Source organism: Rhodococcus sp. NCIMB 12038, from assembly GCF_002165735.1.
In the GTDB taxonomy this organism is placed as follows: Bacteria; Actinomycetota; Actinomycetes; order Mycobacteriales; family Mycobacteriaceae; genus Rhodococcus_F.
This window is the reverse complement of record NZ_NHML01000016.1, coordinates 172,029-228,790: the sequence shown is the minus strand read 5'-3', so window position 1 is coordinate 228,790 and position 56,762 is coordinate 172,029. Positions and strand designations below refer to the sequence as shown.

At 67.5% G+C, this 56,762-nt stretch carries 52 protein-coding genes and 4 pseudogenes (2 of these 56 cut by a window edge); 28 read left to right on the top strand and 28 right to left on the bottom strand.

The window, feature by feature from the left end; all coding sequences use genetic code 11:
- Positions 1–770, top strand: the 3' portion of a protein-coding gene (locus CA951_RS24990) for a sulfite exporter TauE/SafE family protein (protein WP_087559408.1). 28 nt of this gene lie to the left of the window's left edge; only the last 770 of its 798 coding nucleotides appear in the window; its start codon lies beyond the left edge, outside the window; the stop codon is at positions 768–770.
- A gap of 21 nt (positions 771–791) precedes the next feature.
- Here CA951_RS24990 and CA951_RS24985 read toward each other — a convergent pair whose 3' ends face one another.
- Complete coding sequence (locus CA951_RS24985; protein WP_087559380.1) at positions 792–4,058, bottom strand: protein kinase; 3,267 nt, start codon at positions 4,056–4,058, stop codon at positions 792–794.
- 208 nt (positions 4,059–4,266) lie between these two features.
- On the opposite strand from CA951_RS24985, the gene CA951_RS24980 reads away from it, so the two are divergent.
- Positions 4,267–4,722 carry a MarR family winged helix-turn-helix transcriptional regulator gene (locus CA951_RS24980; protein ID WP_087559379.1) on the top strand — a complete coding sequence of 152 codons (456 nt, stop codon included), beginning with the start codon at positions 4,267–4,269 and terminating at the stop codon, positions 4,720–4,722.
- Positions 4,706–6,142: an MFS transporter gene (locus tag CA951_RS24975; protein WP_087559378.1), complete on the top strand. Its 1,437-nt coding sequence runs from the start codon at positions 4,706–4,708 to the stop codon at positions 6,140–6,142. The genes CA951_RS24980 and CA951_RS24975 overlap by 17 nt, the downstream gene beginning before the upstream one ends.
- Here CA951_RS24975 and CA951_RS24970 read toward each other — a convergent pair.
- Genes CA951_RS24970 through CA951_RS24955 form a run of 4 tightly spaced genes read right to left on the bottom strand, consistent with a single transcriptional unit; the run spans position 6,139 to position 10,241 of the window.
- Complete coding sequence (locus CA951_RS24970; RefSeq protein ID WP_087559377.1) at positions 6,139–7,335, bottom strand: acetyl-CoA C-acetyltransferase; 1,197 nt, start codon at positions 7,333–7,335, stop codon at positions 6,139–6,141. The two genes, CA951_RS24975 and CA951_RS24970, sit on opposite strands and share 4 nt — an antisense overlap.
- 13 nt (positions 7,336–7,348) lie before the next feature.
- On the bottom strand, positions 7,349–7,801 hold the full coding sequence (locus CA951_RS24965; protein WP_087559376.1) for a MaoC family dehydratase: 453 nt from the start codon (positions 7,799–7,801) through the stop codon (positions 7,349–7,351).
- 43 nt (positions 7,802–7,844) lie between these two features.
- A complete protein-coding gene (locus CA951_RS24960; RefSeq protein ID WP_087559375.1) occupies positions 7,845–9,068 on the bottom strand; it encodes an acetyl-CoA C-acetyltransferase in 1,224 nt (407 codons plus the stop codon).
- A 3-nt stretch (positions 9,069–9,071) separates the two neighbouring features.
- A complete protein-coding gene (locus CA951_RS24955) occupies positions 9,072–10,241 on the bottom strand; it encodes an acyl-CoA dehydrogenase family protein (RefSeq protein ID WP_087559374.1) in 1,170 nt (389 codons plus the stop codon).
- A gap of 229 nt (positions 10,242–10,470) precedes the next feature.
- On the opposite strand from CA951_RS24955, the gene CA951_RS24950 reads away from it, so the two are divergent.
- Genes CA951_RS24950 through CA951_RS24940 form a run of 3 tightly spaced genes read left to right on the top strand, consistent with a single transcriptional unit; the run spans position 10,471 to position 12,480 of the window.
- Positions 10,471–10,836 carry a 4-coumarate--CoA ligase gene (locus CA951_RS24950; RefSeq protein WP_087559373.1) on the top strand — a complete coding sequence of 122 codons (366 nt, stop codon included), beginning with the start codon at positions 10,471–10,473 and terminating at the stop codon, positions 10,834–10,836.
- Positions 10,833–11,576 carry a 3-oxoacyl-ACP reductase FabG gene (fabG, locus tag CA951_RS24945; protein WP_087559372.1) on the top strand — a complete coding sequence of 248 codons (744 nt, stop codon included), beginning with the start codon at positions 10,833–10,835 and terminating at the stop codon, positions 11,574–11,576. Before CA951_RS24950 ends, fabG begins: the two co-directional genes overlap by 4 nt.
- 34 nt (positions 11,577–11,610) lie before the next feature.
- Positions 11,611–12,480 carry a LysR family transcriptional regulator gene (locus tag CA951_RS24940; protein WP_087559371.1) on the top strand — a complete coding sequence of 290 codons (870 nt, stop codon included), beginning with the start codon at positions 11,611–11,613 and terminating at the stop codon, positions 12,478–12,480.
- Here the strand turns inward: CA951_RS24940 and CA951_RS24935 are convergent.
- From CA951_RS24935 to CA951_RS44470, 3 genes are read right to left on the bottom strand one after another with little or no spacing between them, the layout of a single operon-like run.
- Positions 12,420–13,313 carry a LysR family transcriptional regulator gene (locus CA951_RS24935; protein WP_087559407.1) on the bottom strand — a complete coding sequence of 298 codons (894 nt, stop codon included), beginning with the start codon at positions 13,311–13,313 and terminating at the stop codon, positions 12,420–12,422. The genes CA951_RS24940 and CA951_RS24935 overlap by 61 nt on opposite strands.
- Positions 13,314–13,345: 32 nt before the next feature.
- Positions 13,346–13,609, bottom strand: a complete 264-nt coding sequence (locus tag CA951_RS44475) for a hypothetical protein (protein WP_256974063.1) — start codon at positions 13,607–13,609, stop codon at positions 13,346–13,348.
- Entirely contained in the window at positions 13,576–13,968 is a 393-nt protein-coding gene (locus tag CA951_RS44470) for a hypothetical protein (protein ID WP_256974062.1), read from the bottom strand. Before CA951_RS44470 ends, CA951_RS44475 begins: the two co-directional genes overlap by 34 nt.
- A gap of 140 nt (positions 13,969–14,108) precedes the next feature.
- Between CA951_RS44470 and CA951_RS24925 the strand changes: the two genes are divergently transcribed.
- Positions 14,109–15,593, top strand: a complete 1,485-nt coding sequence (locus tag CA951_RS24925) for an aldehyde dehydrogenase (RefSeq protein WP_087559370.1) — start codon at positions 14,109–14,111, stop codon at positions 15,591–15,593.
- 37 nt (positions 15,594–15,630) lie between these two features.
- Positions 15,631–16,749 (top strand): NDMA-dependent alcohol dehydrogenase, encoded by a 1,119-nt coding sequence (locus CA951_RS24920; protein WP_087559369.1) that lies wholly within the window; start codon positions 15,631–15,633, stop codon positions 16,747–16,749.
- A 61-nt stretch (positions 16,750–16,810) separates the two neighbouring features.
- On the opposite strand, the gene CA951_RS24915 is transcribed toward CA951_RS24920, so the two are convergent.
- Positions 16,811–18,097 (bottom strand): MFS transporter, encoded by a 1,287-nt coding sequence (locus CA951_RS24915; protein ID WP_087559368.1) that lies wholly within the window; start codon positions 18,095–18,097, stop codon positions 16,811–16,813.
- A 253-nt stretch (positions 18,098–18,350) separates the two neighbouring features.
- On the opposite strand from CA951_RS24915, the gene CA951_RS24910 reads away from it, so the two are divergent.
- The 4 genes and pseudogenes from CA951_RS24910 to CA951_RS24895 all read left to right on the top strand — a co-directional run bounded on the left by CA951_RS24910 (position 18,351) and on the right by CA951_RS24895 (position 22,242).
- Positions 18,351–19,043: a GntR family transcriptional regulator gene (locus CA951_RS24910; RefSeq protein WP_179220302.1), complete on the top strand. Its 693-nt coding sequence runs from the start codon at positions 18,351–18,353 to the stop codon at positions 19,041–19,043.
- Positions 19,044–19,235: 192 nt separating this feature from the next.
- A complete protein-coding gene (locus CA951_RS24905; protein ID WP_256974061.1) occupies positions 19,236–20,045 on the top strand; it encodes an IclR family transcriptional regulator in 810 nt (269 codons plus the stop codon).
- Positions 20,046–20,174: 129 nt separating this feature from the next.
- The gene (locus CA951_RS24900) at positions 20,175–21,575 is read left to right on the top strand and encodes an MmgE/PrpD family protein (protein WP_087559366.1); all 1,401 of its coding nucleotides are present in this window, start codon (positions 20,175–20,177) and stop codon (positions 21,573–21,575) included.
- 39 nt (positions 21,576–21,614) lie between these two features.
- A pseudogene (locus CA951_RS24895) lies at positions 21,615–22,242 on the top strand (helix-turn-helix domain-containing protein).
- A gap of 4 nt (positions 22,243–22,246) precedes the next feature.
- On the opposite strand, the gene CA951_RS24890 reads toward CA951_RS24895, so the two are convergent.
- Positions 22,247–22,966, bottom strand: a complete 720-nt coding sequence (locus tag CA951_RS24890; protein ID WP_087559365.1) for a nitroreductase — start codon at positions 22,964–22,966, stop codon at positions 22,247–22,249.
- Between the two features lie 78 nt (positions 22,967–23,044).
- Positions 23,045–24,217 carry a CaiB/BaiF CoA-transferase family protein gene (locus tag CA951_RS24885; protein WP_087559405.1) on the bottom strand — a complete coding sequence of 391 codons (1,173 nt, stop codon included), beginning with the start codon at positions 24,215–24,217 and terminating at the stop codon, positions 23,045–23,047.
- A gap of 145 nt (positions 24,218–24,362) precedes the next feature.
- Here CA951_RS24885 and CA951_RS24880 point away from each other — a divergent pair, with 145 nt between their 5' ends.
- The gene (locus CA951_RS24880; RefSeq protein ID WP_087559364.1) at positions 24,363–25,502 is read left to right on the top strand and encodes a low temperature requirement protein A; all 1,140 of its coding nucleotides are present in this window, start codon (positions 24,363–24,365) and stop codon (positions 25,500–25,502) included.
- Between the two features lie 31 nt (positions 25,503–25,533).
- Here the strand turns inward: CA951_RS24880 and CA951_RS24875 are convergent, their stop codons facing one another.
- Positions 25,534–26,400: a helix-turn-helix domain-containing protein gene (locus CA951_RS24875; protein ID WP_087559363.1), complete on the bottom strand. Its 867-nt coding sequence runs from the start codon at positions 26,398–26,400 to the stop codon at positions 25,534–25,536.
- A gap of 180 nt (positions 26,401–26,580) precedes the next feature.
- Here CA951_RS24875 and CA951_RS24870 point away from each other — a divergent pair, with 180 nt between their 5' ends.
- Positions 26,581–27,507, top strand: a complete 927-nt coding sequence (locus tag CA951_RS24870; protein WP_218780513.1) for an alpha/beta hydrolase — start codon at positions 26,581–26,583, stop codon at positions 27,505–27,507.
- A 35-nt stretch (positions 27,508–27,542) separates the two neighbouring features.
- Complete coding sequence (locus CA951_RS24865; protein ID WP_087559362.1) at positions 27,543–28,469, top strand: alpha/beta hydrolase; 927 nt, start codon at positions 27,543–27,545, stop codon at positions 28,467–28,469.
- Between the two features lie 93 nt (positions 28,470–28,562).
- Here CA951_RS24865 and CA951_RS24860 read toward each other — a convergent pair whose 3' ends face one another.
- Positions 28,563–29,885, bottom strand: a complete 1,323-nt coding sequence (locus CA951_RS24860; protein WP_087559361.1) for an MFS transporter — start codon at positions 29,883–29,885, stop codon at positions 28,563–28,565.
- Positions 29,886–30,228: 343 nt separating this feature from the next.
- On the opposite strand from CA951_RS24860, the pseudogene CA951_RS45175 reads away from it, so the two are divergent.
- From CA951_RS45175 to CA951_RS24850, 3 genes and pseudogenes are all read left to right on the top strand, one after another.
- Positions 30,229–30,522, top strand: a pseudogene (locus CA951_RS45175) (aldehyde dehydrogenase family protein); the annotation flags it as partial.
- Positions 30,470–30,805: pseudogene (locus tag CA951_RS45170) on the top strand (aldehyde dehydrogenase family protein); the annotation flags it as partial. The pseudogenes CA951_RS45175 and CA951_RS45170, both read left to right, overlap by 53 nt.
- 13 nt (positions 30,806–30,818) lie before the next feature.
- Positions 30,819–31,163 carry an SDR family oxidoreductase gene (locus tag CA951_RS24850; RefSeq protein ID WP_087559360.1) on the top strand — a complete coding sequence of 115 codons (345 nt, stop codon included), beginning with the start codon at positions 30,819–30,821 and terminating at the stop codon, positions 31,161–31,163.
- A 71-nt stretch (positions 31,164–31,234) separates the two neighbouring features.
- On the opposite strand, the gene CA951_RS24845 is transcribed toward CA951_RS24850, so the two are convergent.
- Together CA951_RS24845 and CA951_RS24840 are read right to left on the bottom strand one after the other, a co-directional pair.
- Positions 31,235–32,128, bottom strand: coding sequence for a CoA ester lyase (locus CA951_RS24845; RefSeq protein ID WP_087559359.1), 894 nt, complete (start codon positions 32,126–32,128; stop codon positions 31,235–31,237).
- 68 nt (positions 32,129–32,196) lie between these two features.
- Entirely contained in the window at positions 32,197–33,372 is a 1,176-nt protein-coding gene (locus tag CA951_RS24840) for a CaiB/BaiF CoA-transferase family protein (protein WP_087559358.1), read from the bottom strand.
- A gap of 263 nt (positions 33,373–33,635) precedes the next feature.
- Here CA951_RS24840 and CA951_RS24835 point away from each other — a divergent pair, with 263 nt between their 5' ends.
- The 3 genes from CA951_RS24835 to CA951_RS43515 are packed head-to-tail and all read left to right on the top strand — an operon-like array spanning position 33,636 to position 36,849.
- A complete protein-coding gene (locus CA951_RS24835) occupies positions 33,636–35,117 on the top strand; it encodes an aldehyde dehydrogenase (RefSeq protein ID WP_087559357.1) in 1,482 nt (493 codons plus the stop codon).
- Between the two features lie 26 nt (positions 35,118–35,143).
- Entirely contained in the window at positions 35,144–36,538 is a 1,395-nt protein-coding gene (locus tag CA951_RS24830; protein WP_087559356.1) for an MmgE/PrpD family protein, read from the top strand.
- A 44-nt stretch (positions 36,539–36,582) separates the two neighbouring features.
- Entirely contained in the window at positions 36,583–36,849 is a 267-nt protein-coding gene (locus CA951_RS43515) for a hypothetical protein (RefSeq protein ID WP_087559355.1), read from the top strand.
- A gap of 98 nt (positions 36,850–36,947) precedes the next feature.
- Here the strand turns inward: CA951_RS43515 and CA951_RS24820 are convergent, their stop codons facing one another.
- On the bottom strand, positions 36,948–38,297 hold the full coding sequence (locus tag CA951_RS24820) for an HNH endonuclease signature motif containing protein (protein WP_087559354.1): 1,350 nt from the start codon (positions 38,295–38,297) through the stop codon (positions 36,948–36,950).
- 310 nt (positions 38,298–38,607) lie between these two features.
- Here CA951_RS24820 and CA951_RS24815 point away from each other — a divergent pair, with 310 nt between their 5' ends.
- The 3 genes from CA951_RS24815 (at position 38,608) to CA951_RS24805 (ending at position 42,459) form a co-directional block, all read left to right on the top strand.
- On the top strand, positions 38,608–39,699 hold the full coding sequence (locus CA951_RS24815; protein ID WP_179220299.1) for a beta-propeller fold lactonase family protein: 1,092 nt from the start codon (positions 38,608–38,610) through the stop codon (positions 39,697–39,699).
- 84 nt (positions 39,700–39,783) lie between these two features.
- Positions 39,784–40,698, top strand: a complete 915-nt coding sequence (locus CA951_RS24810; protein WP_087559403.1) for a mycofactocin-coupled SDR family oxidoreductase — start codon at positions 39,784–39,786, stop codon at positions 40,696–40,698.
- A 165-nt stretch (positions 40,699–40,863) separates the two neighbouring features.
- Positions 40,864–42,459 carry a sigma-54-dependent Fis family transcriptional regulator gene (locus CA951_RS24805; RefSeq protein ID WP_087559352.1) on the top strand — a complete coding sequence of 532 codons (1,596 nt, stop codon included), beginning with the start codon at positions 40,864–40,866 and terminating at the stop codon, positions 42,457–42,459.
- Positions 42,460–42,570: 111 nt separating this feature from the next.
- Here CA951_RS24805 and CA951_RS24800 read toward each other — a convergent pair whose 3' ends face one another.
- The 10 genes from CA951_RS24800 to CA951_RS44460 form a co-directional block, all read right to left on the bottom strand.
- Positions 42,571–42,942, bottom strand: a complete 372-nt coding sequence (locus CA951_RS24800; protein ID WP_256974060.1) for a nuclear transport factor 2 family protein — start codon at positions 42,940–42,942, stop codon at positions 42,571–42,573.
- Between the two features lie 129 nt (positions 42,943–43,071).
- Positions 43,072–44,418 (bottom strand): phenylacetate--CoA ligase family protein, encoded by a 1,347-nt coding sequence (locus CA951_RS24795; RefSeq protein ID WP_087559350.1) that lies wholly within the window; start codon positions 44,416–44,418, stop codon positions 43,072–43,074.
- A 16-nt stretch (positions 44,419–44,434) separates the two neighbouring features.
- Positions 44,435–45,589 carry a CaiB/BaiF CoA-transferase family protein gene (locus CA951_RS24790; RefSeq protein WP_087559349.1) on the bottom strand — a complete coding sequence of 385 codons (1,155 nt, stop codon included), beginning with the start codon at positions 45,587–45,589 and terminating at the stop codon, positions 44,435–44,437.
- Entirely contained in the window at positions 45,586–46,380 is a 795-nt protein-coding gene (locus CA951_RS24785; RefSeq protein WP_256974059.1) for an enoyl-CoA hydratase/isomerase family protein, read from the bottom strand. Before CA951_RS24785 ends, CA951_RS24790 begins: the two co-directional genes overlap by 4 nt.
- Before the next feature lie 49 nt (positions 46,381–46,429).
- Entirely contained in the window at positions 46,430–47,551 is a 1,122-nt protein-coding gene (locus CA951_RS24780; RefSeq protein ID WP_087559348.1) for a CaiB/BaiF CoA-transferase family protein, read from the bottom strand.
- A gap of 24 nt (positions 47,552–47,575) precedes the next feature.
- The gene (locus tag CA951_RS24775; protein ID WP_087559347.1) at positions 47,576–48,742 is read right to left on the bottom strand and encodes an acyl-CoA dehydrogenase family protein; all 1,167 of its coding nucleotides are present in this window, start codon (positions 48,740–48,742) and stop codon (positions 47,576–47,578) included.
- Positions 48,743–48,752: 10 nt separating this feature from the next.
- Complete coding sequence (locus tag CA951_RS24770) at positions 48,753–50,702, bottom strand: AMP-binding protein (protein ID WP_087559346.1); 1,950 nt, start codon at positions 50,700–50,702, stop codon at positions 48,753–48,755.
- A gap of 51 nt (positions 50,703–50,753) precedes the next feature.
- Entirely contained in the window at positions 50,754–51,218 is a 465-nt protein-coding gene (locus tag CA951_RS24765) for a MaoC family dehydratase (RefSeq protein ID WP_087559345.1), read from the bottom strand.
- Between the two features lie 160 nt (positions 51,219–51,378).
- The gene (locus CA951_RS44465) at positions 51,379–51,696 is read right to left on the bottom strand and encodes a hypothetical protein (protein ID WP_256974058.1); all 318 of its coding nucleotides are present in this window, start codon (positions 51,694–51,696) and stop codon (positions 51,379–51,381) included.
- 8 nt (positions 51,697–51,704) lie between these two features.
- Complete coding sequence (locus CA951_RS44460; protein ID WP_256974057.1) at positions 51,705–51,908, bottom strand: hypothetical protein; 204 nt, start codon at positions 51,906–51,908, stop codon at positions 51,705–51,707.
- Positions 51,909–51,918: 10 nt separating this feature from the next.
- Here CA951_RS44460 and CA951_RS44455 point away from each other — a divergent pair, with 10 nt between their 5' ends.
- Both CA951_RS44455 and CA951_RS44940 read left to right on the top strand, forming a co-directional pair.
- Complete coding sequence (locus CA951_RS44455; RefSeq protein WP_256974056.1) at positions 51,919–52,164, top strand: hypothetical protein; 246 nt, start codon at positions 51,919–51,921, stop codon at positions 52,162–52,164.
- A gap of 101 nt (positions 52,165–52,265) precedes the next feature.
- On the top strand, positions 52,266–52,613 hold the full coding sequence (locus CA951_RS44940) for a WhiB family transcriptional regulator (RefSeq protein ID WP_306300859.1): 348 nt from the start codon (positions 52,266–52,268) through the stop codon (positions 52,611–52,613).
- Between the two features lie 91 nt (positions 52,614–52,704).
- Here CA951_RS44940 and CA951_RS44450 read toward each other — a convergent pair.
- Positions 52,705–52,928 (bottom strand): annotated as a pseudogene (locus CA951_RS44450) (transposase); the annotation flags it as partial.
- Positions 52,929–53,179: 251 nt separating this feature from the next.
- Between CA951_RS44450 and CA951_RS24750 the strand changes: the two are divergent.
- Positions 53,180–54,544: an aromatic acid/H+ symport family MFS transporter gene (locus CA951_RS24750; RefSeq protein ID WP_179220298.1), complete on the top strand. Its 1,365-nt coding sequence runs from the start codon at positions 53,180–53,182 to the stop codon at positions 54,542–54,544.
- A gap of 715 nt (positions 54,545–55,259) precedes the next feature.
- A complete protein-coding gene (locus tag CA951_RS24745) occupies positions 55,260–55,493 on the top strand; it encodes a hypothetical protein (RefSeq protein ID WP_256974054.1) in 234 nt (77 codons plus the stop codon).
- A gap of 660 nt (positions 55,494–56,153) precedes the next feature.
- On the opposite strand, the gene CA951_RS24735 is transcribed toward CA951_RS24745, so the two are convergent.
- Positions 56,154–56,762, bottom strand: partial view of a zinc-binding dehydrogenase gene (locus tag CA951_RS24735; protein WP_256974053.1) — the 3' portion only. Its footprint extends 87 nt past the window's final position; the window shows 609 of its 696 coding nt (coding positions 88–696); its start codon lies beyond the right edge, outside the window; the stop codon is at positions 56,154–56,156.

Genomic DNA, 56,762 nt, shown 5'->3' with positions numbered 1-56,762 from the left:
TCACCGGAGTGACCACCGTCCTCTTCGGTTTCGGTGGCGGATTCGTGACCGTCCCCGTCATCCTCTGGGCCGAGTCCGGGATCGGTGACACCGCGGCGCAGGTCGCCGTCGCCACGTCCGCTGCGGTCATGCTGATCAATGCCGCCGTCGCCACCGCCGCGACGCCCGGCACGGTGCTGCGGCGATTACGACGGGCGCGCGGGCTCCTCGTTCTTCTCGGGCTCGGCGGCATCGTGGGCGCCCTCCTCGCGCGGCACGTGCCGGGTGCCGTCATCCAGTGGGGATTCGGGCTCTACCTCGTCGTGACGATCGTCGACGTTCTGCTGCGACCGGGATTCGTCCGTCCGAATACGCCGAACACGATCCACCCGCAACAGCAGTTCCCGATCCCGACCCCGCTCGGACTTCCGATCGGCGCGACCGCGGCGTTCCTCGGCGTCGGCGGCAGCGTCATGACAGTGCCACTCCTGCGCCGCGCCGGCCAGGGAATGGACGTGGTCACGACCCTCGCGAACCCGCTGACCCTCGCGATCAGCCTGCCTGCGGCCCTCACCTTCCTCGCCGCCGGTGCTCCCGGAACGACGTCGGGGACCGCACTCGTCGGCTCGGTCGACGTGGCCGCGGCGTTTGCTCTGCTCCTCGGCGCACTCCCGGTGATCGTCCTCCTGCGGCGGCGGCCACCCCGCCTGCCCGACCGCGTCCACGCGGTCAGCTACATACTCCTCCTCGTCGCGGTCACCATCACCACCGCGGCAGCGGCATTTCGGTGACCGAGCGAGGCGGCCCGGGCTTTAGTCGTGCGCCCGTTCGACGACCCAGGCGGCGACCTGGGTGCGGGAGGTGAAGCCCAGTTTCGCGAGGATGTGCTCCACGTGGCCCTGTGCGGTGCGGGGGGAGATCACCAGACGGTCGGCGATCGCCTGGTTGGTCAGGCCTTCGGCGATGAGGTCGGCGACTTGGCGTTCCCTCTTCGTCAGTTGCGCCGGCGTGTCGGTGTCGGGCGCGGAGGCGCCGGACGGTTGCTCGTGCAGGGCGTAGGCGATGGCCGCGTCGAAGCCGAGTTGTTCGCCTTTGCGCTTGGCCGCTGCGAATGCTTTGTCGCCGAGTTTCTTCCGGGCCTTCTCGGCGCATTCCTCGTGGTAGACAATCAGGTTGGAATGGATGACGGCAGAACTGCCGATCGCCCGCGCCAGCTCGTCGCCGGCGCCCAGCAGCACGGCGGCCCGGAGTGCGTCATGTTGTTCGACGCCGATCCAGGCGAGGGCCGCGAGGCAGGAGGCGACGACGCGGGGACTGCGCACCTGCTTGGTCAGCTCCAGCGCCTCGTCGAGGAGCCGGACCGCGCGATCCGCATCACCCTTCTGCCATTCGGCGATTCCCAAGGCCCACAGCGAATGAGACCGGTACATCTTCTCGCCGTACTTTTTCGTGATCGCAAGGATCCGCTCGTGGCGTTCGACGGCCTCCTCCGTCAGACCGGACAGCCCGTAGGCCGTCCCCAGCGGATACAGGGCAGCTACCGCGAGCGTTCGCTCTCCGCGTTCGCTGAACTCCGCAAATGCGGGTTCGAGGTACGAGCGGGCGCGGACGGGATCCCCACCGAGGAGGGCCAGCATTCCGTCAGCGAAGGAAACGAACGCGCGCATCATCGGGTCGCTGGTCTGGGCGGCGAGCGTGCGTCCCTCCGCCACGAGCGCGGCCCCCGTCTCGAGATCGCCCTGGACGTTGGCCATCACGCTCGCGCAGTAGATCGCCTTGGCCCACTCGCGGGTGGGTGGCCCACTCTGGAGGGCGATCAGTTCCTCGAGCCAGCGCCGACCCTCGTTGTAGATTCCCTGGGAACTCCAGAACAGGAACAGTGCGGCGGCGGTGCGGAGGCCGGCGCCGGGATCGTCGTCGACGTCGAATTCGAGGGCCTCCCGGAAATTCGGTTGCTCCCGCTTCAAGCGGGCGATCCAGTCCAGCTGGCGGGCGCTGATCCACTCCTTTTCCGAATCGAGCGCCAGCGCCTCATACCAATTCCGATGGCGGCGGCGCAAAGTCACAGTCTCACCGGTTTGTTCCAGCTTCTCGTAGCCGTACTCGCGGAGGGTCTCGAGCATCCGGAACCGGACCACCGATCCGTGCTCCTCCCGGATCAGGATCGACTTGTCGGCCAGGGATGTCAGCGTGTCCAGCAGCTCGTCCGGGCCCAGACCGGCGCCGCAGACCTGCTCGGCGGCATCGAGTTCGAAGCTGCCCGCGAACACCGCCAGCCGTCCCCACACCAGTTGTTCACCGGCGGTGCACAGTTCGAAACTCCAGTCCACCGACAACCGCAGGGTCTGTTGCCGCGTCGGGACACCCCGGCTGCCGCGGGACAGCAGGCTGTAGCGGTCGGTCAGCCGCTGCAGGATCTGCGCGGGCGACATCGCGCGCAACCGGGCAGCGGCCAATTCGATCGGCAACGGCAACCCGTCGAGACGGTGGCAGATCCCCGCCACCGCCGCCGCGTTGTCCTCGGTCAGCGCGAACCCGGGCACCGCAGCAGCGGCGCGGTCGGCGAACAACGTCACCGCATCGTATTTCGGCAACCCCCGCAACGACGGCTGCCGGCCGGGATCCGGCAAGCCCAGCGGCGGCACCCGCAACACCGCCTCTCCCCCGATGACCAGGGGTTCACGGCTGGTGGCCAGGATCCGCAACCGCGGACAGGCCCGGAGCAGGAGGCCCACGAGGTCGGCCACCGCGTCCACCATCTGCTCGCAGTTGTCGAGGACCAACAGCAGTTCCCTCGACGCGAGGAACTCGATCAACACCTCACGCAGCGGCCGCACCGACTGATCCCGCACCCCCACCGCCGCGGCGACCGCATCGACCAGCGAGGACCCGTCGCGCAGTTCGCCCAGCTCGACCAAACGCGCACCGTCGCCGTACTCGCGTTGCACCGCCGCCGCGACCCGCATCGCCAGCCGCGTCTTGCCGACGCCGCCGATCCCGGTCAGCGTCACCAGCCGAGACCCGCCGAGCAGGTTCTTCGCCTCGGTGAGCTCGTGACGGCGGCCCACGAAACTCGTCAGCTCCAGTGGGAGACTTCCCGTCGCGCCCAGCGTGGACGGGCCGTGCGACGACCGTCCGGGATGCGAGGACGGTTCCTCGCCATTGCCGTGCGCATCGGCCTCGGTGCGCAGCGCCATGTCGTCGACCGGGAGGTCGTGGTTGCGTTGTAGTTGCCGCAGTTCCTCCCCGAAGTCGGCGACGGTCGCCGGTCGCTGATCGGGCTCGCGGGACATCGCCCGGGCGATCACATCGGACACATCGTCCGGGATCCCGTGCTCCCGCAGATCCGGCACCGGTTGCGTGGTGATCCGCAGGAACTGCGCGACCACCTGCTCCCCGCTGCGGCGTTCGAACGCGGCGTGACCGGTCAGCGCACTGAACAACGTCGCCCCGAGCCCGTAGACGTCCGCGGCCGGGCTCGGCGGGTCACCGGCGAGGACCTCCGGTGCGGTGTACGCCGGGGACCCGGTGACGACGCCGGTCGCGGTCTCGAAGCCGCCGCTGATGTGCGCGATGCCGAAATCCGTCAACTCCGGCTCGCCGTAATCGGAGAGCAGGATGTTCGCAGGCTTGATATCCCGGTGCAGGATCCCGAGCCGGTGCGCCGTCTCCACCGCGCCCGCCATCTTCACCCCCACCCGCAGCGCCTCGGTCAACGGCAACGGCCCGCGGCGACGGATGAGCGCGTCGAGAGAATCCTGCGGGTGATACGGCATCACGATGTAGGGAAGACCGCTCGCGGTGGCTCCGACCTGCAGAATGTTCACGATGTTCGGATGACCGGTCATCCGGCCCATTGCCCGCTGCTCCCGGAAGAACCGGGCCTTGTTCTCCTCGTCGAGATCGACGGTGAGCACCTTCACCGCCACCGTGCGATCCAGGTCGGCCTGGGTGCAGCGGTAGACGACGCCGAAGCCGCCGTGCCCGATCTCCTGGGCGTCGTCGAAGCCGGTGCCAGCCAGCTCCGCGGCCGGGGAGGGCGGGTACCGCTGCGTGTCGAGCGGGTCACCTTCACCCATCGGACGGTCTACTCACTCCGTCGGCTCGTGCTGCCGCGCGCTGGTTCCGACGGCATGACCAGCGCGGATACAACCGTGGACTCACCTCTCGATGGCGTGCCCTCAAGGATATCGCTGACGCTGTCCGCTGCGGGCGATCCTGCGGTTGCCGGTGTGAGCCTCCCCATTTAGACAACTAGATTGATCAATTTGGTTGTACGCTTCGCTCATGATCACCGAACAGGCCACCGCGCAGGTACTTCGCGAAGCCCTGCGCCCGATCTGGCGACAGCTCACGTCGGGCAGGACGATCTCCGTGGGAAAGACAGGTGTGCTCGCGTACCTGTCGAAGCACGGACGAACGTCGGCCTCGACCCTCGCGTCGGCCGAAAAAATCACGCCCCAGGCGATCGCGACGGCCGTGCGCGAACTCGAAGGCCTCGGCCTGGTGGCGCGCACTCCCGACGAGCAAGACCGGCGCCGGATCTGGATCGAACTCACCGATGCCGGGAGGGAGAGGCTGGCCCGGGAACGGTCGGAAGGTCTGGACTGGCTGAACCACGCCATCGCGGAACGACTGACGGCCGACGAGAAGCGGACCCTCGACTCCGTCGTCCCGATTCTGCGCAAACTGGTGGACGACGCCCCCACAGGCAAGTTGGTGGACGATGCATCCACCGACTGAATCCGCGACAAGTCCCCGGTTACTGCCCGCCCTCGCCTATGCCGCCCTGACCACCGCGGTCGTCAGTTCTCTCGGCATGCTGCTGGTGCCCACGATCTCCCAGGACATGCACGTCGAGGTGAGCACCGGACAGTGGATGCTCACCGTCAACCTCCTGGTCGGGGCGATCGCCACGCCGATAATGGGCCGGCTGAGCGACGGACCCCACAAGAAGCGCCTGCTCCTGTGCTCCCTGGCGACGATTCTCGTCGGTTCGATCATCGCCGCGTCGGCTCCCAACTTCACCGTCTTCCTGATCGGACGCGCACTGCAGGGACTCACGTACGGGATCGTCCCGGTGACGATCGCGCTCGCCCGCCGCTATCTCCCCGACAGTCAGGCCCGCGTCGGCATCTCCAGCCTGTCGGTGACCGTGACCACCGGACTCGGGCTCGGCTACCCCCTGACCGGCATCCTCGCCGACCTTCTCGGTTTCCGCTTCGCCTTCTGGTTCGCAGCGCTGTTTCTGATCACCACCATCGTCGTCGTCTGGCGGGTGATTCCCGCGGGACCGGACGAGCGCGCACCTCGCTGCACTCTCGACGTCCCCGGCGCGCTGCTGGTGGGAACGGGTCTCGCGGCACTGCTCGTCGGTGTCAGCGAGGGCTCGCGGTGGGGATGGGCCTCTCCGTGGACCCTCGGATTCTTCGCCGCGGCGGCGATACTGCTGACGCTGTGGTGCGTCGTGGAACTGCGCACCGCGAATCCTCTGATCAACCTGCGGGTGCTGCGCAACGGTGACGTGCTGGTCGCGAACAGCACCGCGATCGGTCTCGGCGCCACGATGTACATCGGACTCTCGATCGGCAGCCTCATCGCCCAGGCGCCCGCCTCCACCGGATACGGCATCGCGCTGCCGCTGTTCTGGGCAGGATTCGTGATGCTTCCGCTGTCGGTGGCGAGTTTCGGCGCGAACCGACTCGTGCGCGCACTATCACAGCGGGTACGCATGAGGACGCTGCTGCTCTCCGGCGCGGGCCTCGTGACGGCCTCGAGCGTGCTCCTCTGGTTCGCCCACGACGAACTGTGGGAAATCCTGACCGGCATGTTCGGGTTCGGGATGGGAATGGGTATGACGTACGCGGCGATGCCCGCCCTGATCGCCCGCAGCGTCGCGGACACCGAACTCGGCAGCGCCGCGAGCTTCAATCAGGTGCTGCGCACCGTCGGCGGTTCGTTCGGCAGCGCCGTCGCGGGCGCGGTGCTCGCCGCGAACCTGGCGCCGGACCTGCACCCCACCGAGGGCGGGATCAAGACCGCTCTCGCCGTCGGCGCCATCGGGTGCGCCATCGTCTTCGCGGCGCTGCTCGTCAACAACGTGATGTCGCGTCCGCCGGCCCCGGCATCGGAACCGGCGGACGCCCGCGTCAGCCGGGGCTAGACACCCTCGACGACAGCGGCCATTCCCTGCCCGCCGCCGATGCACATGGTGACGAGCGCCTTGCCGCCGCCGCGCCGCTTCAACTCGTGCAGCGCGGTGGTCGTCATCCGTGCGCCCGTGGCGCCGATCGGGTGTCCGAGCGAGATGCCGGACCCGTTGACGTTGAGGCGGTCCCGGTCTTCGAAACCCCATTCCTTCAGGACCCCGAGCACCTGGCAGGCAAATGCCTCGTTCAGCTCGATCAGCGTGAAGTCGTCGAAGCTCGCACCGGTGCGGCGGAACAGCTTCGATGCGGCCGCGACCGGGCCGAGTCCCATCAGTGCCGGTTCACACCCGGCGGCGGCCCACCCGGTGAGGAAACCCATCGGCTCGAGCCCGAGTTCGTCGAGTTTGTCCTCGGCGACGACGAGCATCGACGACGCCGCGTCGTTCTGCTGACTCGCGTTGCCCGCGGTGACGACACCGTCCTTGACGACACTGCGCAGCCGCGCCAGCGACTCGGCGGTGGTGTCCGGGCGGATGCCCTCGTCACGCGCCACCACGGAGACGTTACCCTTGCGGTCGGTGATCTTCACTTCGATCACCTCGTCGTCGAACTTGCCTGCCTCCCAAGCGGCGTGGGCCTTGGCGTGGCTGCCGGCGGCGAACGCGTCGGACTCCTCGCGGCCGATTCCGCACCGCGTCGCGACGTTCTCGGCGGTCTCGATCATTCCGCTGATCTTCCCGAATCGCCATTCCGGCTGGGAACGCTCCCGGCCGCGGTCGAGGCGGTCGTAGAGGTTCAGCGATCCGGCGCGGGTGCCCCACCGGGCCCCGGTGGTGTAGTGCTCGATGTTGCTCATCGACTCGACACCACCGGCGAGGACGACGTCCGCGGCGCCGGTCTGCACCATCATCGACGCGGTCACGAGGGCCTGCAGTCCGGTGCCGCAGCGGCGGTCGGTCTGCAGTCCGGCGACGGAGATCGGCAGTCCCGCTTCGAGTGCGGCCCACCGTCCGATGCACGGGGCCTCGGAGTTGGCGTACGACTGGCCCATCGCGACGTCCTCGATGAGTTCGGGGTCGATGCCCGACCGTGCGACGGTCTCCTTGATGACGGCCGCCGCGAGGCTCTCCGCGGGTACGTCGCGCAGTCCGCCGCCGAAGCGGCCGACGGCGGTGCGGACGGGGGCGACCAGTGCTGCTCTTCGCATGTTGTTCCTCGTTTCAGGAGACCAGGACGCGGACGGTCTCGGCGACGCACGCCGGCTTGTCCTCGCCCTTGATCTCGATGGTGTACTTGACGACGACCTGCGCGCCCTGCTTCGTGTGCTCGAACGCCGCGATCTCGCCGCCGACCCGGATCGACGCCCCGACCTTCACCGGCTTCGGGAAGCGAACCTTGTTGAGGCCGTAGTTGATCGTCAGCTTCGTGCCCTCGACCCGCATCAGATCGGCCCCGAGCTTCGGCAGCAACGACAGCGTGAGGTAACCGTGGGCGATGGGGGCGCCGAACGGACCCTCGGCGGCCCGCTCGGGGTCGACGTGGATCCACTGGTGGTCGCCTGTGGCATCGGCGAACACGTTCACGCGGTCCTGCGTGATCTCGAACCAGTCACTGTGGCCGAGATGTTCGCCGACTGCGGCTTCGACGTCGTCGATGTTCTGAAATACGCGCATGAGCTCTCTTCGGGTCGGCCCGGTACCGGCAGGGTGGGGGCGGTCAGATGTTGACGTTCTCGAATACGGCTGCGATGCCCTGGCCGCCGCCGATGCACATCGTCTCGATGCCGTAGCGGGCCTGCCGGCGGTCGAGTTCCCGGACCAGATTGGCCAGGATGCGGCCGCCGGTGGCGCCGACGGGGTGGCCGAGGGAGATGCCGGATCCGTTGACATTGAACCGGTCTCGCATGTCGGACTCGTCGAACTTCCACTCCCGTGCACACGCCAGCACCTGCGCCGCGAACGCCTCGTTGATCTCGAGGAGATCGATGTCGTTCAGCGTGAGCTTCGCCCGGGTGAGGGCCTTGTCCACGGCCGGGACCGGGCCGATGCCCATCCGGTTCGGCTCCACGCCGGCGACGCCCCAGCTGACGAGCCGGGCGAACGGGCGCAGTCCGAGACGTTCGGCGTTCTCGGGGGTGGTGACGATCGCGGCTGCGGCGGCGTCGTTCTGGCCGCACGCGTTGCCGGCGGTGACGGTCGCCGCGGGGTCGACGCGCGACCGGATGGGCCGCAGCGCCGACAGCGATTCGACGGTGACGTCGCGGCGCGGGTGCTCGTCGGTGGTGTGGACGACGGGGTCCTTGCCGCGCTTGCCGGGCACCGTCACCGGGATCGTCTCGGCGTCGAACAGACCGCCGTCCTGCGCGCGGATCGCGCGGGCATGGGATTCGGCGGCGTACGCGTCCTGCTCCTCGCGGGTGATCGAGTACTCGCGGCGGAGGTTCTCCGCGGTTTCGATCATGCCGCCCTCGACGGGGAAGTTCACGCCGCCGGAGTTGGTGCGGGGCTTGGCGAGTCGATCGTGGAACTCCACCGACGCGCCCTTGACGCCCCAGCGCATCCCGGTGCTGTAGAACTCGGTCTGGCTCATCGACTCGGCGCCGCCCGCGATCACGAGGTCGCTCATCCCGGTCTGCACCTGCATGGCCGCGTAGATCACGGCCTGGAGCCCGGAGCCGCACCGGCGGTCGAGCTGGATGCCGGGCACGGTGACGTCGAGACCGGCGTCGAGCGCAGCGATCCGGCCGATGGCAGCCGCCTCACCGTTGGCGTAGCCCTGACCGAAGATGACGTCGTCGATGTCCTCGGACGTCAGCGACGTCCGCTCGATCAGGCCCTTCAGCACCGTCGACGCGAGGGTGGTGACGGGGACGTCGCGGTAGATGCCGCCGAATCCCCCGACGGGGGTGCGGACGGGTTCACAGATCACTGCGTCGTACATGGGTCAGAGCGCTTTCTTGGCTTCGCGGACGAGGCCGCCGCCGATGATCAGGCGCTGGATCTCGCTGGTGCCCTCGTACAGGCGCAGCAACCGGACCTCACGGTAGATCCGTTCCACCGGAACGTCTCTCATGTATCCGGTTCCGCCGTGGACCTGCACCGCGAGGTCGGCGACCTTGCCGACCATCTCCGTGCAGTACAGCTTCGCGACGGACGGGGAGATCCGGCGGTCCTCGCCGCTGACGTACTTCTGCGCCGCGTCCCGGACCAGCGCGCGACCCGTGGACACACCCACCTGCTGGTCGGCGAGCATGGCCTGCACCAGCTGGAAGTCGCCGATCGGGGTGCCGCCCTGCTTCGTGACCGCCGCGAAGGCGACGGACTCGTCCAGCGCACGCTGGGCGCTGCCCACCGAGAGCGCCGCGATGTGGACGCGGCCGCGGGCGAGGGACGTCATGGCGGCGCGGTAGCCGGCTTCCTCACTGCCGCCGACCAGCGCAGACTCGCCGACGACGACGTCGTCGAACGCCACCTCGGACGTCCAGGCACCCTCCTGGCCCATCTTCTTGTCCTTCGGCCCGACCACCACACCGGCGGTGTCGGCGGGGACCAGGAACACCGCGATGCCGGTGCCGGTCTCGTCGGCGGGACGGGTGCGCGCGAACACGACGAACAGATCGGCCAGCGGCGCGTTGGTGATGAACCGCTTGGTGCCGTTGATCGTCCACTTGCCGTCCTTCAGGACGGCGCGCGTGGTCAGGCCCGCCGGGTTCGATCCGGCCTCCGGTTCGGTCAGCGCGAACGACGCGACCACGTCGCCGGACGCGATGCGCTCGAGCCATTCCGACTTCTGCTCGTCCGTACCGAAGTTCACCAGAACCTGGCCGGCGATCCCGTTGTTGGTGCCGAACATCGACCGCAACGCCAGGCTCGTGTACCCGAACTCCATCGCCATTTCGACGTCCTGCGTGAGGTCGAGTCCGAGCCCGCCCCACTGCTGCGGGATCGCGTACCCGAACAGACCCATCTCCGCCGCCTTGCGGCGAATGTCGTCCGGAATCAGATCCTTTTCCGCGATTTCATTTTCCCTGGGAATTACTTCCTTCTGAATAAAGGTCCTCGTCTGCGCGAGAATGTCCTTGAAGTCTTCGTCACTCACTTCACGTTCAGCCATGAGGTGAATATCCAGCAACCGGGCCGCGCTGTCAAGCGCGCCCTCCGAACGAGAACTCGCAGCACAGAGGCTATTTATGACCCATAGGAAGAAGGCAACTGTCGGTTTCCCTCAGCGTCTTTGACCACGGCCGTCCGAGGCACTTGAATAGATGTCGACCGCCCGGATTTCATTTCGGGCATATTCGCGAACAAACAAACTCCCGGCGAGATGGAATTCGATATTCGACATGGTTGGCAGACCCGAGGATGCACTCCTCTACAAGGGCTACACCGTCGATCCGCAGGAACTCGAACAGTTGCTGCTGTCACGGCGGGGCGTTCTCGACGCCGTCGTGGTCGGCCGCTCCGTCCCCGGGGTCGGGGAGATGCCGGTCGCGTTCGTGGTGGCGGACACCGCGGCGCAGCCGACCGCCGAGGAACTGATCGAGTTCGTGGCGGCCGCGGTGCCGCCGTACAAGAAGGTGCGGGAAGTGGTGTTCGTCGACGAGTTGCCTCTGTCCCCGCGGGGTGCGGTCCTGCGGTCCGCGCTGCGCGACCGCCTGAATCCGCACGCCGAAGACGTTCGTACAACTGAGGAAGGAACACACACATGACACTTCTCGAGGGACGGGTCGCCGTCGTCACGGGCGCTGCCCAGGGCATCGGTTTCGAGATGGCCAGGAAGTTCGCGAGCGAGGGCGCATCGGTCGTCCTCGGCGACATGCACGCCGAGAACGTGAAGGGCGCCGCCGCCAAGCTCGAGGCCGACGGCTTCCAGGCCGTCGCCGTGGCCTGTGACGTGACCGATCCGGAGCAGATGCAGAACCTGGGCAAGACGGCGCTCGACAGTTTCGGCGCGATGGACGTGTGGGTCAACAACGCCGGCATCACCCGCGACGCGACGCTGCGCAAGATGTCGCTCGCCGATTTCCGCTCCGTCATCGACGTGCACCTGCAGGGCGCGTGGCTGGGCACCCAGATCGCGTCGATCGCGATGCGTGAGGCGGGCAAGGGCTCCATCGTGAACATCTCGTCGATCTCGGGCAAGGTCGGGATGGTCGGGCAAACCAACTACAGCGCCGCGAAGGCCGGCATGGTGGGCCTGACCAAGGCCGCCGCGAAGGAGGTCGCCCACCTCGGGGTCCGGGTCAACGCGATCCAGCCCGGCGTGGTCAACACCGACATGATCCGGGCCCTGCGCGCCGACATCATCGAGGCGAAGCTCAAAGAGGTCCCGATGGGCCGCGGCGCCGAGCCCGAGGAGATCGCGAACGTTGCGCTGTTCCTCGCGTCCGACCTATCCAGCTACATGACGGGCACCGTCCTCGAAGTCACCGGCGGACGTCACATCTGACAACCGGCGCGTCTCCGCGCAGTAGTCTTCACTGGTGGAGTCGCGTCACGTGGAGTACTTTCTCGCCACCGTCGACAACGACGGCCTCGCGCTCGCGGCCGAGGCCCTGGGCGTCACGAAGCCGTCGTTGTCGAAGGGGCTGCGCAATCTCGAGCGTGACCTCGGTGTCGACCTGTTCCACCGCGTCGGCCGCGGCCTGGTGCTGAGCGCGGCCGGAAAGGCGTTCGTCGGCCCTGCCCGTCAGATCGTGCGCGATCTGGTGGCCGCCGAGAGTTCGCTCGTCGACGTCTCGGGTCTGCCGCGCGGCCGCCTCGACATCTGCGCGTCGGCGCACGTCGCGGAAGGCCCTGTCACGGAACTGATCGGGTCCTTCCGCAAGCAGTATCCGGGTGTCGTCGTCCGGCTCGCCGACCTGCGTCCGGTCGACGTCGTCGCGTCGCTGATCCGGGACGGGCACTGCGAGATCGCCTTCAGTCATTTCCCTTTTTCCGCACCGGGATTGACGACGCGCGTCCTCGGAATCCACGAATACTGGTTGGTGGTTCCGCACGACGCCGAGATCGTGTGGCGAGATCCGTTCCCGCTCGACGACCTTCCGGACATTCCCGTGGTGGGCCTGCCCAAGGAGTCGTCTTCGCGCACCGTCATCGAGAAGGCGCTGCAGGCCGCGGGGAGCCGGACGACCATGTCGGCCGTCGTCGAGCAGCGGGAAGCCGTCAGCGCATTCGTCGTCGAGGGTGTCGGAATGTCGTTCATGGAACGCACCCTTGCAGAACGGGCCGCCGGCGGCGGAGCACGAATCTGCCCACTCGACCCGCCGATCACCGTCCCGTACGGGGTGATCTACGACGAGGCCAGGCTGTCGCCTGCCGGACGCGCGTTCCTCGACACGCTCGCGCCGTGAGTCTCGTCGAGCGCCGTGATGAATGCCGCCGCGGCAGGCGGAAGCGGATCCGGCCTGTGAACGATCCCGACGGAGCGCACCTCGGGCGGCGCGAGCGAGCGGACCACGACGCCCGGTAGTTCCTGCTCGGCCACGCGCCGCGGGAGCAGAGTTGCCCCCGCCCCCTGGACCACCAGTTCCCACATCGACTGGCGATGCGCACATTCGACGGCGATGTTGTTCACCGGCAGTCGTGGGCGCGAACCGATCTCGACGATCATCGGAATGTCGGCGAGCAGGCTGACGGGCACCGGATCGGGGAGTTCGATCGCCAGATCGGCGTGCAGCGCGAGCACGATCTCCTGGTCGCCCACCGTCCGGAACTCGAGGCCCTGCTGGTCGACGAGCAGTTCGGTGAGCCCGAGGTCGCACTCCCCCGACCGGACCGCGCGGCCGACGCCGTCGGGACCGTCCGCCGACACCGTGGACAGGACCACACTCGGAAACAGTCGGTGGAACCGGCCGACGAGGCGGGGAAGCGGATCGGCGGCAAGCGAATTGAGCACCGCGATCGTGAGCGTTCCGGACCGCAGTTCGGCGACGTCGTGCACGACGGCCCGCGCCCGCGCGACATCCGCGAGCACCTGGCGCGCCGCGTGCGCGAACGACGCGCCCGCCGGGGTGATCCGCAGTTTCCGTCCCCGTCGATCGAACAGTTCGACACCCAGATCGCGTTCGAGAGTGCGGATCGCCTGCGACAGCGACGGCTGCGCGATGAACAGCGCTCGCGCAGCTTCGGTGACGCTGCCGTGATCGGCCACGGCGACCAGGTATTCGGCGTCCCGGATGTCCACCACCCGAGTCTAGCGACCACGAGGTCGGGGGCCTAGACGACCTGCCGACCGTTCGCGCGGAGGCGATTCCAGTCGTCGAGGTCGTGATTGACCACCACGGTCGTGTTGGGCTGACTGCGAAGCAGTTTGAGCTTCTTCAGCGATTCGATCGCGCCGACGGTATCGGAGTCGGCAGGCATGCCGACGCAACAACTGATGTTGTCCTGGATGTGCGCGACGTCGCCGGACAGGACCAGCGTGCTGCCGTCCGGCAGGCGGAGTTTCAGCCCGAGCGAACCCGGCGTGTGTCCGGGCATCGAGAGCACGACGACGCTGCCGTCCCCGAACACGTCGTGGTCGTATCCCGCAGGCACTTCGCACCAGTCGATCCGATCGGCCGCGTCGAGGTCTTCCTGCCGAAAGGGAGGGCACGCTCGGCCGGGAATTCGATCATGAACAGTTCCGCGAGCGGGCCGTAGGTGGACGCGGGATCGCCTGCACCGGCGAGGCCTGTGTCGAAGAGGAGCAGTCCGTGCTCCGCGTGCTCGATCAGGAACGAGGGCGAGGGCAGCGACACCAGTTCACCGCCCGCACCGAGGATCATGATGCTTTTGTCGACTTTCAGCATCGGTGCGTCGAGCGCCCACAAATGCTTGATGGTGCCGGAACTGGCCACGTCGTGCCTCTTCGCAAAGGGGAAGTCGCGGCACCGTGTGAGCCGCGTCACGCATGATATACAAAGCACCGTGCATCACAAGCCGTTTTATATATTCTGTACTATGTACTCATAGTGTGGGGACCAGCCGGAGGTAACAGATGACATCGACCACGGGTGCTCAGGCACTGAAAGAACTCGTCGAGCCGGAACGACTCCTGATCGACGGTTCCTGGGTACCTGCGGCCGAGGGTGCGTCGTTCCCCGCGATCGATCCCGGCACCGGAGAACAGGTGGCCCGGGTGGCCGAAGGCACCGAGGCCGACGTCGACGCCGCGGTGGCCGCCGCGCGCCGCTCCTTCGACGACGGGCGCTGGCTGCGACTGTCGGGCCAGCAGCGGTCGCTGATCCTGTGGCGCATCGCCGACCTGCTGGAGAGCCGGGCCGACGACGTCGCCGCGCTGGAGAGCATGGACGCCGGCATGCCGGTCTCCCAGGCGCGACTCATGGTCGTTGAGGCCGTCAATCAGTTCCGGTACTTCGCCGGCTGGGCAGACAAGGTCGAGGGTAAGAGCGTCGAGATCGGCCCTGCCGAAATGCGATTCCAGGGATACACCCGCAAGGAAGCGGTCGGTGTGGCCGCACTGATCGTGCCGTGGAACGCGCCCGTGGTCGCGACCGCGCAGAAGCTGGCTCCGGCGCTCGCTGCCGGATGCTCGTGTGTGCTCAAGCCCTCCGAGGAGGCGTCCCTCAGCGCGCTCGCCGTCGGCCGACTGCTCCTCGACGCCGGATTGCCGCCCGGCGTCGTCAACGTCGTCACCGGATTCGGGCCGCGGGTCGGTGCTCCGCTCGCCGCGCACCCCGGCGTCGACAAGGTGAGTTTCACCGGGTCGACGCAGGTCGGCAGGCAGATCGTGCACGCCGCCGCGGGAAACCTCAAGAAGGTGTCGCTCGAACTCGGCGGCAAGTCGGCGATGATCGTGCTGCCGGACGCGGATCTGGACAGCGTGATCCCCGGCGTCGCCACCGGAATCTTCTGGAACTCCGGCCAGATCTGCACCTCCGGATCCCGGCTGTTCGTCCACCGGGACATCGCCGACGAGGTGGCCGACGGGGTCGCCGAGTTCGGCCGAAACCTGAAGGTCGGCTACGGGACCGACCCGGACGCCGACCTCGGACCCCTCGTCTCGGAGCGGCACCTCGACCGGGTGCACGGGTACGTCGAGAGCGGCGTCGCGGCCGGGGCACGGGTTGTCGCCGGCGGCAACCGGATCGGTGACACCGGCTACTTCTACGAGCCGACTGTGGTGGTCGACGCCGACCCGTCGATGGCGATGATCCGCGAAGAGATCTTCGGCCCCGTGCTCGGCGTCGTGAAGTTCACCGACCTCGACGACGCCGTCGCCGCCGCCAACGACACCGAGTACGGCCTCGCGGGCAGCGTCTGGACGAACGACGTCGCCCGCGCCCACTCGATCGCACATCGGCTGCGGGCGAGCCGAATCGGCATCAACGTCCACCGCGCGGGCGGTGTGCAGATGCCGGTCGGCGGATACAAGCAGTCCGGCTGGGGCCGCGAGAACGGCGCCGAGGCGCTCGCCGAGTACCTCGAGACGAAGTCCGTGGTCACCCGGCTCGCCGACTGACACGAGCACATCCCATTCACCAACCCCAAGGAGAAGCATGAGAACTCGCGGCGCAGTCATCCGGCAGGTCCCCGGCGAACTGGAGGTGATCGACCTCGAACTGGAAGATCCCCGCGACGACGAGGTTCAGGTCAAGCTCGTCGCGAGCGGCATGTGCCACTCCGACGACCACCACGTCACCGGGGACATCCCCGTCGGCATGTACCCGTTCGCGCTCGGTCACGAGGGCGCGGGCATCGTGACGAAGGCGTCCCCCAACTACAAGGGAATCAAGGTCGGCGACCACGTCGTCTTCTCCGCGATCCCGTCCTGCGGCCATTGCCGCTGGTGCTCGAGCAACCTGCAGAGCCTCTGCAATCTCGCCGCAGGCATCCTCGCAGGCCCGCGCTGGACGGACGGGACGTTCCGGGTGCGGACGACCGACGGGACCCCGGTCGGGCAGATGTGCGGCATCTCCACGTTTCTCGAGACGACGACGGTCTCCATCAACTCGGTCGTCAAGATCGACAAGGACATTCCGCTCGACAAGGCCTGCCTCGTCGGATGTGGCGTGAGCACCGGCTGGGGATCGGCCGTGAACCTCGGCAACGTCGAACCCGGGCACACCGTCATCGTGATGGGCATCGGCGGACTCGGCTCCGCCGCACTGCAGGGTGCCCGGCACGCCGGCGCGTCGCACGTCATCGCCGTCGACCCCGTCGCCTTCAAGCGGGACAGCGCCAAGACGTTCGGTGCCACCCACGCCGTCGCGACCGTCGAGGAGGGAGCCGAACTCGCCAAGCAGTACACCAACGGTCAGGGCGCGGACGCCCTCGTCATCACCGTCGGTGTGCTCGAACCCGAGCACGTCGCCCAGGCACTCGCCTCGGTCCGCAAGGCGGGCACCGTCGTCGTCACCGCCGTCGGCGAGCATTCCCGGGTCGGTCTTCCGATTCCGGTCGCCGACCTCACCCTCTCCCAGAAGCGCCTGCAGGGCTGCGTCTTCGGTTCGACGAACGGCACGTGGGACGTCAATCGGCTGCTGAACATGTACAGGGCCGGACAGCTCAACCTCGACGACATGGTCACGCGCACCTACCGGCTCGACGAGATCAACCAGGGATACCAGGACCTGAAGGACGGCAAGAACATCCGCGGCGTCATCCTGTTCGACTGACCACCCGCACACACGGAAGGGCCGCTCGGGATCTCCCGAGCGGCCCTTCTTCGTCCTGTGCCTACTCGGTAACGGCGAGCGCCGGGGACGTCCGGCTCGGCTCACCGACGACCTGGCCCCGGGTGATGCGGGTGAGGGCGATCGCCGCGACGGCCGCGAGCACGAGGGGCACGATGACCGCGAGGTACATCGCGCGCGGTGTCATGACGCTGAGCGCGTATCCGGCGACGATCGGCGACAGAATGGCCCCTCCGCGGGCCACGCCCATCATCGCTCCGTAGCCCTTGGCGCGCGCGAGCACGGGGTACGCCGCCGTCGACGTGGAGGTGAACCCGGACATGGCCGCGAAGGTGCCTGCGCCGAGAAGCCCGGCCATGGCCAGTGCAAACGGTCCCTGCAGCGTGAGTGCGAACCCGGCAATTGCCACGGCGGACACGGCCGAGGTGATCACCGCGATCCGCGCGCCGGGGAACCGCAGCCCGAACGCACCGAACAGGCATCCTCCGACCACCGCACCGAAGCTGATCATGATGCCGGCCAGCGCACCGCTCCCCGCGTCACCACTGGCGTCCTTGATCAGTTGAGGCGTCCACGTGCCGACGAAGTAGTACCCGGCGGTGAGGATCGAGTATCCGAACGTCAGGAGGAGTGTGCGCGATCGCAGTTCCCGGCCGAGCAGACGGACCTCGCTCTGCGGCGCGGGGATCGCCTGGTCGGGTGCCGTCTTCGTTCCCTTGCGGGCCAGAAAGTCGTCCGATTCGCGGAGGAAGGCGGCGGTCACCACGAACGGCAGGACGCCCAGCGCGGCGCCGATCCAGAACATGCCCTGCCACGCCCCGCCTGCCAGTGCCACGAGTCCGGCGCCCGCGAAGCCCGCGAGTGTCGTACCGAGCGGATAGCCGACCATGACCAGGCCGAGCGCCACACTTCGCCGGTTGGGCGGGACGACCTCCTGGCAGAGGACGATGATGACGACGCTGATCGTGCCGATCGCGATGCCGGTGACGAAGCGGGTCACCAGGAGCATCGCGAAACCGTTCGACAGCGCCGACGCGGTCAGGCCCAGGGTGTTGGCCGCGAGGCCGACCAACAGGATGCGCCGCCTGCCGATGACGTCCGCGAAGCGGGCGAGGCCGATCGCGCCGACCGCCATCCCGGCGAGGGCGGCACTGATCAGGTAGCCCTTCTCCGGGTTGGTCGCGAAGCCCTCCGGCAGGTGCGGCATCGCGAAACCCATCACGAGGACGTCGTATCCGTCCAGCATGTTCAGGAACATGCAGAAGACCACGGATGCAATCTGATACGGGCGCATCCCCACGCGCGACGCCCAACCCTTCGTTGTGCTCATAGGTCCCTCTCGCTCGTAGCACCGACAGTCGGTGCGACACAGATCACACTCAAAACAATATATGATGTGTCGTGGATTATGTCGACTCCGAATTGTGATCGATCCGACTGCGAGAAATTGCGGCGGAGGGTACGAGCGCCCCCGCGGCCGGGAATCGGGTATTTCCGGGCGCGGCTCCGGGCTGCAGTCGACCACGCGGGCGCGGATGGTACATTATGTCGAGTCTTTCGAATCCGGGAAGGTGCGACCGACGATGCCCCTGAATGACAGGTCAAGACGACAGCAACTGCCCGAGGAAGTTGCCACGTACGTCCGCGAGATGATCATCTCCGGCGAGGTGCGTGCCGGCGACTTCCTCCGCATCGAGCGGATCGCCGAAGCCGTGGGAGTCAGCACCACACCCGTCCGTGAGGGGCTCCTCGCCCTTCGCAGCGAAGGCTTCGTGGAGATGGTCCCCCGCCGCGGCTTCGTGGTGGCCCCGTTCACGAAGCAGGACGTGCGTGATCTGTTCTGGGCCCAGGCTCAGCTGGCCGCCGAACTGGCCGCACGCGCCGCGAAGAACATCACGCCCCAGCAGATCGCCGAGCTCGAGGGAATCCTGAAGGAGCACGAGGACGCCATCGCGCAGGGCGACACCGAGCGCATCTCGTCCCTCGGGCACGCGTTCCACCGAAAGATCAACCTGATCGCGGACTCGCCACGTCTCGCCCGCCTCCTCGGGTCCGTCGTCACGAATCTTCCGAATCGCTTCTACGCCACCATCGAGGGCCACATCACCACGACCCAGGAGGAACACCCCCTCCTGCTCGATGCGTTGAAGAAGCACGCAGGCAAGAGGGCGAAGACGATCATGGAGTCGCACATCCTGGACGGCGCCGATCACCTGATCGACGAACTCGAGCAGCGCGGGCTGTGGGATACCGATGCCGAGGCCAACGCGGGCTGATCGCCCACTTCCTCGCACCATTCAGCTGTTCACGACAGCCCGGCGCACCCGGCCGACGAGAAAGGCCCGACTACTTCGAGCGCCGTAGCCGCTCATCTTGGTGCCGCCGAATGGCGCGTGACAATCTGCGCAAGACGAGGGTCGGGACTGCCCCGAGTCGCTCGAGACACGCTCGATGCCCCAGGAGTTTCGATGCCCACTCGCGGTGAGTCGATGATCGAGCGGGTCGTCGAGGTGCTCGAGGCGTTCAAGGGCGCGGGCGGCCCCTTGACGGCGTCGGAGATCGCGCGCAGGACCGCGATCCCGATGCCGTCGGCGCATCGGATCGTGGCCGAACTCGTCGACGTGGGTTTCCTCGAACGTGATCCCGACCGCAGGCTGCGGATCGGCACGCGACTGTGGGAGGTGGTGGCCCGGTCGTCGAGTGCCCTCACGCTCCGGGAAGTCGCCCTCCCGTACATGGAGGACCTGCGGTCCGCGGTGCAGGCCCCCACCCTGCTGTCGGTGCTCGACCGCAACGACGTCCTCAACCTGGAAACGCTGACGACGCGGCAACCGGGTGTCACCAACGTGACTCGGCCGGGTGTGCGGCTTCCCGCGCTGGCATCGTCCCCGGGCATCGTGCTGGTGGCGTTCGCTTCACCGGAGGTGCGGGAGCACATCCTCGCTACCGGCAGGATCACCCGATTCACCGAGCACACCGTCGTCGACCGGACCGAACTACTGCGGATCGTGAACGAGACCCGGCGCACCGGCTACGTCGTCGCCCGCCGCTGGATCTCCCCCGACTCGACGGCGGTCGCCGTGCCGATCCTCGCCGACGACGGCACCGCGATCGGCGCGCTGTCGGTCACCACCGCGTTCGACACCGAGGCGCCCTCGACCCTGCTGCCCGCGCTGCACGCCACCGCTCTCGGCATCTCCCGCGCGACGCGCACCGCCGACGTCCCACGGCTGGCGCTGCTGAAGCAGCAGATCCGGCACGCGACCGAGGTGCCCTGACCGGACTCGTGTTCTCGGTAGGCGAGAATCCCTCTATCCCCGAGCCGGGACATGCGCGACCTTCTGACATGAACCGGGACGCCGACTTGCGTTGCCGACAGCGACATCTCGACGCGGAAGAGGGACGACATGACGAAGTTCGCGATCCAGAACTCGGAAGATCCGATGAGCACCCTGTGCCGGATGGCGGTGCAGACCGACTACGACGATCTCCCCGCCGAGGTCGTCCGGCATGCCAAGCACACCCTGCTGGACTGTATGGCCGTGATGATCGGCGGCTCCGGGATGGACGGAATTCCGGCGATCGTGGATCTGGTCAAGGACAAGGGCGGCGCACCGCAGTCGGTCCTGCCGTTCTACGGTGGCCGCGTTCCCGCAGCGGAGGCGGCGCTGGCGCTCGGCCCGATGCCCCGCGCGATGGACTGCGGCGATCTTCACGAAGAAGCAGGGCACATCAGCGAATACATCGTGGCCAGTCTGCTGGCGGCCACCGGGCTGCGGCCGGAAGTCACGGGGAAGGAATTCCTGACGGCGCTGGTCGTCGGGCAGGAGACGCTGATCCGGGTGGGCTCGGCGTATAAGGTCATCAGTACCGCCGTGAAGTCCCACGATTGCGGCGGCCACTACATCTTCGGGGCCGTCGCGGCCGTCGGCAAACTCCTCGGCTTCTCCCAGGAGCTGCTCGAGAATGCCCAGGGCATCGCCCGCACGATGACGCAGCCCCACACGATGGCCATCTACGCACCGGCCACCCTGATGGTCCGGGTGCACCACGGCCTCGTCTGCCAATCGGCGATTACCGCCTGCCTCCTCGCGGAGAAGGGCATCACCGGCCCCCGCCGGGAGGTGCTGACCGGCCCCAACGGATACCTGCGTACGGCCCGCTGGGAGACGGATCCCGAGCTACTCACCCGGGATCTGGGCGAGCGCTGGGAGACGACGAACATCACCACCAAGGGGTACAGCGCCTGCTACTTCTCGCACTCCTCCATCGACGGCATCCTGGATCAGATGCGCACGCACGGCTTCGGCCCCGACGACATCGCCACCGTCCACATCGACGTCTCCACCTCCGGCTGGCGGGCCGTGTGCGAACCGACCGACGTGAAGTGGCACCCACGGACGGTCCCCGAATGTCAGTTCAGCCTCCCGTACGCCGTCGCGACCGCCGCGATCGACAAGAGTGTCTTCGTCCAGTCCTACACGGACCAGGCACGGCAACGTGAGGACGTCCGGGAGCTGATGTCGAGGATCTCCGCCGCCGAGGACCCGTCCGTGTCGGACTGGGGCGCGCGGCTCACGACCACGCTGCGCGACGGCCGCACGATCACCACCGAACACGTCTACGTCAAGGGGCACCCGAACAACCCGTTCAGCGAGCAGGACTTTGTCGACAAGTTTCGCAAGTGCGTGCCGTACTCGGTGCATCCGCTGGCCGAGCAGGTGGTCGACACCATGATTCACGACGTGCTGTACCTGGACAAGGTGGACGACGTCGTCGCCACCCTGCTCCTGCCGCTGACACCCTGACCCTTCCCGGCGCCGGGGTCTTGTTCCTACTGTGGATCCATGGACATCGCCAAGGACGTCAAAGAGTTCTTGATGACCCGGCGGGCGAAGATCACCCCAGGGCAGGTGGGTCTGCCGCCCGGCCGGCGACGCCGGGTGCCGGGCCTGCGGCGTGAAGAGGTCGCGCAGTTGGCCGGGGTCAGCATCGAGTACTACACGCAGATCGAACGCGGGAACGTCGCCGGAGTCTCCGACGACGTTCTACACGCCGTCGCCCGGGCACTGCGACTTCTTCGACCCGCACGCCGACGACGTGTTCCCGGAGTGGAACACGTCGGCCGACGACGCCGTGGCCCTGCTGCGGGTGGAGGCCGCACACTCACCCCACTCGACCGTCGTCACCGGGCTCGTCGGCGAACTCGCGACGCGGAGCGAGGAATTCCGCATCCGCTGGGCCACCCACAACGTGAAGGCTCACCGGCACGGCGTCAAACAGTTCCGGCATCCGGACGTCGGTGACCTGTCGCTGACCTACAACGTCTTCGACATCACGGGCGCGGGCGGATTGTCCCTCGTCGGGTACACCGCAGAACCGCAGTCACCCTCCGAGCAGGCTCTGCGACTGCTCGCGATCGTGGCCGAGACCGATCACGCCCTGACCGATACACCTTCCACGGCAACCGAATAGGCGGCTACTGGTCCTGCCAGGTGACGACTTCATCGAGCGTCGCGCGTGCGGTCCGGTAGCTGTTCGCCGGATGGTCGAGGTCAGCGTAGCCGAAGGAGATCCCCACCAGAATCTTGCGGTCGTCCGCGATGCCGAAATGCTCACGGATGAAGGGAGACTGGCTCGCCAGGGCGGCCTGCGGGATCGCGGCGATCCCCAGGCTCCGGGCCGCGAGCAGGAGGGTGCCGAGGTAGAGCCCGGAATCCACCGCGCCGTACACGCCCTGCTCGGCGTCGGTCGTGATGATCGCGACGTGCGGAGCACCGAACAGGCGGAAGTTCTCGAACGACTGACGCGCGGACGCGGCGCGGTCACCGCGTTCGACTCCCACGGCCTGATACAGCTGCCACCCGCTCGCCCGGCGCCGGTCGCGGTAGACGCCGCGGTACTCCGCGGGCGGATCGAATTCGAACGCGGCACCGTGCCCGCTCGCGTACTCCGCGAGACCGTCGCGGAATCGCTCGGTTCCCGCACCGCTGGTCACGACGACCTGCCAGGGCTGCGTGTTGCACCACGACGCGGACCGCTGCGCCAGCGTGAACATGCGCTCGATGAGCGGTCGCGGAACCTCGCGCGGCTCGAACGCGCGGCAACTCCACCGTGTCGCCAGCAGGTTCTCCAGCACGGCGGACTCGTCGTCGACGGGACCCACCCCGATCCCCTCGGTCGATACATCGGCAGACATCGATAACTCACCCATCGTCGTTCGAATACGGAATTCATGCGCCCACGGAATTTGTGTGTGCCCCGGGCACGATCGGGCTCAGGGTTCGACGAACAGAACATCCGCCTGCACCAGGTCGTCGATCTGCTCGGCGGAGTACACCTCCGAGGCGACGTCGCGGCTGTCGGCACCGACCCGCGGCGCGGTGCCCGCCCGATCGGGACGTTCGCCCGCGAACCGCCACGGCGGCCGGATCAGCGCCAGCCCGTCCTGCTGCCGTTCGACCAGTTCGAGCCATTCCACCTGCTCGTGCTCGACGAATCCGGTCATCGACAGCACCGGGGCGAACGGCACGTCCGCAGCGGAGAGGGCGCCCTCCCAGTGCTGCAGCGACTGCTGCTCGAACTCGGCCTCGACGATCTTGGCCAGCTCGTGGTAATTCGACTCCCGCGGGCGGTACTCGGCGAAGCGGGGATCCTCGGTGAGATCCACCCGGTTCATCGCCGTGCACAGCGAGCGCCAGAATTTCTGCGAGGACGACAGGTGGATCGCCAGGTACTCCCCGGTGGCGGTCTTGACGCAGAAGTTCTGCGCCTGCGGATGCCTGCTCTGCCTGCTCGGGTCGTATCCCAGTTCGAAGGACTGCGTGATCCCGTCGGTCGCCAGCACGCTGACGGCTTCCATGATCGACGTCTCCACGTGTTGCGGAGCGCCGGTGCGCAGCCGTCCGACCAGCGCCGCGAGGACGCCCGTGGCCGTACTCAGTCCGGTGATCAGGTCCGCGCTCAGCCCGCCGGCCAGCTGTGGCCGGGAGTCGTCGCCGAACAGGGAGTAGAGACCGCCGAACGCATGCCCGATCGTGTCGTAGGCGGGGCGGCTCGCCAGCGGGCCACCGGAGCCGAATCCGGTCACCGACCCGTAGACGAGGTCGGATCGCAGTGCGCGGCAATCGTCGGGTCCGAGGCCCAGAGCCGCCAACTTGCCGGGCCGCAGATTCTCGAGGACCACGTCGAAGTGCGGCACGAGGGCCTTGACCAGCGCGACGCCCTCGGGCCGCTTCAGGTCGATCGACAGGCTCCGCTTTCCGGTGTTGTACTGGCGGAAGTAGGGGCTGCCGTCGTTCTGGTGGCGGCGGAAGTCCTCTCCGACGACGGGTTTCTCCACCTTCACGACCTCTGCGCCGAGCGCGCACAGGATCGACGTGGCGAACGGGAGGGCGATGTACCCCCCGATCTCCAGGATGCGGATCCCGTCGAGCGGCTTGTGCTGCATGGGCATGCCTCCGTGTGTCGCGAGTAACAATATAATACATTATCCACCGTTCGGCGGATGTCAAGGTGGGATCGCCGGCAGCGCCGCCGAAACGGCCGTCCGCCTCGACACCGCCGGATAGGATTCGGTCGCCGAGGAGGAATCCATGATGGTCAGGCAAGCGCGCAGCACCCACCGTGAGGTCTCGCCGCTCGAGCTGTTCTTCGACCTGGTGTTCGTGCTGGCGATCGGTCAGCTCACGCACCATCTCGTCGACCACCTGACCTGGCACGGCGCCGCCGAAACCCTCGTGGCACTCGTTGCGGTGTGCGGGGTCTGGGCGTTCACCACATTCGAGGTCACCCTCCTCGACATCGAACGCACGGCCACCCGCGCCGTGACGATCACGGTGATGGGCCTCGGCCTGTTCATGAACGCGGGAATCGGGCACGCCTTCGACGAAAATCCCTGGCTCTTCATCGTTCCCATGCTGCTGGCGCTGATCGGCCCCGCCGTCTACGCGGCGGCCACCGCCCCGACGCCCAGCCTCCGCAGGCACTTCCGGCACGTGCTGATCTGGTTCGCGGTCTCGGCGCCGTTCTGGGTGGCCGGCGCCGCAGTCGACCCGGAATGGCGCCTGTGGCTGTGGGCGGTGGCCGCGCTCGTCGACCTCGTCGGCACCTGGAGCGCGCACCCACTGCCGGGCGGGGGCACACGAACGCAGCAACTTCCGTTCGACGCCGAGCACATGCTCGAGCGGATGCGACTGTTCCTCATCATCCTGCTGGGTGAGACGGTCCTGACCCTCGGACGCATCATTGCCGCCCATCATTCCGACGCATTGACGCTGGCGCTGGCGGCGGGGTGTTTCGTCGCGCTCGTCTGCCTGTGGGCGGTCTACTTCGGGCGCGCCGAACAGATCGTGGAAAGTCATATCGCCGCCACCGAGAACCCGATCCGATCCGTGCACATCGGGATCAACGTGATCTACGGCGTCGTCACCGGACTCGTCATGTTCGCCGCGGGCAGCGAGTTGGTGCTCGCCCACGCAGGCGACGACCGGGCAGGGATCGGAGGTGTGCTGATGCTCGCGGGTCCGGCGATCTATCTGCTCTCGCATGCGATCTACTTCCGGCTCACCACCCACACCGGCTGGGTGCCGCGCGCCGTCGGCGCCGCCGTGCTCGCATCGGCCTCCGTCGCGGCGTACTGGCTGCCGTCCTACGCCGTCGTCCTCGCACTGGTCCTCATCCTCCTCGCGGTGACCGTGGCCCTCACCAGGGACGCGTCGCCGAGCGAAACCTGAACTCGCCGTAGCCCGCTGCAAATTGCCCGCTTCAGGAATGCTGATGTGCGGCGCTGTCGGTGGCGATCCAGCTGGACAGCAGGCGGAGGGCTTCCTCCGAGGAGGAACCCGCCGCCGCGGTGAAACCGTACAGGGTGAGACCGACGGCGCTGGCCACCTCGAGCGCCTCGAAACGCAGCGTCAGGTCGCCGACGACCGGATGATGGAACCGCTTCGTTCCGCGGCGGTGCGCCTTGATGTCGTGGGCTGCCCAGCGAGTGCGGAACTCGTCGCTGCGGGTGGCGAGCTCGCCGACGAGACCGGTGACCGCCGCCGAATACGGCGACCGCGCCGCCTCCATCCGCAGCATCGCGACGGCGTCGTCGGCCGCGTTGTTCCAGTCGGGGAACGTCTCGTCGGCGCGGCGGTCGAGGAAGATGAACCGGGCCAGGTTGGGCCGGCCGTCCACGCGGTCGTACACGTCGGCGTACAGCGCGCGACCGAGCGCATTGGCGCCGACGATGTCGAGGTGACCGTTCTGCACGACGGCGGGGGCGGTGATCATCGCATCGACGAGCGCCTGGACCGGCTCCGGCATCTCGACGCGCGCCCGGGCGGGCTTACGCCTGCGGGGCTTCGTGGCCGCGGCACGGGCGAGGGTGAAGAGATGCTTCGTCTCCTCGTCGTCGAGTCGCAGCGCAGTCGCGATGGCGTCCAGCACCTCGTCGGACACGCCCGACACGCCGCCGCGTTCGATCTGTACGTAGTACTCCGCGCTCACTCCGGCGAGCAGTGCGACCTCCTCGCGACGTAGCCCGGCGACCCGACGTCGGCCGCCGGCGGGCAGGCCCACCTGGTCGGGCGTGATGCGTGCGCGACGGGTCGTCAGGAAGTCCTTGATCTCCTTGGCGATCTCCATACCTGCAGCCTAGGGACCTCCGACGGTCCGAGGGAGAGGCTGCCGGTACCCCCGATAACCGGCCTCTGGTACGGCCCCGCGGATCGCAGCAGAGTGATGAGTGCGGGTCGAGGACATCGTCCACGACCCCCTGAGATTCAGACCGTCGGGCTCCGGCGGACGACGAAGGGACATCAGTTCATGGCCACGGAGAGCATCGAGACCGTCAGCGTCAAGACCCCGTACTGGGACATCGCGGCGGACATCTACTTCCCGCCCGGATTCGACCAGACCAAGAAATACCCCGCCATCATCAGCGCGCACCCGATCGGTAGCTGCAAGGACCAGACGTCCGGCAACGTGTACGGCACCGCCCTCGCCGACGCCGGCTACGTCGTCATCGCATTCGACGCCAGCTACCAGGGCGCCAGCGGCGGCGAACCACGATTCATCGAAGACCCCGCGCAACGAGACCAGGACTTCAGTTACGTCGTCGACCACCTCGTCACCCTCCCCTACGTGGACGCCGACCGGATCGGCGTGCTGGGCATCTGCGGCGGCGGCGGATACTCCATCGCCGCCGCGAAGACCGACCGTCGTATCAAGGTCGTCGGCAGCGTCGTCGGCGTCAACTTCGGTCACCTGCTGCACGAGGCCTTCAGTGCCTACGACCCGATCGCGACGTTGGACGCGATCGCCGCGCAGCGCACCGCCGAAGCCCGCGGCGCCGAACCGAACGTCGAGAACCTGCTGCCACCCACGGTGGACGCGGCAGCCGGGATGGGCCTCGACGTCGTCGAGGCCACCGAGTACTACAAGACGTCCCGCGGGGAGAAGCCGAACGGCGCCACCCGAAGCCTGATCTCACGGCGAGCGGCGGGATACGGATGGGACGCCTTCACCCACGCCGAAGTGCTTCTCACCCAACCGCTGTGCGTCGTCGTCGGCGACAAGCCCGGCGCGTTCGGCTCCTACCGCGACGGCCTCGAAATCTACCGCCGCGCCCGCTCCGAAAAGAAACAACTCGTCGTGGCCGAAGGCTTCTCGCACTACGACCTCTACGACCAGCCCGAGCCCGTCAAGATCGCCCTCGACGCCCTGATCCCGTTCTACGACACCAACCTCTGACCACGCGCCACCCCCCATCAGAAAGAGACACAGCAATGGACAGCATCACCTTCCCCAACGGCTCGATTATCATGGCCGGCAACCTGTTTCTGCCCGACAACTTCGATCCGCAGAGCAGCTACGCGGCGGTCGTCACCGTGCACCCGGGCGGCGGCGTGAAGGAGCAGACCGCAGGTCTGTACGCCGCGAAGCTCGCCGAGGAAGGCTTCGTGGCACTGGCCTACGACGCCTCCTTCCAGGGTGAGAGCGGCGGCGAACCCCACCACCTCGAGGACCCGGCAGCACGAGTCGAGGACGTGCGCGCCGCCGTCGACTTCCTGCAGAGCCTGGACTACGTGGACGCCGAGCGGATCGGTGTTCTCGGTGTGTGCGCCGGCGGTGGATACGCCGTGAACGCGGCCCTGACCGACTACCGGATCAAGGCTGTCACCACCGTCAGCGCCGTGAACATCGGCACCTCGTTCCGACGCGGATGGTACGGAACCGATTCCGACGCAGCCGCGGTGCCCACACTGCAGGCAGTCGCGCAGCAGCGGACGGCCGAGGCCCAGGGCGCCGACCCGGCGTACATCCCGTACGTTCCGGAACAGCCGGACGAGAGCACTCCGCGCGACCTGGTCGAGGCACACGACTACTACCTCACCCCGCGGGCGCAGCACCCGAACGCGAAGAACAAGCAGCTGTTCACCAAGAGCATCTCGCGGATCTTCACGTTCGACGCGTTCCACCTGGTCGAGGACCTGTTCACGGCACCGCTGCTGATCGTCGCGGGCAGTGAAGCCGGTTCGCTGTGGATGTCCACCGAACTGCACAGCCGGGTGCGCAGCCCCAAGAAGCTGGTGGTCGTCGAGGGCGGCGCCCACATGGACTTCTACGACGTGCCGAAGTACGTCGACCATGCCGTGGCGGAGGCGACCCCGTTCTTCCGGGAGCACCTCGCGGCTCGCCCCGACGAGAACTGACACACCGGCCGATCAGCTCCACCCGAGCCCCTGGGATCCCCAGGGGCTCGGGTGGTCTCGGCTCTGAAGGTGCCGGCTGGAGGTGGTCTCGGCTCAACCCGCGCTGACGGCCCGCCGGTTCCGGCTCCGGTCCTTCGCCGGATCCGCAATCACTACGGCGAGCAGCGCCAGAACCGCGCTGGCGGCGCCGATCAACTGGAACGCCAGCTGATAGCCCGCAACCGGTGTGGCGGCTGCGTCCAGGATGATGCCAGTGGCCACCGGCCCGACGACGCCGCCGATCGACTGCATGGCGAGAAACGCCCCCAGGGTTCCGGCCAATTGCCGGGGCGGGCAGATCTCCGACATCGTGGCCGTGAAGAGCGGGAACACCGCGATGGTCAGGCCGTAGGCCACGGAAATCGCGGTGACGGTCAGCATGCGCGACGGAATCGCAGGCAGCGCGAGCAACAGGCCTCCGGCGATCATGATGCCGATCGCGGGCGCGACGACCCGGACCGCGCGCACCGACCTGCCGCGCGCCACCGCACGGTCACTGAGGAACGAGCCGCCGATCAGCGCCGCGAAACCGACGAAGCTCGGGAACGCGAACATCCAGCCGGACTGGAGCTGCGAGTACCCGAGCCCCTTCTCGAAGTACGAGGGAAGCCACTGCAGGACAACGCTGATCAGCATGTACGCGGGAATCACCGCGAGGAGTCCACCGAGGAACGTGCGCGACAGCACGATGCGGCGCCACGGCACCGCGGGTTCGGCGGTGCCCTGATCCGCACCGGGCTTGCCCACGCCGAGGTACGGGCCGGGACGCCACGTGAGCAGCCACGGAGCGACCCATAGCGCGGATGCCGCGGCGAGGACCAGGACGGTGGCCCGCCAGCCGTAGGCGTGCATGACGAACGCCAGCGCGGGGACGACGACGATCTTTGCGATGGTCGTGCCCGAGGTGATCATTGCGCCCGGTAGCCCGCGCTTGGCCGGCGCGTGCCACGAGTACGCGGCCGTGTGCTGCAGGGCTGAAGCCGGCCCCTCCGCCATTCCCAGCATCGTGCGGCTGATCAGGAGCGCGACGAACGTGGCCCACACGATCAACGGCAGCAGCACCACGCTCCACAGGATCGCGACGAGCGCGATCGCCCACTTGAGGGTCAGCATCCGGTTCAGCGGACCGGCGAGAAACCCGCCGAGCGAGTAGGCGAGAAAGAAAATGCTGCCGGTCATGCCGATCTGGGTGGCCGACAGGTGCAACTCCTCCCGGAGCGGCACCGTGATCAGGCCGAAGACGGCTTTGTCGGCCGAGCTGAGGACGTACAGGGTCACCAGGAGTCCGGTCAACCCCCATGCCCTACGCCGAGATTCGGATCGACTGCGCTCGCGCTGTGGCGATTCAGCCGCCGTCGATGGTGCCGTTGGTGACATGTCGGGGTTCCAATCTGATCGTGTGCGATTCCGCACTTGCCGCAAGCTGCAGATCGCGGGCGGGATCGGCTGTCGGGCGAGGTCGTTCGCCCGGTACAGCCGCGCGGTGATTGTGTATCACACATTATCCATTTTTATGAACTGGATCGCAGCGACAGCGCATTGAGACCGGCCTCACTCTTTGCTTCTCGGTGGCCGAGAAAGCTACTTCCGTCCGTGTCGTCTCCGAACAACTCTCGGAACCACCGGATCCGGAGTCGAGAACGGAGTGTGCACATGCGAGACGAAGCCCCCACGGTGACGAAGAACGGGATACCGCACTATCGGATGTCATCGACGGCGGGTGGGTCGACACTGCGGATCGCTACGAGATCGTGAACCCGGCCACCGAGGACATCACGGCGACCGCGGCGAGCAGAGGCTCGCGATCGCGACGATCAGCTCCCGCGAGACCGGGATGCCGATCCGATCGGCACTTGCGATCGCCGTTGGATTTCCGCAGATGCACCTGCGGTACTACGCCGAGCTGACCCGGACGTCCGAATGGGTACGGCCCACGCCGATCACCGGCCAGGTTCTGCACAGTGGGCTCGTCAAGAAGGAGCCGATCGGAGTCTGCGCCGGAATCTGTCCGTGGAACTTCCCGGCGGAGTATCGCCGTGTGGAAGTCGATTCCCGCGTTGGCGGCCGGCAACAGCGTCGTGCTGAAGGTGGACGAGAAGACTCCGAGTTTCGCCCTCGAACTGGTGGCGATACTGCGCGACGCGGGCCTCCCCGACGGTGTGCTCAACGTCGTGATCGGCGACGGTCCGAGCGTCGGCGAGCACCTCGTCAAACATCCCGATTTGCGGCTCGTATCCTTCGCCGGATCGACCGCCACCGGCCGACGGGTGATGGCCAACGCGTCCGACACGATCAAGCGCGTGCTGCTACCTGTCGCCGTACGTCGCCGCCAAGCACGGCGTCGTCGGGCTGTTGAAGTCGCAGGCGCTGGAGTCGGCGCCGTTCGGGATCCGGGTCAACTGCGTCGCGCCGACGTCGGTCAACACGAAGCTGATCCACAACGCCCCGACATACGCGTTGTTCGCACCCGACATCCCCGAGGCGGAACGCACTCCAGACAGCGTGGCCGACCGGTTCGCCACCATCCCTCTCATGGACGTGCCGTGGGTGGAGCCCGAGGACATCGCCAACGCGGTCGCGGACCTCGCGTCGGATGAGGCACGCTACGTGATCGGCCTCGCACTCGAGGTCGACGCCGGACAGACGCTCGAGTAGGTGGAAAATTTCCGGGCGAAGCCTCGCATCATTCCGGATGCGAGGCTTCGCCGCGATCGGTGCGGGACGCGTCAGGCGTGGGCCATGATGGCTTCGGCCTGCGCGATGATGCCCTCGGCGGTCTTCACGTGGGCGATGTCGATGTGCTGGCCCTCGAAGTCGACGGCCGCGCTGCCCGCGGCCTCGGCCACCTTGAACGCCTCGATCATGCGGCGGTAGAAGTCGACCTGCTCGGGGGACGGCGTGAACACGTCGTTGGCGATGGCGATGTGCGACGGGTGGATGCACACCATGCCGCGGTAGCCGAGCTGCTTGTTGTCCAGGCAGAACTGACGGGCGCCGTCGAGGTCCTTGATGTCCTGCCACACGCCGGCGACGGGGTGGTGCAGGCCCGCCGCGCGGGCGGCGAGGACGAGTCGACTCCGCAGGTACAGGGTCTCCAGGCCGGCCGGGGTGAATTCGAAGCCCAGTTCGCGTCCCACGTCCGCGCTCGGGCCGGTCGCGCCCAGCAGGCTGGAGATGCGCGGGGTGGCGGCGGCGATCTCCTCGCAATGCGCCATCGAGACCGCGGTCTCGTAGCTCACGATGAGTCCCACGCTGCCCGCCTCGAGCCCCTCCCGGGCCTCGATGTGCGACACCACGGCATCGATCCGCACCAGTTCCTCGGCGTCGAAGACCTTGGGCAGGAACAGACCGGTCAGCCCCGGCCGGATCACCGCCTCGAGGTCACTGCCCTGGATCCCGGTCATGAACGCATTGGGCCGCACCCACACGTCGGCGCGAACACCCTCGGCGTGCAGACGGTCGATGGTGGCGGCGGTGACGCCACGCGCCTCGTCCTTGTCGGCGACGGGAACCGAGTCCTCCAGGTCGAGGATCAGGGCGTCGGCGCCGGAGGCCAGCCCCTTGTCGGCCCAGGAAGGCTTGTGACCGGGCACGAACAGCATGGAACGGTACGGATTCATGAACTCTCCTCAGTAGTGAGTACGGGAAGTAGTGGGTGTGCGAAGTAGTGGATATGGGAAGTAGCGGGTCAGGACTCGTCGGCGTAGAGGACGCCGGACGCGAGCAGCTCGTCGATCTTCTCGGCGGGGAGCACCTCGCCCGCGACCGAACGGGTGTCGGCGCCGACCTTGGGCGCACGGTCACCGCGGTCCGGCCGCTCGCCGTCGAACGTCCACGGCGGCCGGATGAGAGCCAGGCCGTCGGGTTGCCACTCGACCAGGTCCAGGTGCTCGACCTGCTCGTGTTCGAGGTAGCCGGTCATCGACAGGACCGGTGCGAACGGCACGTCGGCCTCGGTGAGGACCTTCTCCCAGTGGTCCTTCGACTTCGTGGCGAACTCCGCCTCGACGATCGGCACCAGCTCGAAGTAGTTCGACTCCCGCGGGCGGTACTCGGCGAACCGGGGGTCCTCGGCCAGGTCCATGCGGTCCATCGCGCGGCACAGCGACTGCCAGAACTTCTGCGAGGACGACAGGTGGACGGCCAGGTACTCGCCGGTCGACGTCGGGACGCAGAAGTTCTGCGCCTGCGGATGCCGGCTCGTGCGGGCAGGGTTCCTGCCGAGTTCGAAGGATTGCGTGATGCCGTCGATGGTCAGTGCGCTGACGGCCTCCATGATCGACGTTTCCATCCGCTGCGGCTGACCCGTCTTCAGCCGCCCGACGAGGGCGGCGAGGACGCCGGTTGCGGTGCTCAGACCGGTGACGAGGTCCGCGCTCAGGCCACCGGCCAGCTGCGGGTGGTCGCCGTCGCTGAACAGCGAGTACAGGCCGCCGAAGGCGTGGCCGATGGTGTCGTAGGCGGGACGGTTGGCCAGCGGACCGCCGGCGCCGAAGCCGGTGACGGACCCGTACACGATGTCGGGGCGCAGCGCGCGGCAGTCCTCGGGTCCGAGCCCCATGGCCGCAACCTTGCCCGGGCGCAGGTTCTCGAGCACCACGTCGAAGTGCGGTACCAGCGCCTTGACCAGCGCGACGCCCTCTTCCGACTTCAGGTCGACCGAGAGACTGCGCTTGCCCGTGTTGTACTGCCGGAAGTAGGGGCTGGCGTCGTTCTGGTGGCGGCGGAAGTCCTCGCCCACGACGGGCTTCTCCACCTTCACGACCTCTGCGCCGAGCGCGCACAGCATCGACGTCCCGAACGGGAGTGCGATATATCCCCCGATCTCGAGGATCCGGATACCGTCGAGCGGCTTGTGCTGCATGTTGCCTCGCCTTCGTCTCAGCAAAATATTATATATCGTTTACAGTGGGGTCAAGCCCCGCCGGATCGGGGTACCCCATCGAGGCGACTCCCAGTCGGGTGGATCACGGCAAGGCACTTCCATGGAGCTTTGCAACATTATATACTTTGCATGGTGCAGCTCACATATCGAGCAGAAGGCTCCGCCCACCAAGCCGGACACTTCGGTCCCGCATGCGATCCGGACCACTTCCACCCGTTATCGACAGAAGAAGGAGCAGCACCGTGAGTGTGCAGACAGAAATTTGGCAGGGACAGTACGACAAGCTGTTCATCGGCGGACGGTGGGTGCAGCCGGCATCGGAGCGCACCTTCGACGTGATATCGCCGGCAACCGAGGAGCTCGTCGCGCGCGTCCCGGAGGGCGTCGAAGAAGACATCGACGCGGCGGTCAACGCGGCTCGCGAGGCGTTCGACAAGGGGCCCTGGCCCCGGATGGCACTCGACGAGCGGATCGCGGTCCTCCGGAAGCTCAGCGCGGAACTCGCCGCGCGCGAGGCCGACGCCGCCAGACTCGTCAGCGCCGAGATGGGATGCCCGATCACCCTGTCCACGAAGATGCAGTCCATCGGACCGCGCCTGCTCCTGGACTCCTTCCTGGACCTCGCCCCCGCCTACCCCTGGGCCGACACGCGGTCGTCCGCCACCGGCAGCGCGCTGGTGACCCGGGAGCCTGTCGGGGTCGTCGCCGGCATCGTCCCGTGGAACGCCCCGTTGCTCATCACCATGATCAAGCTCGCCCCGGCGCTGCTGGCGGGCTGCACCATGGTCATCAAGCCCTCCCCCGAGACCCCGCTCGACGCGTACCTGCTCGCCGACATGCTCGACGAGATCGGCCTCCCCGCCGGCGTCGTGAACATCGTCCCCGCGCAGCGCGAGGCCAGCGAATACCTCGTGCGGCACCGCGGCATCGACAAGGTCTCCTTCACCGGATCGACGGCCGCGGGCCGGCGGATCGCGTCACTCTGCGGCCAGGATCTGCGCCGCGTGACCCTGGAACTGGGCGGCAAGTCCGCGGCGGTCCTGCTCGACGACGCGGACCTCGACGCCGCGGTCGCCGCCATCCGCGCGGTCTCGCTCCGCAACAGCGGCCAGGTGTGCAGCAACAAGACCCGAATCGTGGTGGCGCGCTCGAGGCGTGACGAACTCCACGACCGGCTGGTGGACCTGATCAAGTCGATGCCCGTCGGCGACCCGTTCGACCCCGCCACCGAGATCGGGCCGATGGTCAGCGCCAACCAGCGGTCCCGGGTCGAGGGCTACATTGACGACGCGAAGGGATCCGGGGCCTCTCTGCTGGTGGGCGGCGGACGTCCCGACGGTCTCGACCGCGGCTGGTACGTCGAGCCCACGATCTTCACCGACGTCGACCCTGCTGCCAAGATCGCGCAGGAAGAGGTCTTCGGCCCCGTTCTCACGGTGCACACGTTCGACACCGAGGCCGAGGCGATCGACATCGCCAACAACTCGGAGTACGGCCTCAACGGATCGGTGTTCGCCGCCGACCCCGAGCACGCGCTGGCAGTGGCACGCCACATCCGCACCGGCACAATCGAAGTCAACGGAAACCCGGCGGGCTTCAGCGCCCCGATGGGCGGTTTCAAGAACAGCGGCATCGGCCGCGAGGCGGGCCTCGAGGGCTTCGACGCCTACGTCGAGCTCAAGTCCTACGGAATCCCGGGCGGCCTGCTCGGTTCGCTCTCCTGACCCCGATCTACCGAAAGGCAACACACATGGGCACCATTCCCCCCGTCGAAGAAGCTGCCGCCCGGCTCGTCACGGATCTGACCTTCGACTCCATCCCCGCCGACGCGCTCGCCGGTGCGCGCCGCCTGATGCAGGACCAGCTCGCCCTTCAGGTCGGAAGCGCCTCGCTGCCCTGGAGTAAGGCACTGCTCGAGCTGACCCGCGCGGCGCACGTTCCGGGCAAGGCACACGTCGCCGCGACAGGCGACGAGATGAGCGCCGCGGACGCGGCATTCGTCAACGCCTCCTTCGGCCACGGCTTCGAATACGACGACGCCCACCGGGCCAGCTCCTCACACCCCGGCAGCTGCGTCGTATCGGCCGCACTGGCGGTCGGTGAGGAACTCGGCGCCACCATGCGCGAGGTGATCACCGGCATCGTCGCCGGCTACGAGGTCTACACCCGCATCGGCAACCTGGCCGCGCCCCAACTACTCGAGCGCGGTTTCCACCCGCACGGGTTGCTGTCGAACTTCGGTGCGGCCGCCGTCGTCGCGAAGATGCGCGGCTTCGACGTCGAGACGACCGTGCATGCGCTCGCCATCGCCCTCAGTCACGCCTCGGGCACCACCGAGTACACGTCGTCCGGTGGCTCGATCAAACGCATCCACTCCGGCATCGGCACCCGCAACGGGATCCGCGCCGCCGAGATGGCCGCCGCGGGCATCACCGGTCCGACGACGTTCCTCACCGGCGGGAAGGGCTTCTACCGCACGTTCGTCGGACGCCCCGTCGCCGACGACGCCGCGGCCACGTTCGGCCTCGACAAGACGTTCGAGATCACCCGCGTGTGGGTCAAGCCCTACTGCTGCTGCGGCATCAACCACGCCTACATCGACGGCGCCCGCCAACTCGCGGCCCGCGCCGCGGACGTCGACTCGGTGCTGCTGGGCATCCAGACCGGCGGCGACGTGGTGATCGGCAACAAGAACGCCAACGCCTACGCGCCGAAGATCATCGAGCACCTGCAGTACAGCCTGCCGTTCCAGTTCTCGCTGTCGCTGCTCGGCAAGGGCAACGGCTTCCGCACTCACAACGAGTACATGGCCGGCCGGCTCGACCTCGGCACCGGCAGCGACGTCGCCGCCCTCGCCCAGAAGGTGAAGATCGAGGTCAAGCCCGAACTCGACACCGCCTACCCGGGCCGATGGGTCGGCGACATCACCGTCAACTACACGGACGGCACCAGCGAGAGCCTGTTCGTCGACAACCCCACCGGCACCGCCGAGAACCCGATGTCGCAGGAAGACCTGGATGCGAAGTTCCGGGACCTGACGGCGACCGCGATGGGCACCGAGTCCAGCGAAGCCCTGCTGCAGGCCATCCAGAGCGGCGATCTCGACCAGCCCGCGTCCGACTTCGCGGCGCTGCTGCTCGTCTGACCCTCGAACGACGCCCACACCAGCCCCACCACAAGGAGTGAACGATGAGCGGAGAACACCTCAACGCCCAGGCCCGCGTCGTGCTGACCGGCCTCGACGCCGACGGTAAGTCGACCTTCATCTCGGACGGCAACACCACCACCCGCACCGCCCAGCCGGGCTTCACCGTCATGGAATGCGCGCGCTTCGTCGCGCAGCACGGCATCGACGTCGACGCTCTGTTCACCGACCGCTGGAAGATCGAGGACGCGGAAACCGCGTACAAGGAGTTCGACCAGCAGGTGCGCGGTAAGGCCGTCATCGAATTCTGACGGCGGCTGTTTGGCACGGCGGGTGCCCCGCATCCGAGGGGGGAGCTCGGATGCGGGGCGTCTGTGGGTGATGGAGTTGTGTTGCGGCGCTGTGCCGGTCAGGCCGCGGCCGGTCCGGCCCGCCGGTTGTGGGAGGGCAGTGGTTGCCGGAAGGGGTCGACGCTCGGTGGTGGAATGAACCACGGGTGCCGGTCTGCGCCGATCTGCACCTCCCACCCGTCATGGTGGATGAGCCGGTGGTGGAAACCGCACAGCAGGACGAGGTTGTCCATGTCGGTGAGGCCACCGTCGACCCAATGGACCGCGTGGTGCGCCTCGCACCACGACGCCAGCGCTCCGCACCCGGGGAATGCGCACCCACCGTCGCGCACGGCCAACGCCCGACGCTGCTTTCTGGTGGCCGTCCTGCTGGTCAACCCGACATCCAGGGGTGCGCCGTGATCGTCCAGAATCACCGTGCTCACCTGCGCATCACACGCCAGATGCCGGGCAGCGGTGATCGTCAGCGGTCCCATCCAGGCCGCCCACGCCACTCCCGTTTCCGCCAGCACCGCCGCCCAGTCCTCCGCAGATGCGGGCCCGTCACCACTAGGGGATGAAGTGTGCGCGCTGGTGCCGCCCGTGCGGTCGGTGCCGCGGGCGTGGGCGAAATCTCGCGCTCGCACTTGCACGCTGATGTGGGGGCGTTCGCCGGCTTCGGTGCCGTTCAATCCTGCTGCGAGATAGCGGCGCAGCAGTTCGGTGAACGCATCGGCACGCCGCCGTCCCGGGGTGCGTTCGTCTCTGGCCCCGTCCTTGGCCGGCCGGGGTGCGGCCAGCTTCGACAACGCGGTCAGCAGCATCTCGCCGGTCACCGCATCCAGATCGCCTTTGACCGACACCCGTCCGTTCAGGGTTTTCGATGCGTGCAGTTCGTTACGGTCGAGGTCTTCGCTCGCGGGGTGCTCGTCGCTTTCAAAGATTCGCTCCACCTTCGCGATGCCCTCCCGGATCAGGTCGGTGCGGGCCTGTGGTCCGTGCGCTGCGGTGAGCAACGCGTCGAGGACCGGACCCAGCGCGCTCAGTGGCATTCCTTTCGGCGGTCGTTCGCAGAACCGCAGAATCAGCCCCGCATGATCCGCGGAGATCCTGCAGCCGTAGAACTTTCCGGCGACCTCAGGTTGCGCCCGCAGCCCTCGCGCCAGGTTCACGATCCGTCCCGCCGCCCCCGGTTCGAGCATCGTGTGCGCCGCCAGCCACGCCTTCGCATTGGGATGGCCCAGCACGTCGACCCGGCAGCGCGAATCGACCGCGTCCATCAGCCTCACCCGAATCGCCTCGAGGCGGGTGATCTCCGCCGACACCGCCAGCGCCGTCTCGAGCAACTGCGCCTCGGTCAACCGCAGCGTGTCGAAATCGGCCGGATCACCGTCCGGCACCGCCCCCTGAGTTCTCTCCCCGTCCCCCATGCATCAAGACTAGATCGAACACCAGTTCGAGTCAAGAGTTTTCCAGTAATTCTCCTGTGCCGAAACGCATTCGGCACGGCGCAACCCAACCCCTAAGGGTTGAACAGCAGAGTGTCCAGATAATTGGACACTTCTGCCCCCTCTTCCCGGTCTACGTTCAGCATGGCGAAGCGACAGTCCCCGCGCGATCAGGTGCCACTCACCGATACGAGGAACCACGGAGGTTGCATTGACGACTCGGAACCCACAGGCGACCGGACGAATACCGTCGGCCCGGGAGATGCTGCGAGTGCGAGTACGTACGACCGTAATGGCGACCGGACTTGCCGCGGCCCTGACCATCGGCGCTGTCACCACTTCGACAGCAGGCGCGGCTCCGGCGGAGTCGAGCTATCTTCTGGTCGGCGGCACGGGTTCGTCGAACATCGGAGTGTTGCGCGAATCGAACGGCCGGCTGACGCCCGTCGGGCAGCCGGTGCCCACCGATACGGGCACGCTGTCTGTCACGGTCACGCCGAACGGCCGATTCGCGTATGTCGCGCACACTGTTTCGGGAACTCTGCAGGGATTCCACGTCGGCGACGACGGTGCCCTCGCCCGTCTGGAGAACGCACGGCTGTCTCCCGGGCAGCCGATCGTGGGTGCGGTCGTGAGCCCGGACGGGAAGTGGCTGTTCGCAACCGTCGGCTCGATCACCAACGAGGTGCAGACGTATGCCATCGCGTCGTCCGGAGCGTTGTCGCTGGTTGATTCGGTGACCATTCCGGGTGCGACGAGCGGCCTGTCCATTCCTGTGGTCTCACCCGATGGTCGATTCCTGTTCGCACCGAGCTTCATCGGCGCGACGATGGATTCCTACGCCATCGGAGCCGACGGGAGGCTGACGCCGGCGGGACCGCAGGTGCCGACGGGCGACCGTCCGGCGCTGCCGTCCGTGACGCCGAACGGCAAGTACCTGTACATCACCAACGAGGGAACCAACGACGTCTCCGGCTACCGCATCGCCCCCGACGGTGCCCTGACACCGATCGGACGCTTTCCGACCAAGGCGATTCCGCACGGCATGGCGATCACCCCGGACGGCAGATTCCTCTACCTGCCCCAGACCGGTGGCCCCGGTGTGAACGGATTCGAGATTCGAGACGACGGTGCGCTGGTTCCCCTCCCGGGTGCCGACGCACCCGCCGCACCGGGACACTTCCCCGGCCGCGTCGTGCTGAGCCCGGACGCACAGCGGCTCTATGCCATCGACACGCTCACGACGACCGGTACCGCGAAGGTGTTCACGTACCGAGTGCAGCCGAACGGCGCACTCGAGGCCACGGGAGAACCGCCCGTCGACACGGGCGTGACGTTCTCCGACGGCGCCACCGGAGTCTTCGCCTCTTTCGATACTGCGTGAACACCCCCACCTAGCTGTTTTGCATCGTGGCGGACGCCACGGCGCGTGATCACCCGGCGAACCGCCGGCAGGAAGGACATCGACATGGGACTACTCGACGGCAAGGTCGTCTTCATCACCGGCGCCGCACGAGGGCAGGGTCGAGCGCACGCGGTGACCGCGGCGAAGGAAGGGGCCGATGTCATCATCACCGACATCTGCTCGCCCGTCGACGGAATACGCTACGAACTGGCGAGCAAGGACGATCTGGCCAAGACGCAGGCGCTCGTCGAGCAAACCGGCCGGCGTGCGGTCAGCGCCATTGCCGACGTCCGCGACCAGAGCGCACTCGACGCGGCGGTCGCACTCGGACTCGACACGTTCGGCCGACTCGACGCAGTCATCGCGAACGCCGGACTGTGGGACCTCGGACCCAAGGCCTGGGACATCACCGAGCAGATGTGGACGACGGTCACCGATGTGGTCCTCGGCGGGACGTTCCGGACCATCAAGGCCACCGCGCCGCATCTCGTCGAGCAACGCAACGGTGCGATCGTATGTATTGCCTCGGTGGGCGGCCTCGAGGCTACCGCCGGCTACTCCCACTACATCACCGCGAAGCACGGCGTCCTGGGCCTGATGAAGAACACCGCCCTGGAGATCGCGGACTACAACGTGCGATGCAACGCCGTCTGCCCCGGTGCGGTGGACGCGAAGATCTGGGACAACCCGATGGGCCACCAGTTGTTCGTCGCGCCGGGCGAGAAGGCCGACCGCAGTGTGGCGATCGCCGCGACCTACGGCTACGCACCGCTGGCCGGCAGGCCCGCACTTCCGCCGAACGCCACGAGCAACGCCGCGTGCTGGCTGCTCTCCGACTACGCCGAGCACATCACCGGTGTCGCGTTGCCCGTCGACGCGGGCCACCTCCTCCTGCCCGGTGTGAACTTCGCGCCGCAGACCGAGGGGCCGGAAGCCGACCGCTACCGTTCACCGGCCCAGTCACCCGACGACCTGTGACGTTCTGGCGACACCGGGCCCCGACCGCACTCGGTCGGGGCCCGGTGTCTGTGCGTCTCCCCTCGCGCGCCCCTTGCCTCCGAGCCGACATATATTATATTGTGTTCTCGCTCACATGTGATGCGAGTCCGTCGTCATCGCAGCTGGTCAAAAGGTGGTGTCGGAGTGCCCGGTACGGCAGCGCATTCCACGGTCGACGCTCGGCCGGAGATCGCGTCGTCATGGATGCGTTCGCAATTGTGTGGCGTCGACGGCGATACGACGCCCAAGCTGGACAGGATCGACGTCGCATCGGACGGGTGCCTCGGACGCGCCGCGACGCCCGTGCTGGATCGCGTCTGCCTCGAGTTCGACGATGCGCCGCTGGTGTTCGTCCTCGCCGACCACGACGCCCGGATCCTGGATATCCGGCACACCCATCCCACTGTTCGAAATGCCCTCGACTGGACGGGCATCGAGCGCGGCATCCGGCTGGCCGAGGACGAGGTGGGAACCAACGCGGTCGGGACCGTCCTGGAGTCCCGGCAACCCCTACTCGTTCACGGCCCCGAGCACTTCATGTCCGCGTTCCACGAATTCAGTTGCTTCGGCCACCCGATCATCCATCCGATCACGCGACGACTCGAAGGTGTCCTCAACGTCGGAGGCGGGGCCGGCGAGGACCACCGGTACTTCGCCCCGATCGCCCGGCGGGTGGTCCGGGACATCGAGGAGCGCATGGCGCTCGACACTCCTGTTGCGCAACGGAAACTGCTGGCCGAGTTCCATGCCGCGGCCCGGCGGAAGGACCGGTCGGTGATGGTGGTCGGCGAGGGCATGGTTCTCGCCACGCCTGCTGCGCTGGCCCTCCTCGATCCCGCGGATCACGCCACGGTCCGCGCTGCCGCCGACGCAGTGCGGACGTCGACCGCCACCCACCGCCTGACGCTCGAATCCGGACGCGACGTCGACGTCACCTGCACTCCCGTCGACGGCGGCAACGGTGTGCTGGTCGAATTCGCCACGGCGAGAACGGATCGGAAACCCCAAGCCCCCACGGTCGAGGACTGGCCGCTTCTTGTAGTCGGAGAGACCGGCACCGGTCGGACCACCGAGGCGGTGCGTGCGGCCCGGGCGGGATCGACGATCGTCGACGCCGCGGATGTCGTGCAGAGCGGCGAGCAGGCGTGGGCAGTCGCGCTCGGCCGGGAACTCCAAGGGGACGGTGCGGTGGTGGTCATCGAAAATGTGCATCTGCTCACCGATTCGATGGCCACCCTGGTTGCCCGGCTCGTCCGGGGTACTCGACGCCGTATCGTCCTGACGTCGACGAGTACGACTGACGTTTCGGGGATTCACCCGTCTCTGCTCGCTGTCTGCGCCGCACGACGTGACCTGGTTCCGCTTCGCCGGCGCCGCCACGAGATTCCGCGGTTGGCGCGTCAGATGCTGACGGAGGAGGCCGCGACGTCCGGCATGCGACTCACCACCGCGACGCTGCAAGTCCTTGCGGCGCACGAGTGGCCCGGCAACCTCGCCGAGCTTCGGCGGGTGATCCGCAGCGTGGCCCTGGCACGTTCGGCCGGCGACGTCATTCCGACCGACCTTCCCTCGCCGTACCGGGCAGTCGGTGCCCCGCTGTCACCCATTCGCCATGCCGAACGGGAAGTCATCGTCGCGGCGATCGAGGCTGCGGGCGGAAACAAGCTCAAGGCCGCGCAGTCACTCGGGGTGAGCCGGTCCACCCTGTACAACCGACTCCGGGTCCTGAAGATCGCGTGACCCTCCCGCCAGTACATCCGTCGCATCAACGACGTCGGCGCCGGGCGCGTGATCAGCACGCACCCGGCACCAAGGTCTAATCGAGCTACTACCCCTCGAGGGACAGCGTTTTCAGGGCTGGATGCCCATCTCCGGGCCGATGTACTCCCGGACACTCACTGCCTTACCGTCACGCGCTTCGACGATCTGCACGAGGTGCAACTTGACCGGCTGGCCGCCCATCTCCAGTTCGACTGACGCCTCGTTGAAGAAGCCCTTTTCGGTGAAAGTGATGCCCTCGGGACGGAAGTCCGGAACCGGGCCGTCCCCGGCGCGCTCATAGACCGCGGCTACGGCCTCGGACACCGAGACCCACTTGTCGTCGGCGCTATGCCACACCGGGCAATCCTCGACGCAGATCTCGAGGAAAAGGTCTATGTTCGCCAGGGCTTTCACCCAGTTCTCCGAGAGTTCAATGGTTGCCTGGTCTGGGGTGCTGCTCATCTGTGATCGGGCCTTTCTGTCGGGGTCACTACGCGTGACCTGCATCACCCATGCTGCCCGCGCTAGAGCCGATCGAATGTCCAGATATCTGGACACTGCGCGAAAGACTGTGACGCAGAGCCGCCTCCGTCAAGGCACCCGTTCGATGAGGTTGACCTTGACGTGGTCCGGTCGCGCAAGGGTGAGTTCGGGCACGAGTTCGACCACCGCCTTGACGCCCAGCGCCGACCGGACCCGCTGTTCGATCGACGACCGCAGTTCGTCCTGCTGCTCGGTACGGAGTCCGTCGGCGTATTCCACGACGAGCACGAGCGGCTTCTGGGTGGAATGCCCCTCGAAGTCGACGCGGATACGCATCTCGCCGGTGGCGGCCGGTGCCAGCTCCGACACCAATTGTTTGACGGCGGAAGGGAATAGGTTGATGCCGCGCACGATCAGCATGTCGTCGGTCCGACCGACGCACCGCACCTTGTACCCGGTGCGGCCGCACGCGCAGTCGGTGCCGGTGACCACCACGTGGTCGCGGGTGCGGAACCTCAGCAGCGGCGACGCCTGCCGGCGCAGGGCCGTGTACACCAACTCGCCCTGCGCACCTGCCTCCGGCGCGACGATGTCACCCGTCGCCGGGTCGATCAATTCGGCGACCATCAGGTCCGGGGAGAGGAAGTGCATGCCGTCGCCCTCCTCGCACTCGCCCCAGTAGATGCACGCGATGTCGGTGCCGCCGAGCATCTCCCGCGACGTCGCTCCCCACAACGACTCGAGCTTGCCGCGGACCGCGGGCAGACCGCCGCCGGGCTCGCCGCCCACGCTGATCGCCCGCACACCCAGATCGCGGGCGGCCACGCCGAGGATCGCCGGAGCCTGCTCGGCCAGATACGCCAGGAAGTTCGGCGTCCCGATCAACGCGTCGGGCCGCTGGTCGGCCTGCACCCGCAGGAGTCGCTCCGCGCCCGCCTCCGCGCCGATCGGGATGTCCACGATCCCCATGTACTGCGCCATCTGCACGACGGGGATTCCGCCGACGAAGCCCTTGCTCATCCCGAATCCGTGCAGCAGCCGGTCACCGGGCCGGAAACCGTTGGCGTACAGGGCTCGCGCCCCGAGCTCGGACCAGACGTCGATGTCGCTCCGGGTCAATCCGACGTAGGACGGACTGCCGGTGGTGCCCGACGAGGCCTGGATCTGCACGATGTCGGCGCGATCGGCCGCGACGTGGCTGCCGAGCGGCGGCGTCGCTGTGAGACTGTCCCGCAGTTCCTGCTTCTCGGTGAACGGCAACCCGGCGAGGTCCGCCACCGACCGGATCCGCGCGACGTCGACGGCATGCTCGGCGAACTTCTTCCGGTAGAAGTCGCTACGCGCCGCGAGATACTCGAGTTGCTCACGCAGACGAGTGTTCTGCAGTTCCGCAGCGTCGCCGGGCGCGAGCGACTCGACCTCGCTCCAATGCCGTGCCGAATGGGGAACAGCCATAGCACTCACCGTCCTTCTACTCGAATTCGGCACGAATGGCGTCGGTGTGCGCGCCCAGTGCGGGCACCGAACCGCTGCGCACGGGCCACCCGTCCGCCACCGCGGGCGGCAGCAGCGCGGGCACCGGGCCGGACGGGGTACCCACGTCGCGCCACCGTCCGCGCTCGACCAGTTGCGGGTGCTCGGCCAGGTCGCGCACGCTGTTGAGCCTTGCGTTGCCGATGCCCGCGGAGTCCGCCGTCTTCTGGATCTCCGCCAGCGTGTGCTCCGCACACCACGCGCCCACGACGGCGTCCAGTTCGTCACGCGCAGCCACGCGAGTGTCGTTGTGCGCGAACCGCGGTTCGTCGGCGAGTTCGGGCCGGCCGATCATCTCGGCCAGGCGCCGCCACTCGCGGTCGTTGGTCGTCCCGAGCACCGCAGTCTGGCCGTCGGAGGTGGGATACGCGCCGTAGGGCGCGATCATCGGCGAGCCCATACCGACGGGCACCGGCTCGGTACCGGCGTGGATCACCTGGTTCAGGGCGAACCCCATCATCTCGGCGACGGTGTCGAGCATGGCGATCGGGATGACCGCTCCCCGCCCGGTCCGCTCCCGGTCGTAGAGCGCCGCCAGCACAGAGGAGTACGCGTACAGCGCGGTGCCGACGTCGGCCACCGGGATACCCGGTTTGGCCGGCTGACCCGGCGCGCCGGTGATGCTGCAGGAGCCACCCTCCGACTGGATGAGCAGGTCGTAGGCCCGCTTGTGGTCGAGGGGACCACCCTTCCCGTATCCGGAGATGTCGACGACGATCAGCCGCGGGTAGGTCCGCGACAGTTCGCCGGTGCCGATCCCCAGGCGATCGAGGGCGCCGGGCGCGAGGTTGCTGACGACGACGTCTGCGGTGGCGAGGATGTTCCGGAAGATGCCCATGTCGGCTGCCGACTTGAGGTCCAGCGCCGCCGACTCCTTGCCGTGGTTCAGCCACGTAAAATGCGCCGACATGCCGCCGACGACGGAGTCGTACGCGCGCGTCGAGTCGCCGAAGCCCGGAGCCTCCACCTTGATCACCCGGGCCCCGAGGTCTGCGAGGTGGCGCGTGCACAGCGGCGCCGAGATCGCCTGCTCCAGCCCGACCACGGTGATGCCGGCGAGCGGGCCCTGCGTTCGTTGTTCGGTTGCGGTCACGAGAACTTCGGCTCCCTCTTCTCGCGGAACGAGGACACACCCTCGACCACGTCGGGACCACCGAAGCCGAAGAACTCCAGCCCCAGCGAGGCGTCGAAGATCGGCATGGCCTGCCGGTACCAGCCGTTGAGCGCCATCTTGGTGCCCTGGATCCCGGCCCGCGAGCCGGCGGCCAGCTTCCGCGCGATCTCCATCGCCCGGTCCTGCACGTCGTCGTCGTCGACGCACAGCGACACCATGCCGATCCGCTCGGCCTCCTCGCCGGTGAGCACCTCGTTGGTCAGCAGGTGGTACTTGGCCTTCGCCATGCTCGTCAGCAGCGGCCAGCAGATCGCCGCGTGGTCGCCGGCGGCGACACCCAACCGGACGTGACCGTCGACGATCTTCGCGCGGCGGCCCGCGACGGAGATGTCGGCCAGCAGCGCGGCCACCAGACCGGCGCCGGCGGCCGGTCCGTTGATCGCGGAGATGATCGGCTGCGGGACCTCGATGATGTTGCGCACCAGGTCGCGGGCCTCACGCATCACCCGCGATCGTGACGCGTAGTCGCCGATCATGTCTTCGACGAGGTCGAAGCTGCCGCCCGCCGAGAACGCCCGATCACCTGCTCCGCGAATGACCACGGCGCGCACCGACTGGTCGAGTCCGATCACCGGCCAGATGTCGGCCAGTTCGCGGTGCGCGTCCGGGCCCACCGCGTTGAGGTTCGGCCCGTCGAGCACGATGCGGAGAATGCCGTCTTCGGGGCGGTCGACCTTCAGTGAGGTGAAGGCCTCGTAGCTGGTCACCATTACTTCCTTCCTGGAATTTCTCGGTTCGAGCGGGGCAACGGCGGCCTTGTCAGTCGCCGACGCCCCACCGAGACGCGACGTCCGCGGGCGCGACGGTGCCGACCCGCGGCGTCGCGGGTTCGCGCGCGGGAGTGCCGCTGAAACGCGGCGCGGGCATCGGATGCAGGACGCCGCCGACGGTCCGGTACACGCCCCGCTGGGTGTTGTGGGGATCCACCGCAGCCTCGTCGAACGTGAGCACCGGGGTGACGCAGGCATCGGTACCGGCGAACACCTTCTCCCATTCGTCGCGGGTGCGGCGTTCGACGGCGTCGCCGATGAGCTTGCGCAGGTGCGGCCACGATTCGCGATCGTTCTGGTCGGGCCAGTCGGCGGTGTCGGGGCCGAGACGCGACGTGAATTCCCGATAGAAGTCGGGTTCGAGCGCTCCGACGGCGATGTACCCGCCGTCGGCGCACCGGTAGGTGTCGTAGAACGGTGCCCCGGAGTCGAGGAAGTTCGTCCCCGGGTCGTCCGAGTACAGGCCGGCCGCGCGCAGACCCTGCAGCTTGGCGGTCAGGGCCGCGACACCGTCGACCATGGCGGCGTCGATCACCTGGCCTCGCCCCGTGCGGGCGGCGGAGACGAGGGCGCACGCGATGCCGTACGCCCCCATGGCACCGCCTGCCGCGTAATCGCCGAGCAGGTTGATCGGCGGGCGGGGCGCGCTGTCGGACCGTGCCATGGCATGCAACGCGCCGGACTGCGCCACGTAGTTGATGTCGTGTCCGGCGTCCCGTGACCGGGGACCGGTCTGTCCGTAGCCGGTCAGCCGCACGTAGACGAGACGCTCGTTGCGGGCCATCACGTCGTCCGGTCCGAGACCGAGCCGCTCGGTCACTCCGGGGCGGTAGCCCTCGATGAAGATGTCCGCGGAAGCGGCCAGGCGCAGCACACTCTCACGCCCGGCCGGGTCCTTGAGGTCGACGGCCACCGCGTCGACGCCGCGGTTGACGACGTCGACTTCCTCGGTCAGACCGTCCGTCTGGCTGAGCGCGCGCGCCGACCGGTTGGGCGGTCGCACCACCCGCACCACGTCGGCTCCCATGTCGGCGAGCAGCATCGAGACGTACGGCACCGGGCCCATTCCCGCGAGCACCAGTGCCCGGACTCCAGCCAGCGGACCGGTCATCGTCACACTCCTTCGTCGGTGGGCTCAGTACGACCGCGGCAGGCCGAGCACCTGCTGCGAGACGTAGTTGCGCACCATCTCCTGCGAGAACGGCGCGTTGCGCAGCAGTCGCACCTCACGCCACAGCCGCTCGATGTGGTACTCCTTCGCGTACGCGTACCCACCCAGCGTCGAGAACACGCGGTCGCATGCTTCGAATCCGGCTTCGGCGCCGAGGTATTTCGCCGCGGCGGCCTCGTGACCGCACTCCTGCTTGTCGTCGAACAGTTTCGCGGCGTGCATCGCCATGCGCTCGGCGGCCTCGAGACGGATCCACGAGTCCGCGAGCGGATGGGCGACGGCCTGGTTCTGGCCGATCGGACGATCGAAGACCACGCGGTTCTTCGCGTACTCGGTGCCGATCTCGAGGGCCGCGCGGCCGAGGCCGATGCCCTCCATCGCGACCACGATGCGTTCCGGGTTGAGCCCGTCGATGATGTAGTAGAAGCCCTTGTCGACCTCGCCGACCACGTCCTCGTCGGACACGAACAGGTTGTCGATGAACAACTCGTTGGTGTCGATGGCCGCGCGACCCAGCTTGTCGATCTCGCGGATGGTGACGTGCTTGCGGTCGAGTTCGGCGAAGAAGATCGTCATTCCGTGCAGCGGCTTGTCGTCGCGCCGCGGCGACGTGCGGGCCAGCAGCAGGATGCGGTGCGCGTTCTGGGCGTTGGTGATGAACACCTTCTGGCCGTTGATGACCCAGCCGCCGTCGACCTTGGTCGCCTTGGTCTTGATGCGCGACGTGTCCACGCCGGCAGTCGGTTCGGTGATGCCGAACGCCGTGAGCATCTCACCCGACGCCAGCTTCGGGAGGTACTTCTTCTTCATCTCCTCCGAGCCGTACCGGACGATCGGCGCCGGCGGGAAGACGTAGAAGTGGATCGCCGAGCCACCGCTCATACCGCCGCCGGAGGACGCGATCTCGCCCATCATCACCGCGGCCTCCTGGAGGCCCAGGCCGATTCCGCCGTACTCCTCCGGGATCATCGCGCCGAGCCAGCCGCCGTCCGCGAACGCCTTGATGAAATCCCAGGGGTATTCGTGCTTGCGGTCCTTGTCCAGCCAGTAGTCGTTGTCGAACTTCCGCGCCAGCTCGCGAGTCGCCTTGCGGACGATCTCGATGTTGCTCTCGGTATCGAAGTCTGCCATCTCAACTCTCCTAGTCTTCGCCCGCGTACACGGGGATGTCCTCGAGCGGCGTCGCCGGATCCAGCGACGACATGTCGCCGATCGGGGCACCGATGAACCGCGACCGGATGGCGCGGCGCATGATCTTTCCGTTCTTCGTCTTCGGCAGCGTCGGCACCGCAAATACCTCGGGTGCAAAGGATTTGCCCGCGTTGGCCAGCGCCGTCGCCTGCAGGTCGTCGTTGTCGACGCCGTCGGCGCGCAGCACCGCGAACGCCACCGCCCGCTGACCGCGCATCTCGTCCGGCACACCGATCACCGCGACCTCCGCGATCCGGTTGTCCCGCAACAGGGCGGCCTCGATCTCGGCCGGTCCGACGCGGCGTCCGGACAACTTGATGGTGTCGTCCGAGCGGCCGTGGATCCGCCACATGCCGGCGGTGTCGATGCTCGCCAGGTCACCGTGTACCCAGATGCCGTCCCAGCGGCTCCAGTAGGTGTCCAGGTAGCGGTCCCGGTCCTGCCAGAACGCGTGCGTCATCCCGGGGAACGTGTTGAGCACCGCCAGTTCGCCGATCTGACCGACCACCGGCTTGCCGTCGTCGTCGAGCACCGCGGCGTCGACACCGGGCAGCGGTCCGGTGAAGGCCGCGGGCGCGGCGGGCAGGAACGGGTAGCCGACGAGGATGCCGCCGCCGACCTCGGTGCCGCCGCTGTAGTTGACGATCGCGCGCTCTCGCCGGCCGACTTCCTCGAACAGCCAGAACCATGTGGGCTCGTCCCAGGCTTCACCGGTCGAGACGAACGTCTTCAGGGTCGGCATCTCCGGGGCGGTGCCGTCGCCCGCCGCCTTCAGCGCGCGTGCCGCCGTCGGTGCGATGCCCTGCACGGTGACGCCGTTGCGGTTCACGATCTCCCACATACGATTCGGTGTGGGATGGGTGGGAAGACCCTCGATCATCACGATGGTCGCGCCGAGCTGCAGCGGGCCGGTCATGAGCATCGGGCCGACGAGCCACCCGAGGTCGGTGATCCAGGAGACCACGTCGTCGGCGTGTACGTCGAAGCCGTAGGCGAAGTCGACCGCCGTCTTGGCCGCGAAACCGCCGTGCGAGTGCACGATTCCCTTCGGCCTGCCCGTGGTGCCGGACGTGTAGACGATCGTCAGCGGGTCGTTCGACTCGGTGTCCGCCACGTCGACGGGGTCCGGATCGGCAGGTAGTTCGTCGTAGTAGACGTCGCGACCGGCCTGCATCGGCACGTCGGTGCCCACGTGCCGGATCACCACGACGGAGCGGACCGACGGCGCCTGGGCCAGCGCGGCGTCCGCGGTCGCCTTCATCTCGACGACCTTGCCGCGGCGAGTCGTGCCATCGGCGGTCACCAGGAGCACGGCGTCCGAATCCTGTAGTCGCGTGGCCAGGGCGTCGGGTGCGTAACCACTGAACGTGGGAACCGCGACCGCGCCGATCATGGCGACGGCGAGGAAGGCCACGGCCGCCTCGGGCACGACCGGCATGAACAGCACCACGCGATCGCCGCGGTGCACGCCCAGCCCCGCGAGGTGCGCCGCGAACCGGCTCACCTCCGCCGCGAGTTCCGCGAAGGTCAGCGTGCGCCGCTGTCCCCCGTCGCCCTCGTAGACCACCGCGGTCTTGCCCGCGAGATCGCCGCGGGCATGCCGGAGGGCCGCCAGCTCGGCGACGTTGATCCGGCCGCCCGGGAACCATTTCGGGAACTCCCGGCCCTCGGACTCGTCGAGCACCCGGTCGAACGCCGCCGAGAACGCGACGTCCAGGTCGGCCAGCGCCTCGCGCCAGAACCACTCGGGGTCGGCGACCGCGCGACGGCCCAGTTCGGCGACAGCGGCGGCGCCGTCGCCGAAGCCCCAGCTCTTCATCGCCGCGAGCAGCCTCGCGCGCTCGCGCACCGCGGGGCCGGGAACCCAGGCCATCTCCTCGGGCTGGCTATTGATGCCCATTTCCGTGTTCTCCTCGTCTGGGGCTGTCGGTCGTCGGGGCGGGGTGAGCGGTCAGGCCTGCTCGCCCGCCGACTTCTTGAGCATCAGACCGACGCGCGTGGCGTCGCAGACGATCTCGTCGCGTTGGTTGAGGCCGAAGTGGCGGAACGTGACGATTCCGGAGTCGTTGCGGCTCTTGGACTCCCGGGCCGACACGATCTCGGTGCGCACGTGGATGGTGTCACCGTGGAACACCGGCTTCGGGAACTTGATCGAGTCGAAGCCGAGGTTGCCGAGGGTGGTGCCGTACGTGGTGTCGTGCATCGAGATGCCGGAGACGAGGCCCAGGAGGAACAGGCTGTTGACCAGGCGCTGCCCGTGGATGGAGTCCTTGCTGTATTCCGCGTCCAGGTGGAGCGGTGCCATGTTCAGGGTCATCGTGCTGAACAGGACGTTGTCGGTCTCGGTCACGGTCCGTCGGACCTCGTGATCGATGACCATTCCCGGTACGAATTCCTCGAAGTACAGACCCGGCATGTGACGTCCTTTCTCTCGAGCGACGACGAGTCCGATGCTCGGTCGCTGCAGTACGTGAGCCCCACTTTAGAATAAATATATTATGCATGCAAGGGATCACGTTTGATGTCTGATGTATCCGATACCTCCACCGGAGTAAAAAGATAGTATATGATGTATGTCACCCTGCGGTTGATGGTGTGGTCTCACGGACAAGACCGAAGGTCAGGCTCATCGCTAAACCGCTCAGCGAGGACCTCGGGCTCAGTGCCTCCCAGATCGGCTTCACCGGCAGCATGTTCCTCCTCGCCTTCAGCTTCGGAGGTTTCTTCGCGGACCGATCGACAAAGTTCTCGCGATCCGCTGGTCCATAGCAATCATCGCCGAGCTGTGGGATGTCGTCATGCTCCCGCTCGTCGTGTGATCGACGTTCACCGCGCTCCTCGCGGGCCGGATGCTTCTCGGCCTCGCATAGGGGCCGACGTCCGCTTTGCTGCACACGGCCGCCTAATCACGGCATGCGCTCGTCAAGCGGGGTATCCCGAGCGCGCTCATCATCAGCGGAAGCACGCTGGCCAAGATCGCCGTCGTCCCGATCCTCGCGCTCGTGGTCGCCGAGTACGGATGGCGGGCGGCCATCATCGTGCTCTCGTTCGCGACCACGCCGTGATGCATCCCGTGGCTGCTGACCCGGCGGCCCTGCCCCGTCATCGTCGCCGGAGTGCTGCTGCTGAGCCTCCCCGCTCTCGGGTCTCCGCTTCTCGCGGTGTGCGGTGTAGTGGCACACGGACTAGTGGTCGCGGTGTTCCCGCTGCTCCACGCCGCGGTGATCGCAACGTACCCGCCGCGCCGGACCGCCGGCATCATCGGCGCCTTCTTCGCGATCCAGGCAATCGGCGGAATCAGCGGACCGTGGTCGATGGGGATCGCCGCGCTCGTCCTCGCCGACACGGTGCGTACGCAGTAGGCCCAGCACTTCCGGCAACCGTCGGCAGTTCTGGGCACACACGCCTGCTGTCCGGACAGCGATCGTTCCGGAGGTTGACCCACTTCGACAGTTTATATATTATGTTTTACACCCCGGCACGGGGCAAAGACTCCTACGTCGAACGATCGGAGCGCGTCCACATGACTGCATCACACGCCGTCCCGGATGTCAGCCCCGAAGAATGGCGACTGCGCGCACGTTGCCGCGGCATGGACATCACCGTCTTCTACCTCGATGACGACACAGCGAAGCCCCACCCGCAGCGCCTGCGCACCGCGAAGAATATTTGCCGACGATGCCCGGTGATCAATGAATGCCGCCAGTACGCCATCCATTTCGGCGAACAACACGGAGTGTGGGGCGGACTGACTCCAAGGGAACTCGGTGCTGCCAGAAAATGGAGCCGCTGGCAGCGGAAGCCTGGGTAAGTCCGTAACGAGTGCCTACACGAAGCCGCGCTGCTTTTGCCGTTGGAGTCTCCGGCAGAGTGGCGCAGCGGTTCGACCCGGTCGGCGACATGCCCTGCATCGAGAGCCTCCGGTCGTGACTGTCACGTCCGGCGGGGCATCGAAGGTGGCCGGTTGCCACAGCCTCGACTCCAATTGCGATTGGGCGGCGCCGATCAGGTCGAGCATCCACCGGACACGAATATCGACGTTGCCGAGCCCAAGCGAGGCGCCGGTCGCGTCGTCGACCGCCGCGCACGGGCGGGTCGTGTACGAGAACCGGGTGGCACGATATATCCGCCCTAGGCCTCGGCAACGGTCATGTCGCCTCGCCGAGTAGAGGAGTCAGCGATGCGCGCGGTGCCTCGCTCTTCGGATAGCCACAACCTCCTGTTCCATCGCAAGGTCCAGCAGCTGCTCGACCGGGTGGCGCCGGCATCGATTCACCGGTCCCGGTTGATTCCTCCGAAGTATCATGCATAATGTGCGGTGTGAGGTAGGTCGCAATTCAGATCCGCAACCTGCGCAGCACACATCGTCGCCCGCAGATGCAGCATGCTCGCACACTGCCCATTCCCCCGGAGGATTCCGTGCCCAGACCTCAGAGCCGACCCCGAAGCGGTTTTACTGTCCTGATTCTGTGCTTTCTCACGATCGTTGCCGACGGCTATGACATGGTCGTGTACGGGGCCGCACTCCCCAAGATCCTGCACGAACCGGGCTGGCACCTCACCCCCGGCACTGCGGGTCTCATCGGCACCTGGACGCTGGGTGGCCTCATGGTCGGATTCGTGACCGCCGGCCCACTCACCGATCGGATCGGCCGCCGCAAGCTCATGCTCGTCGGAGTCGTGTGGATCTCGGCGGGCTCACTGCTCTCCGCGCTCGCGATGAACGTCGAGGTGTTCGGATTCGCGAGGTTCCTCACAGGCGTCGGTATCGGCAGTGTCGTTCCGTCGGCGGTCGCGTTGACCATGGAATACGCACCGCGGAATCGGCGACTGCTGTACAACGGTGCAATGCTCACCGGCTTCTCCGTCGGTGGTGTCCTCGCCTCCTTGGCGGCAATCTGGCTTCTCCCCCATCACGACTGGCGAGTCCTGTTCGGTCTGGGCATTGTCTTCGTCCTGCTGATGCCGATCATGTATTTCCGGCTGCCCGAATCCGTGGACTACCTCGACGCGCGCGGTCGCGAAACCGAGGCACGTGCACTGGCCGAGGCCTACGGGCGAGACTACGACGCCATCGCCGCATCGGCCGCCAGCAACCGAAGAGAGTCCGCCTCGAGTCCACAGGGAGTTCGTCGGTTGCTTGCACGTCCGTGGTTGCTCCCGCTCATCGTATTCGTCGTGATCAGCGTCTGCGTGAATGTTGTCGTTTACGGACTCAACACCTGGGCACCAGCGCTGATGCGCGAGCAGGGCTACGCGCTCGGCTCGGCATTGACCTTCATGCTCGTGCTGCAGGCCGGGGGCGCAATCGGCTCCGTCGCCGGCTCGTACCTGGCTGATCGTGTCGGGTGTGCGCGGGTCGTGATGGTCCTGTTCGTCGTCGGCGCGGCCTCCCTGCTGGCTCTGAGCAACAAGCTCGACACCGGATGGCTCATGCTCGCGATCTTGGGCGCCGGGATCGGTGGCACCGGGACCAATTCGGTGCTCTACGGCTACGTCGCCAGCAACTTCCCGGTGGCCAACCGCGGGTCTGCAGTTGGTGTCGTGATGGGTCTCGGCCGTATCGGTGCACTGGTGGGGCCGGCGATGGCCGGCTGGATTCTCGACGCCGGTTTCGGTGCTCGGTGGAGCTTCTACTCCTTTGCCATTCCTGCGATCGTCGGTGCGGTGCTCGTCACCCTCGTTCCCGTGATCACCGCTTCCCGCCGCGTTGCGGAAGAACCTGCCCTAACCACGGCGTGACGCGGCCCACCGCAGTCGGCGTTTCTGGGGAGGATGATTGGGCCGGTGGGTGTGTGATGTGTCGTGTCGGGTACACCCCAACCCGACACACCGTGCCAGATGATTCCGCGAAAAGCGCGCCACTCCATCTCCCTCTCGCAGCGCCTCGTTGCCACGGGTCGCGGGCTCAGCGGGTTCATACCCCTTGCGATGATTTGGTACCGCAAAGCGCCCGGGTGGCTTTCGGGCAGGCCGTTCTGGTACGGGATGCCGAGGTGCTCACGCAGAGTGGTGCCCTCGTACTCCGTGCGGAATAGGCCGCGCCGCTGCAGGATCGGCACCACGTGGTCGACGAAGTCCTCGACACGGTCCGCGGCGTCGGGGTGATGTTTGAAGCCGTTTCCCATGCCGGCTTCGAACCCTTGTTGCAGCATGTCGGCAACCTGTTCGGGGGAGCCCACGGCCACCCGGGTGGCAGTCGAGCGGACCGTCCGGCCTCCCTCGCCGGCCAACGGACACGTCAGACTCCTTGTAGGCGGTCAGTTCGCTCCGGTTGGGCCGACACGGTTTCTGCGGATTGGTGGACACGAGAATTCGGCCGTCGCCGCCGCCATCCGATCAGGCCAGTTGTGCGGCGATGATCCGGATCGCATCGAAGAGCAGATCGGTTGCGCCGAAGCGGCGGGGTTACCCCTCACCCTGTGGTGCAGCCCGAGTACTAGCAAGGCAACTTGGAATGATGCAGTCGGAGCCGGTCATCTCCGAGTGCGCCTACAAGGACGGGATCGACTCCGGCGACATGGTGCACGCGTTCAACAAAGCGATCACCGCGTTCGATCTCGGCGAGGGGTTCATCGTGCTCGTCGGACCAGCGCTCGACGCGCCGCTACTGGAGTTCGGCTACATCACCAGCACCGACGCCCCAGGTGATCGTCCACGCCATGAAGCCCGACCAAGCTACCTGAGGTGATGACTATCCCACGCACAACGAAGGACATCCTCGCGCACGCCGACGAACTCGCGAAGCGGTTCGAGGACTACGGACCCCGAGAGGAGGCCGCCGGGATTCGGCCGCGCTCGCCGAGCTGCGTGCCGCGGTGGTTGCCCGCGCCGAAGCCGAGCTCAGCTCGTCGACCACATCGTCGCGGCCCGCAAGCACGGCCTGCCGTGGTCGACGATCGGCACCGAGGTCGGCACCATCCGGAGAGGCGGCCCGCCAGAAGTATGGTCCGCTGCTCACCTCCTGAACCGGCACTCCGATGCGCCGGGTCGATGGTGGGTCCGCCACCGCGCGGTAGCGAAATCCACTGGCTCGGGCGGGGATTGCGCTTGTCCGCAGAACTCGAGCACTTACCAACGGTGCGCCGGAACCGCCGCGAGCCTGGCCGGATGGGCCAGGGCTGCTCGGTGGCGACCCTGGTGAGCGCGAACCGCATTTACCGCGCATGCCCGGACTGCGTCGCGACGTCCGGACCCTGGTCAATACCCGTGATCGGGCAGCTCCCGCTGACACTCGGCTGCCCCGCCCACCACCGCCGGACCCGGCGCCGACGACCTACGCCGCCGCATACCGCGGTCGCCGATGCGTCCGATGCCGCGCCAATCGAGGCCGCACAGTCGACACCGGCGATCAGAATTCGATTACCGCCTTGCCGCCGGTTTGCAGATCGAAGTTTCGGTACGCGTCTACCGCGTCGTCCAGCCGCCAGTGGTCGGTGAATACTTTGTCGACCTCGACACCATGGCGCGCAATGAGTTTCGCACAGTCGGCCTGGCCCACCGTGGAGAAGGTGTACGAGCCCATGATGGTCAGCTGCTTCCGAATCATGTCAGGGCTGACGTCCAGGGTAACCGTGCTACCTTCGCCGACGAAGGCGACGCTGCCCCATTTCGCGGTGGATTTCACGGCCGCCGCGCGCGCGGCGGGCGCCCCCGAGCAGTCCAACGCCTTGAGCACACCCTTGCCGCGTGTGAGTTCCTTGATCGCCACGACCGGGTCGGTTTCGGCCGAGTTGATGGTGTGCACCGCACCGAACTCCAGCGCCCGGGCCACCCGCGCGGCTGCAACGTCCACCGCGATCACCTCGGCGCCCATGGCGGAGGCGAGTTGCACCGCCGCCTGGCCGACCGGTCCCTGCCCGAATACTGCCAGCGAATCCTTCGCGTTCACGTTCAGCCCCACCAGCGCCCCGAAGGCGGTACCGGTGCCGCACGAGATGGCAGCGCCAGCAGCGAAACT

Bases quoted from the DNA above. Each gene is read 5' to 3' on its own strand.
- CA951_RS24985 (WP_087559380.1), bottom strand. From the start codon at position 4,058: ATGGGTGAAGGTGACCCGCTCGACACGCAGCGGTACCCGCCCTCCCCG.
- CA951_RS24980 (WP_087559379.1), top strand. From the start codon at position 4,267: ATGATCACCGAACAGGCCACCGCGCAGGTACTTCGCGAAGCCCTGCGC.
- CA951_RS24975 (WP_087559378.1), top strand. From the start codon at position 4,706: ATGCATCCACCGACTGAATCCGCGACAAGTCCCCGGTTACTGCCCGCC.
- CA951_RS24970 (WP_087559377.1), bottom strand. From the start codon at position 7,335: ATGCGAAGAGCAGCACTGGTCGCCCCCGTCCGCACCGCCGTCGGCCGC.
- CA951_RS24965 (WP_087559376.1), bottom strand. From the start codon at position 7,801: ATGCGCGTATTTCAGAACATCGACGACGTCGAAGCCGCAGTCGGCGAA.
- CA951_RS24960 (WP_087559375.1), bottom strand. From the start codon at position 9,068: ATGTACGACGCAGTGATCTGTGAACCCGTCCGCACCCCCGTCGGGGGA.
- CA951_RS24955 (WP_087559374.1), bottom strand. From the start codon at position 10,241: ATGGCTGAACGTGAAGTGAGTGACGAAGACTTCAAGGACATTCTCGCG.
- CA951_RS24950 (WP_087559373.1), top strand. From the start codon at position 10,471: ATGGTTGGCAGACCCGAGGATGCACTCCTCTACAAGGGCTACACCGTC.
- fabG (WP_087559372.1), top strand. From the start codon at position 10,833: ATGACACTTCTCGAGGGACGGGTCGCCGTCGTCACGGGCGCTGCCCAG.
- CA951_RS44475 (WP_256974063.1), bottom strand. From the start codon at position 13,609: ATGCCCGGACACACGCCGGGTTCGCTCGGGCTGAAACTCCGCCTGCCG.
- CA951_RS24925 (WP_087559370.1), top strand. From the start codon at position 14,109: ATGACATCGACCACGGGTGCTCAGGCACTGAAAGAACTCGTCGAGCCG.
- CA951_RS24920 (WP_087559369.1), top strand. From the start codon at position 15,631: ATGAGAACTCGCGGCGCAGTCATCCGGCAGGTCCCCGGCGAACTGGAG.
- CA951_RS24915 (WP_087559368.1), bottom strand. From the start codon at position 18,097: ATGAGCACAACGAAGGGTTGGGCGTCGCGCGTGGGGATGCGCCCGTAT.
- CA951_RS24910 (WP_179220302.1), top strand. From the start codon at position 18,351: ATGCCCCTGAATGACAGGTCAAGACGACAGCAACTGCCCGAGGAAGTT.
- CA951_RS24905 (WP_256974061.1), top strand. From the start codon at position 19,236: ATGCCCACTCGCGGTGAGTCGATGATCGAGCGGGTCGTCGAGGTGCTC.
- CA951_RS24900 (WP_087559366.1), top strand. From the start codon at position 20,175: ATGACGAAGTTCGCGATCCAGAACTCGGAAGATCCGATGAGCACCCTG.
- CA951_RS24890 (WP_087559365.1), bottom strand. From the start codon at position 22,966: ATGTCTGCCGATGTATCGACCGAGGGGATCGGGGTGGGTCCCGTCGAC.
- CA951_RS24885 (WP_087559405.1), bottom strand. From the start codon at position 24,217: ATGCAGCACAAGCCGCTCGACGGGATCCGCATCCTGGAGATCGGGGGG.
- CA951_RS24880 (WP_087559364.1), top strand. From the start codon at position 24,363: ATGATGGTCAGGCAAGCGCGCAGCACCCACCGTGAGGTCTCGCCGCTC.
- CA951_RS24875 (WP_087559363.1), bottom strand. From the start codon at position 26,400: ATGGAGATCGCCAAGGAGATCAAGGACTTCCTGACGACCCGTCGCGCA.
- CA951_RS24870 (WP_218780513.1), top strand. From the start codon at position 26,581: ATGGCCACGGAGAGCATCGAGACCGTCAGCGTCAAGACCCCGTACTGG.
- CA951_RS24865 (WP_087559362.1), top strand. From the start codon at position 27,543: ATGGACAGCATCACCTTCCCCAACGGCTCGATTATCATGGCCGGCAAC.
- CA951_RS24860 (WP_087559361.1), bottom strand. From the start codon at position 29,885: ATGTCACCAACGGCACCATCGACGGCGGCTGAATCGCCACAGCGCGAG.
- CA951_RS24845 (WP_087559359.1), bottom strand. From the start codon at position 32,128: ATGAATCCGTACCGTTCCATGCTGTTCGTGCCCGGTCACAAGCCTTCC.
- CA951_RS24840 (WP_087559358.1), bottom strand. From the start codon at position 33,372: ATGCAGCACAAGCCGCTCGACGGTATCCGGATCCTCGAGATCGGGGGA.
- CA951_RS24830 (WP_087559356.1), top strand. From the start codon at position 35,144: ATGGGCACCATTCCCCCCGTCGAAGAAGCTGCCGCCCGGCTCGTCACG.
- CA951_RS43515 (WP_087559355.1), top strand. From the start codon at position 36,583: ATGAGCGGAGAACACCTCAACGCCCAGGCCCGCGTCGTGCTGACCGGC.
- CA951_RS24820 (WP_087559354.1), bottom strand. From the start codon at position 38,297: ATGGGGGACGGGGAGAGAACTCAGGGGGCGGTGCCGGACGGTGATCCG.
- CA951_RS24815 (WP_179220299.1), top strand. From the start codon at position 38,608: ATGGCGACCGGACTTGCCGCGGCCCTGACCATCGGCGCTGTCACCACT.
- CA951_RS24810 (WP_087559403.1), top strand. From the start codon at position 39,784: ATGGGACTACTCGACGGCAAGGTCGTCTTCATCACCGGCGCCGCACGA.
- CA951_RS24800 (WP_256974060.1), bottom strand. From the start codon at position 42,942: ATGAGCAGCACCCCAGACCAGGCAACCATTGAACTCTCGGAGAACTGG.
- CA951_RS24795 (WP_087559350.1), bottom strand. From the start codon at position 44,418: ATGGCTGTTCCCCATTCGGCACGGCATTGGAGCGAGGTCGAGTCGCTC.
- CA951_RS24785 (WP_256974059.1), bottom strand. From the start codon at position 46,380: ATGGTGACCAGCTACGAGGCCTTCACCTCACTGAAGGTCGACCGCCCC.
- CA951_RS24780 (WP_087559348.1), bottom strand. From the start codon at position 47,551: ATGACCGGTCCGCTGGCTGGAGTCCGGGCACTGGTGCTCGCGGGAATG.
- CA951_RS24775 (WP_087559347.1), bottom strand. From the start codon at position 48,742: ATGGCAGACTTCGATACCGAGAGCAACATCGAGATCGTCCGCAAGGCG.
- CA951_RS24770 (WP_087559346.1), bottom strand. From the start codon at position 50,702: ATGGGCATCAATAGCCAGCCCGAGGAGATGGCCTGGGTTCCCGGCCCC.
- CA951_RS24765 (WP_087559345.1), bottom strand. From the start codon at position 51,218: ATGCCGGGTCTGTACTTCGAGGAATTCGTACCGGGAATGGTCATCGAT.
- CA951_RS44460 (WP_256974057.1), bottom strand. From the start codon at position 51,908: ATGACGGGGCAGGGCCGCCGGGTCAGCAGCCACGGGATGCATCACGGC.
- CA951_RS44940 (WP_306300859.1), top strand. From the start codon at position 52,266: ATGTTTTACACCCCGGCACGGGGCAAAGACTCCTACGTCGAACGATCG.
- CA951_RS24750 (WP_179220298.1), top strand. From the start codon at position 53,180: ATGCAGCATGCTCGCACACTGCCCATTCCCCCGGAGGATTCCGTGCCC.
- CA951_RS24745 (WP_256974054.1), top strand. From the start codon at position 55,260: ATGATGCAGTCGGAGCCGGTCATCTCCGAGTGCGCCTACAAGGACGGG.